The 52786-nt window shown below is 72.1% G+C and carries 50 protein-coding genes and 1 rRNA gene (1 of these 51 running past the window's edge); 31 read left to right on the top strand and 20 right to left on the bottom strand.

The window, feature by feature from the left end; genetic code table 11:
- Nucleotides 1-7: 7 nt before the first annotated feature.
- A 5S ribosomal RNA gene (gene rrf / locus M8542_RS12125) occupies nt 8-124 on the top strand.
- A gap of 422 nt (nt 125-546) precedes the next feature.
- Here rrf and cobF read toward each other — a convergent pair.
- Nucleotides 547-1308 (bottom strand): precorrin-6A synthase (deacetylating), encoded by a 762-nt coding sequence (gene cobF / locus M8542_RS12120; protein ID WP_257920175.1) that lies wholly within the window; start codon nt 1306-1308, stop codon nt 547-549.
- A 76-nt stretch (nt 1309-1384) separates the two neighbouring features.
- Here cobF and M8542_RS12115 point away from each other — a divergent pair, with 76 nt between their 5' ends.
- The 3 genes from M8542_RS12115 to M8542_RS12105 are packed head-to-tail and all read left to right on the top strand — an operon-like array spanning nt 1385 to nt 3976.
- Nucleotides 1385-1591, top strand: a complete 207-nt coding sequence (locus M8542_RS12115; protein ID WP_257920174.1) for a heavy-metal-associated domain-containing protein — start codon at nt 1385-1387, stop codon at nt 1589-1591.
- Nucleotides 1592-1594: 3 nt separating this feature from the next.
- Entirely contained in the window at nt 1595-3637 is a 2043-nt protein-coding gene (locus M8542_RS12110) for a heavy metal translocating P-type ATPase (RefSeq protein ID WP_257920173.1), read from the top strand.
- Nucleotides 3638-3694: 57 nt separating this feature from the next.
- A complete protein-coding gene (locus tag M8542_RS12105; protein WP_257920172.1) occupies nt 3695-3976 on the top strand; it encodes a metal-sensitive transcriptional regulator in 282 nt (93 codons plus the stop codon).
- On the opposite strand, the gene M8542_RS12100 is transcribed toward M8542_RS12105, so the two are convergent.
- The 4 genes from M8542_RS12100 to M8542_RS12085 form a co-directional block, all read right to left on the bottom strand.
- A complete protein-coding gene (locus M8542_RS12100) occupies nt 3973-4656 on the bottom strand; it encodes a CPBP family intramembrane glutamic endopeptidase (protein WP_257920171.1) in 684 nt (227 codons plus the stop codon). The two genes, M8542_RS12105 and M8542_RS12100, sit on opposite strands and share 4 nt — an antisense overlap.
- Nucleotides 4653-4781 (bottom strand): hypothetical protein, encoded by a 129-nt coding sequence (locus M8542_RS12095; protein ID WP_257920170.1) that lies wholly within the window; start codon nt 4779-4781, stop codon nt 4653-4655. The genes M8542_RS12100 and M8542_RS12095 overlap by 4 nt, the downstream gene beginning before the upstream one ends.
- Nucleotides 4782-4820: 39 nt before the next feature.
- The gene (locus M8542_RS12090; RefSeq protein ID WP_257920169.1) at nt 4821-5987 is read right to left on the bottom strand and encodes a coiled-coil domain-containing protein; all 1167 of its coding nucleotides are present in this window, start codon (nt 5985-5987) and stop codon (nt 4821-4823) included.
- 120 nt (nt 5988-6107) lie between these two features.
- Nucleotides 6108-6827 (bottom strand): MgtC/SapB family protein, encoded by a 720-nt coding sequence (locus tag M8542_RS12085; RefSeq protein WP_257920197.1) that lies wholly within the window; start codon nt 6825-6827, stop codon nt 6108-6110.
- Between the two features lie 87 nt (nt 6828-6914).
- Here M8542_RS12085 and M8542_RS12080 point away from each other — a divergent pair, with 87 nt between their 5' ends.
- A complete protein-coding gene (locus M8542_RS12080; RefSeq protein WP_257920168.1) occupies nt 6915-7592 on the top strand; it encodes a maleylpyruvate isomerase family mycothiol-dependent enzyme in 678 nt (225 codons plus the stop codon).
- Nucleotides 7593-7732: 140 nt separating this feature from the next.
- On the opposite strand, the gene M8542_RS12075 is transcribed toward M8542_RS12080, so the two are convergent.
- The 3 genes from M8542_RS12075 to M8542_RS12065 all read right to left on the bottom strand — a co-directional run bounded on the left by M8542_RS12075 (nt 7733) and on the right by M8542_RS12065 (nt 10433).
- A complete protein-coding gene (locus tag M8542_RS12075; protein ID WP_257920167.1) occupies nt 7733-9061 on the bottom strand; it encodes a copper resistance CopC/CopD family protein in 1329 nt (442 codons plus the stop codon).
- The gene (locus M8542_RS12070; RefSeq protein ID WP_257920166.1) at nt 9058-9633 is read right to left on the bottom strand and encodes a hypothetical protein; all 576 of its coding nucleotides are present in this window, start codon (nt 9631-9633) and stop codon (nt 9058-9060) included. Before M8542_RS12070 ends, M8542_RS12075 begins: the two co-directional genes overlap by 4 nt.
- Before the next feature lie 110 nt (nt 9634-9743).
- A complete protein-coding gene (locus M8542_RS12065) occupies nt 9744-10433 on the bottom strand; it encodes a winged helix-turn-helix transcriptional regulator (protein ID WP_257920165.1) in 690 nt (229 codons plus the stop codon).
- A gap of 248 nt (nt 10434-10681) precedes the next feature.
- On the opposite strand from M8542_RS12065, the gene M8542_RS12060 reads away from it, so the two are divergent.
- The 3 genes from M8542_RS12060 to M8542_RS50335 all read left to right on the top strand — a co-directional run bounded on the left by M8542_RS12060 (nt 10682) and on the right by M8542_RS50335 (nt 15878).
- Complete coding sequence (locus M8542_RS12060) at nt 10682-12982, top strand: TOMM precursor leader peptide-binding protein (RefSeq protein ID WP_257920164.1); 2301 nt, start codon at nt 10682-10684, stop codon at nt 12980-12982.
- A gap of 43 nt (nt 12983-13025) precedes the next feature.
- Complete coding sequence (locus M8542_RS12055; RefSeq protein ID WP_257920163.1) at nt 13026-14465, top strand: SagB/ThcOx family dehydrogenase; 1440 nt, start codon at nt 13026-13028, stop codon at nt 14463-14465.
- 237 nt (nt 14466-14702) lie between these two features.
- Nucleotides 14703-15878: a sensor histidine kinase gene (locus M8542_RS50335; RefSeq protein ID WP_257920162.1), complete on the top strand. Its 1176-nt coding sequence runs from the start codon at nt 14703-14705 to the stop codon at nt 15876-15878.
- Here M8542_RS50335 and M8542_RS12045 read toward each other — a convergent pair.
- Together M8542_RS12045 and M8542_RS12040 are read right to left on the bottom strand one after the other, a co-directional pair.
- Nucleotides 15820-16425, bottom strand: a complete 606-nt coding sequence (locus M8542_RS12045) for a response regulator transcription factor (protein ID WP_504970526.1) — start codon at nt 16423-16425, stop codon at nt 15820-15822. The two genes, M8542_RS50335 and M8542_RS12045, sit on opposite strands and share 59 nt — an antisense overlap.
- Before the next feature lie 200 nt (nt 16426-16625).
- A complete protein-coding gene (locus tag M8542_RS12040; RefSeq protein WP_257920160.1) occupies nt 16626-17375 on the bottom strand; it encodes a helix-turn-helix domain-containing protein in 750 nt (249 codons plus the stop codon).
- Between the two features lie 453 nt (nt 17376-17828).
- Between M8542_RS12040 and M8542_RS12035 the strand changes: the two genes are divergently transcribed.
- Both M8542_RS12035 and M8542_RS12030 read left to right on the top strand, forming a co-directional pair.
- On the top strand, nt 17829-18053 hold the full coding sequence (locus M8542_RS12035; protein ID WP_257920159.1) for a hypothetical protein: 225 nt from the start codon (nt 17829-17831) through the stop codon (nt 18051-18053).
- A gap of 256 nt (nt 18054-18309) precedes the next feature.
- Nucleotides 18310-18915, top strand: a complete 606-nt coding sequence (locus M8542_RS12030; protein ID WP_257920158.1) for a response regulator transcription factor — start codon at nt 18310-18312, stop codon at nt 18913-18915.
- An 11-nt stretch (nt 18916-18926) separates the two neighbouring features.
- Here the strand turns inward: M8542_RS12030 and M8542_RS12025 are convergent, their stop codons facing one another.
- Complete coding sequence (locus M8542_RS12025) at nt 18927-21281, bottom strand: sensor histidine kinase (protein WP_257920157.1); 2355 nt, start codon at nt 21279-21281, stop codon at nt 18927-18929.
- 175 nt (nt 21282-21456) lie between these two features.
- A complete protein-coding gene (locus M8542_RS12020; RefSeq protein WP_257920156.1) occupies nt 21457-21969 on the bottom strand; it encodes a DUF899 family protein in 513 nt (170 codons plus the stop codon).
- A 153-nt stretch (nt 21970-22122) separates the two neighbouring features.
- Between M8542_RS12020 and M8542_RS12015 the strand changes: the two genes are divergently transcribed.
- The gene (locus tag M8542_RS12015) at nt 22123-22743 is read left to right on the top strand and encodes an L-threonylcarbamoyladenylate synthase (protein WP_257920155.1); all 621 of its coding nucleotides are present in this window, start codon (nt 22123-22125) and stop codon (nt 22741-22743) included.
- Nucleotides 22744-22747: 4 nt separating this feature from the next.
- Here the strand turns inward: M8542_RS12015 and M8542_RS12010 are convergent, their stop codons facing one another.
- The gene (locus M8542_RS12010; RefSeq protein ID WP_257920154.1) at nt 22748-23446 is read right to left on the bottom strand and encodes a wyosine base formation; all 699 of its coding nucleotides are present in this window, start codon (nt 23444-23446) and stop codon (nt 22748-22750) included.
- Between the two features lie 138 nt (nt 23447-23584).
- Between M8542_RS12010 and M8542_RS12005 the strand changes: the two genes are divergently transcribed.
- Together M8542_RS12005 and M8542_RS12000 are read left to right on the top strand one after the other, a co-directional pair.
- Nucleotides 23585-23974 (top strand): YciI family protein, encoded by a 390-nt coding sequence (locus M8542_RS12005; RefSeq protein ID WP_257920153.1) that lies wholly within the window; start codon nt 23585-23587, stop codon nt 23972-23974.
- A complete protein-coding gene (locus M8542_RS12000; RefSeq protein WP_372508518.1) occupies nt 23971-25206 on the top strand; it encodes an RNA polymerase sigma factor in 1236 nt (411 codons plus the stop codon). The genes M8542_RS12005 and M8542_RS12000 overlap by 4 nt, the downstream gene beginning before the upstream one ends.
- A 177-nt stretch (nt 25207-25383) precedes the next feature.
- On the opposite strand, the gene M8542_RS11995 is transcribed toward M8542_RS12000, so the two are convergent.
- The gene (locus M8542_RS11995; RefSeq protein ID WP_257920152.1) at nt 25384-26079 is read right to left on the bottom strand and encodes a winged helix-turn-helix transcriptional regulator; all 696 of its coding nucleotides are present in this window, start codon (nt 26077-26079) and stop codon (nt 25384-25386) included.
- Nucleotides 26080-26111: 32 nt separating this feature from the next.
- A complete protein-coding gene (locus M8542_RS11990; protein ID WP_257920151.1) occupies nt 26112-26948 on the bottom strand; it encodes an AfsR/SARP family transcriptional regulator in 837 nt (278 codons plus the stop codon).
- 559 nt (nt 26949-27507) lie between these two features.
- Between M8542_RS11990 and M8542_RS11985 the strand changes: the two genes are divergently transcribed.
- The 16 genes from M8542_RS11985 to M8542_RS11910 all read left to right on the top strand — a co-directional run bounded on the left by M8542_RS11985 (nt 27508) and on the right by M8542_RS11910 (nt 48388).
- A complete protein-coding gene (locus tag M8542_RS11985) occupies nt 27508-28380 on the top strand; it encodes a helix-turn-helix domain-containing protein (protein ID WP_276586378.1) in 873 nt (290 codons plus the stop codon).
- 27 nt (nt 28381-28407) lie between these two features.
- Entirely contained in the window at nt 28408-29403 is a 996-nt protein-coding gene (locus M8542_RS11980) for a DUF1702 family protein (protein WP_257920149.1), read from the top strand.
- Between the two features lie 102 nt (nt 29404-29505).
- Nucleotides 29506-30489 (top strand): DUF1702 family protein, encoded by a 984-nt coding sequence (locus M8542_RS11975; protein ID WP_276586276.1) that lies wholly within the window; start codon nt 29506-29508, stop codon nt 30487-30489.
- Nucleotides 30486-32459 (top strand): FG-GAP repeat domain-containing protein, encoded by a 1974-nt coding sequence (locus M8542_RS11970; RefSeq protein WP_257920148.1) that lies wholly within the window; start codon nt 30486-30488, stop codon nt 32457-32459. The genes M8542_RS11975 and M8542_RS11970 overlap by 4 nt, the downstream gene beginning before the upstream one ends.
- Before the next feature lie 5 nt (nt 32460-32464).
- Nucleotides 32465-33454 (top strand): enediyne biosynthesis protein, encoded by a 990-nt coding sequence (locus M8542_RS11965; RefSeq protein WP_257920147.1) that lies wholly within the window; start codon nt 32465-32467, stop codon nt 33452-33454.
- The gene (locus M8542_RS11960) at nt 33451-34827 is read left to right on the top strand and encodes a cytochrome P450 (protein WP_257920146.1); all 1377 of its coding nucleotides are present in this window, start codon (nt 33451-33453) and stop codon (nt 34825-34827) included. Before M8542_RS11965 ends, M8542_RS11960 begins: the two co-directional genes overlap by 4 nt.
- 35 nt (nt 34828-34862) lie before the next feature.
- Nucleotides 34863-35432 (top strand): DUF5987 family protein, encoded by a 570-nt coding sequence (locus tag M8542_RS11955; RefSeq protein ID WP_257920145.1) that lies wholly within the window; start codon nt 34863-34865, stop codon nt 35430-35432.
- On the top strand, nt 35429-37081 hold the full coding sequence (locus tag M8542_RS11950) for a GMC family oxidoreductase (protein WP_257920144.1): 1653 nt from the start codon (nt 35429-35431) through the stop codon (nt 37079-37081). The genes M8542_RS11955 and M8542_RS11950 overlap by 4 nt, the downstream gene beginning before the upstream one ends.
- 22 nt (nt 37082-37103) lie before the next feature.
- On the top strand, nt 37104-38144 hold the full coding sequence (locus tag M8542_RS11945) for a carboxymuconolactone decarboxylase family protein (protein WP_257920143.1): 1041 nt from the start codon (nt 37104-37106) through the stop codon (nt 38142-38144).
- A 213-nt stretch (nt 38145-38357) separates the two neighbouring features.
- Entirely contained in the window at nt 38358-39152 is a 795-nt protein-coding gene (locus tag M8542_RS11940) for a TIGR03084 family metal-binding protein (protein ID WP_257920142.1), read from the top strand.
- A gap of 195 nt (nt 39153-39347) precedes the next feature.
- Nucleotides 39348-45158, top strand: a complete 5811-nt coding sequence (locus M8542_RS11935; protein ID WP_257920141.1) for a type I polyketide synthase — start codon at nt 39348-39350, stop codon at nt 45156-45158.
- Nucleotides 45159-45160: 2 nt separating this feature from the next.
- The gene (locus tag M8542_RS11930) at nt 45161-45613 is read left to right on the top strand and encodes an acyl-CoA thioesterase (RefSeq protein WP_257920140.1); all 453 of its coding nucleotides are present in this window, start codon (nt 45161-45163) and stop codon (nt 45611-45613) included.
- 1 nt (nt 45614) lies between these two features.
- Nucleotides 45615-46190, top strand: coding sequence for a flavin reductase family protein (locus M8542_RS11925; protein ID WP_257920139.1), 576 nt, complete (start codon nt 45615-45617; stop codon nt 46188-46190).
- Nucleotides 46191-46293: 103 nt separating this feature from the next.
- The gene (locus M8542_RS11920) at nt 46294-46488 is read left to right on the top strand and encodes a DUF6222 family protein (protein WP_257920138.1); all 195 of its coding nucleotides are present in this window, start codon (nt 46294-46296) and stop codon (nt 46486-46488) included.
- Nucleotides 46485-48179: an acyl-CoA carboxylase subunit beta gene (locus M8542_RS11915; protein ID WP_257920137.1), complete on the top strand. Its 1695-nt coding sequence runs from the start codon at nt 46485-46487 to the stop codon at nt 48177-48179. The genes M8542_RS11920 and M8542_RS11915 overlap by 4 nt, the downstream gene beginning before the upstream one ends.
- 17 nt (nt 48180-48196) lie before the next feature.
- The gene (locus M8542_RS11910) at nt 48197-48388 is read left to right on the top strand and encodes an acyl-CoA carboxylase subunit epsilon (protein WP_257920136.1); all 192 of its coding nucleotides are present in this window, start codon (nt 48197-48199) and stop codon (nt 48386-48388) included.
- A 96-nt stretch (nt 48389-48484) separates the two neighbouring features.
- Here the strand turns inward: M8542_RS11910 and tpx are convergent, their stop codons facing one another.
- Both tpx and M8542_RS11900 read right to left on the bottom strand, forming a co-directional pair.
- On the bottom strand, nt 48485-49024 hold the full coding sequence (gene tpx, locus M8542_RS11905) for a thiol peroxidase (RefSeq protein ID WP_257920135.1): 540 nt from the start codon (nt 49022-49024) through the stop codon (nt 48485-48487).
- Between the two features lie 9 nt (nt 49025-49033).
- A complete protein-coding gene (locus M8542_RS11900; protein ID WP_257920134.1) occupies nt 49034-49495 on the bottom strand; it encodes an SgcJ/EcaC family oxidoreductase in 462 nt (153 codons plus the stop codon).
- Nucleotides 49496-49733: 238 nt separating this feature from the next.
- Between M8542_RS11900 and M8542_RS11895 the strand changes: the two genes are divergently transcribed.
- Complete coding sequence (locus tag M8542_RS11895; protein WP_257920133.1) at nt 49734-50204, top strand: SgcJ/EcaC family oxidoreductase; 471 nt, start codon at nt 49734-49736, stop codon at nt 50202-50204.
- Nucleotides 50201-50695, top strand: a complete 495-nt coding sequence (locus tag M8542_RS11890) for an SgcJ/EcaC family oxidoreductase (RefSeq protein ID WP_257920132.1) — start codon at nt 50201-50203, stop codon at nt 50693-50695. The genes M8542_RS11895 and M8542_RS11890 overlap by 4 nt, the downstream gene beginning before the upstream one ends.
- A 47-nt stretch (nt 50696-50742) precedes the next feature.
- Here the strand turns inward: M8542_RS11890 and M8542_RS11885 are convergent, their stop codons facing one another.
- The 3 genes from M8542_RS11885 to M8542_RS11875 all read right to left on the bottom strand — a co-directional run.
- The gene (locus tag M8542_RS11885) at nt 50743-51288 is read right to left on the bottom strand and encodes a carboxymuconolactone decarboxylase family protein (RefSeq protein ID WP_257920131.1); all 546 of its coding nucleotides are present in this window, start codon (nt 51286-51288) and stop codon (nt 50743-50745) included.
- Nucleotides 51260-51706, bottom strand: a complete 447-nt coding sequence (locus M8542_RS11880; protein WP_257920130.1) for a DUF6187 family protein — start codon at nt 51704-51706, stop codon at nt 51260-51262. Before M8542_RS11880 ends, M8542_RS11885 begins: the two co-directional genes overlap by 29 nt.
- A gap of 355 nt (nt 51707-52061) precedes the next feature.
- A protein-coding gene (locus M8542_RS11875) for an FAD-dependent oxidoreductase (protein ID WP_257920129.1) crosses the window boundary here: on the bottom strand, nt 52062-52786 show its 3' portion. It continues 655 nt past the right edge of the window; the window shows 725 of its 1380 coding nt (coding positions 656-1380); the start codon falls outside the window, past its right edge; its stop codon occupies nt 52062-52064.

Genomic DNA, 52786 nt, shown 5'->3' with positions numbered 1-52786 from the left:
GTAGTGTTTCGGTGGTTTTAGCGTCAGGGAAACGCCCGGTCCCATTCCGAACCCGGAAGCTAAGCCTGACAGCGCCGATGGTACTGCAACCGAAGGGTTGTGGGAGAGTAGGACACCGCCGAACTTAACGATGGGAAAGGCCCCGGTCGAGAACTTCACGGTTCTCCCGGGGCCTTTTCTCATGCCCAGGCACGCGAGCCGACCCTCCAGGCACGCGAGCCGACGGTCCAGGCACGCGAGCCGGCCCTTCAATCACGTGTGATGCCCTTCTAATCACAGGTGATGCCCCTCTGGTCACATGTGATGCCTGTGCAATCACGGGTGGTGCCCCGCGTTGCACCGGCCGGCCGTGCGGCAACGCGGCACTGGTGTGATTGGAGCCGGAACTCGCGTGATTGAAGCCGGGACTGGCGTGATTGAAGCCGGGACTGGCGTGATTGAAGGCGGATCTCGCGTGATTGGCCGGGCATCTCGTGTGATCAGAGGGGCATCACTCGTGATTGGAGAGGCATCACGTGTGATTGGCGGGGCATTACTTGGGGTGGGTCAGGTTGGGCGGCGTAGGAGGTATGTGTCCATGATCCAGCCGTGGCGCTCTCGGGCCTCCGCGCGTGTCTGGCGGATCTGCGAAGCGAGTGAAGCCGTGAGCGGGCCGGCGAGCAGGATCTCGTCGGGCGTGCCCACGTACGCGCCCCAGTAGATGTGCAGGCCCGAGTCGGTGAACTGGTCGAACGTCGTCGTGGCGTCCAGCAGGACGAAGACGTCGTCCACCCCGGACGGCCAGCCTGATGCCAGGCGGCGGCCCGTCGTCAGCTGTACCGCGCGGCCGATCTGGTTCATCGTCGTGCGGTGGCGGGCCACCAGCGCCGAGATGCTGCTGATCCCCGGGACGACCTCGTACTCGAACTCGACGTTGCCCCGCGCCAGCACCGCCTCGATCAGCGCGATCGTGCTGTCGTACAGCGACGGGTCGCCCCACACCAGGAACGCGCCCGTCGACGAAGGGCCGAGCTCCGTCAGCAGCAGCCGCTCGTACACCTCCGCGCGCGCCGCGTGCCAGTCGGCGACCGCGGCCCGGTAGTCCGCCGGCGTGCGGTCGCGGGGCGGGTCCTCCGCCAGGACGACCCGGTAGCCCTCCCGCGTCACGAAGCGGTCGAGGATCTCCTGCCGCAGCCGGACCAGGTCGGCCTTCTCCGAGCCCTTGTCCAGCACGAAGAAGACGTCGACGCGGTTGAGGCGGTCGATCGCCTGCACCGTGAGGTGCTCCGGGTCGCCGGCGCCGATCCCGATCGCGTAGAGCTTCCGCATACCGGGAGTCTGCCGGGGCCGGTGGAGAACCCCTACCCCCGATGGGTATAAAGGAGGCAGACGAAAGGAGCGCCTGATGACCGAGGCGAACTACACCGTCGAGGGCATGACCTGCGGGCACTGCGCCACGTCGGTCCGCGAAGAGGTCTCGGAACTCGACGGCGTCCGGAGCGTGGACGTCGACGTCGAGAGCGGCCGCGTCACGGTGACCAGTGACACCCCGCTCGCCGCCGACGCCGTGGCCGCGGCGGTCACCGAGGCCGGCTACCGCCTGGTCGCCTGAACCATGCCCACCGCGGAACGCGTCGAACTCGCCATCGGCGGCATGACGTGCGCGTCCTGCGCGGCTCGCGTCGAGCGCAAGCTCAACAAGGTCGACGGCGTGACCGCGACGGTCAACTACGCCACCGAGAAAGCGCAGGTCAGCTACCCGAGCGCGCTCTCGGTCGACGACCTCACGGCCGTCGTCGCGGCCGCCGGCTACTCCGCGAAGCTCCCCGAGCCCGAAGCGCCCGACGAGACACCCGCGCTGCGCAAGCGCTTGCTCCTCTCGGTGGTCCTGACCGTCCCGCTGGTCGTCCTCGCGATGGTCCCGGCCTGGCAGGCCGACCCGTGGCTCATGCTCGCCCTCGCCGCCCCGGTCGTGACCTGGGGCGCCTGGCCGTTCCACCGCGCCGCCGCCGTCAACCTGCGGCACGTCACCGCCACGATGGACACGCTGATCTCGCTCGGCGTCGTCGCTTCGGTGTCCTGGTCGCTGTACGCGATCCTGGCCGGGATGCCGGAGCACGGCCTGTACTTCGAGGTCGCCGCCGCGATCACCACGTTCATCCTGGCCGGCCGCTACTTCGAAGCCCGCTCGAAGCGCCGCGCCGGCGCCGCCCTCCGCGCGCTCATGGACCTCGGCGCGAAGGACGTCACGGTGCTGCGTGCCGGCGAGGAGCACCAGGCGCCCATCGAAGCCCTGCGGGTCGGCGACGTCTTCGTGGCGCGGCCGGGCGAGAAGATCGCCACCGACGGCGTGGTCACCGAAGGTGGCTCCGCGGTCGACACCAGCATGCTCACCGGTGAGTCCGTCCCGGTCGAGGTCGGCCCGGGCGACGCGGTCACCGGGGCCACGCTCAACGTCGGCGGCCGGCTGTTCGTGCGCGCCACCCGCGTCGGCGGAGACACCCGGCTGGCGCAGCTGGCCCGGCTCGTCGAAGCCGCGCAGAACGGCAAGGCCGAGGTCCAGCGGCTCGCCGACCGGGTCTCGGCGGTGTTCGTCCCGGCGGTCGTCTTCGCCGCGCTGGCCACACTGGTGGTCTGGCTCGCGACCGGGGGTGCGGCGGAAGCCGCGTTCACCGCCGCGGTCGCCGTGCTGATCATCGCCTGCCCGTGCGCGCTCGGCCTCGCGACGCCGACGGCACTGCTCGTCGGCACCGGCCGCGGCGCCCAGCTCGGCATCCTGATCAAGGGCCCCGAGGTGCTCGAGCACACCCGCCGCGTCGACACCGTAGTCCTGGACAAGACCGGCACCGTCACCACCGGCCGGATGACCCTCGTCGAGGGTGACGGCGAGGTGCTGCGGCTCGCGGGCGCCGTCGAGGCCGCGTCCGAGCACCCCATCGGCCGCGCCATCGCGGAGGCGGCGAAACAGCGGTTCGGGGCGCTCCCGGCGGTGACCGGGTTCCGCAACAGCCCGGGCGTCGGTGTGACCGGCGTCATCGACGGGCGGACCGTCAGCGTCGGGCGAGCCGGTGGCGCCGGAATCGCCGTCAGCTGGGACGGCGAGGTCCGCGGGACGCTGACCGTCGCCGACACGATCAAGCCGACGTCCGCGCGGGCCGTCGCCGAACTGCGGGCGCTCGGCCTGACGCCGGTGCTGCTGACCGGCGACAACGCGGACGCGGCCCGCAAGACCGCCGCCGAGGCCGGGATAGACGAGGTCGTCGCCGAGGTGCTGCCCGAGGGCAAGGTCGACGTCGTGAAGCGGCTGCAGGCGGAGGGGCGCGTGGTCGCCATGGTCGGCGACGGCGTCAACGACGCGGCCGCGCTCGCCCAGGCCGACCTGGGCCTGGCCATGGGCACCGGCGCCGACGCGGCGATCGAAGCGAGCGACCTGACGCTCGTGCGCGACGACCTGCGGGTCGCGGCCGACGCGATCCGGCTCGCCCGGCGGACGCTGAGCACCATCAAGGGGAACCTGTTCTGGGCGTTCGCCTACAACGTCGCGGCGTTGCCGCTGGCCGCGCTCGGCCTGCTCGACCCGATGATCGCGGCGGCGGCGATGGCGTGCTCGTCGGCGTTCGTGGTGAGCAACAGCCTCCGGCTGCGCCGCTTCCACTGAACCCCCGGAGGGTATACTCGGTGGTCAGGGACGGGCGACGACGGGGACAGGTGGGCGATGACGGGTTACGGCACTGAACGCGAGGCCTATCTCAAGCGGCTGCGCCGGATCGAGGGACAGATCCGCGGGCTGCAGCGCATGGTCGAGCAGGACAAGTACTGCATCGACATCCTGACCCAGGTCTCCGCGGCGACGAAGGCGCTCCAGTCGTTCTCGCTCGAGCTGCTCGACGAGCACCTGGCGACCTGCGTGGTCCAGGCCGCCGCGAACGGCGGGGAAGAGGCGGACCTGAAGGTGCGGGAAGCGTCGGACGCGATCGCGCGCTTGGTGCGGTCCTAGCGCACGAGCACCGCGAGCGTCAGGCCGCCCGCGTTGGTCGCGAAGTGCACGATCACCGACGCGAGCACGCCACGCCCCCGGTGCCGCCACCAGTGCAGGAAGATCCCGGCAACGCCCGCCGCGGCCATCGCCAGCACCTGCAGCACCACCACCGGGGTCGCGCCGAACACCGCGTGCACCGCCGCGTTGCGGCCGATCGCCAGCGCCGGGAGCGCGTGCCACAGCCCGAACAGCGCCGCCGAGCCGAGGATCGGGGGCCAGCGCCAGCGGTCGTCCGTCGCGCCCAGCAGGGCCGGGAGCACGCCGCGGAACGCGATCTCTTCGATCAGCACCGTGCCGAACAGGATGCGGCCGCACGTCAGCCACAGCAGCTGGCCCAGGTCCGGGTCGCCGACGCGACCGTCGGAGTACACCGTCCGCAGCGACGGCACCGCCAGCGCGATCCCGAACACCACCGCGATCAGCCCGGCGCCGGCCAGGCCGACCAGGGCCGGACGGCGGAAAGCGCGTAGTCCCAAATCCGTCCACGAGCAGCCGGCCGCGCGGGCCAGCGCGATCAACGCCAGTGCCGCCACCGCGCCGCACACCGGGTACGCCCAGCCGGGCAGCACGCGGTTGGCCAGCGTGGTCGACGCGGCCAGCGTGATCACCGCCGCGACCAGGGCGAACACCCGCGTCAAGGGATGCGGTCCCGTGAGTCGAGCGAGCCGCCCCCGCACGCGCTGAGCGCGCCCGCCACCAGCGCGATCTCGCGCCGGGTCGGCTCCCGCCGGGCGGCGTTCGGCGGGGTCGTCCTTGCTCTCACCTGGTGATCATGCGGGCTGCCCGGCCGCCGGGCAAGGGATCAGCCCACGGCGTCGGACAGGTCGTCGGCGGGGGAGCGCCGCTGGACCGGCACCCTTTTCGCCATCGGCAGGGTGGCTTCGGGGTCGAAGGGCGCCGGTTGCTCGTCGAGTGCGACGGCGGCGTCGGCCAGCAGGCCGCGGCAGCCGGTGAGGCTCGCGTGGAGCTGGTCGCGGACCTCGGTGAGGGCCGTGACCTCGGCTTCCGCGGCGCTGACCAGCTCTTCGGCGCGCTGGGTGGCTTCGGCGACGAGCCGGGTCGCCTCGGCTTCGGCGGTCGAGACGAGCTTCCCGGCCTTGCCCTCGGCCGTGCTGACCAGCCGTTTCGCCTTGTTGTCGGCGGCCGTGACCTGCGTTTCGGCTTTCGACTCCGCGGTCGTGACGAGCCGTTTCGCCTTGGTCTCGGCGGTGGAGACCAGCTTCTTGGCCTTGGCCTCGGCGGTGGCGACCTGCCGCTTGGCCTCCGCGTCGGCCGCGGCCAGCTGGGTCTCGGCCGCCGCCTTGGCCTCGGCGAGGCGTCGCTCCGCGGTCTCGATCAGCGCTTCGCCGCGCTGGGTCGCGTCCGCCACCAGCCTTTCGGCCTTCGCGCGGGCGGTCGTCTCCTGCTCGGCCAGCTCGCGCATCGCGTCGGCGCGGCGGATCGTCATCGCGTGCGCGTGGTCCTCTTCCAGCTGGGCCCGGCGGTGGGCCGCGGCCTCGTCGAGCTCGCGACGCTGCTGCTCGGCCGCGCGCAGGAGCTCCTCGTGCTCCGCCCGCTGCCGCTCGCGGTCGGCTTCCGCCGCGGCGACCAGCGCGCGTTCGGTCTCCGTGAGCCGGACGGCCTCGGCCGCCGCCTCCCGGCGGGTGCGCTCCGCGCTTTCCGTTGCCCGGGTGGTGATTTCGGTCGCTTCCTCGCGGGTGAGCTCGATCATCCGGCGCGAGCGCTCCTGCAGCGCGTCCGGCTCGATCGGGGTGCGGCTGATCCGGTCGATCTTCACGCGGAGCTCACGGTTCTGCTCGACGAGCGCGGCCCCGCGCTGCCGCGAGGCATCGCGTTCGGCGGTGAGTCTGCGGATTTCGGCCTCGGCCCACGCGACGTACTCCGCGACCTGCGCGCGGCGGAAACCGCGCCACGCCAGATCGAATCCGGGCTGCGTCCGCGCCACGTCCTCGCCACCGCCGGGGGCCATGCCTCACCTCCGAATTGGATGGTTTCTCCTCGGCCGCACGTTTTCCTTGCGGTGCCGGGGAATTCCGTGTGCACCCCAGTGTGCCGCAAACCGGGCCCCGCGCGCTGCCCGGGCGGGCGATCATTCGTCGAGCGGTTCCCCGGGACCGGTGGACGTGCTCCGCACGCCGGGCAGCTCGGCGAGTTCGGCGGCCAGGTCGTAAAGATCACCACGGCCGTCGAGGCGCAGGGTGACGACCGCGATCCGTTGCCCCTCCTCGGAAAGCGATTCGTGGTCGACGTCGACGTGGTGCACGACCCAGCCCCGCCCGGTGCACACGGCGAGTGCCGCGCGCAGCACGCCGTGGCCGTCGAGGTAGCTCAGCTGGACGACCGGGGGCTCGCGGCGGTGGCGGGCGACGAACCGCTGCAGCGGCGGCAGGCCGCGGGTCACCACGAAGTGCCCGATCGTCGTGCCGACCGCGAGCACCGGCAGGCCGGCGCCGCACGCCGTGCCGACGGCCGCGGTGAGCCAGATCGTCGCCGCCGTGGTCAGCCCGCGCACCGCGTCGCGGCGGACGAAGATCAGCCCGCCGCCGATGAACCCGATGCCGGACACGATCTGCGCGGCGATCCGCGACGGGTCGAGCGCGACGTGGTCGGTCGAGAGCAGGTCGGCGAAGCCGTACTTCGACACCAGCATGAACACCGCCGAGCCGACGCCGACCAGGCTGTGCGTCCGCAGGCCGGCGGCCTTCATGCCGGCCTCGCGCTCGAGCCCGATGGCGACGCTCAGCACCAGCGCCAGCACGACCGGCGGCAGCAGCTCCCACTGCGCCGAGGTGGACCACAGTGTGGACAAGATCACGACCTCCAGCTCCTTCGGGCGACGGCACGCGAGGAGAACCGTCGCGACCGCTACCAGGACATACTGGACCGGGAGGTACACGTGACAGCGACTCGGCCGACCTCGACACCCGATTTCGTGGGTTACCCCGCCGCGCGGCGCGGCATTCGCGCCCTGCTCGACGGGCGGCCCGCCCTCCACCGCCACCCGGTCCCGGCCTGTCCGGAATGGACGGTCACCGACCTGCTCGCGCACCTCGTCGAGATCGCCGGGCGCGTGCTCGGGCGCCACGGCGGCACGGTGCCGGCGGCACCGGCCCCGGACTCGACGGCGCCGGAGCTGCTCGACCGCTGGGACGACGTCGGCCGGGAACTCGACCGCAGGCTCGCCCAGGCGGGTGGCCGCAGCGGCGACCTCATGGTGATGGACGCCTTCACCCACGAGCTGGACCTGTGCGCCGCCCTCGGCGTCGCGCCGCCGGCGGAGCACGTCGCCCAGGCGCCGAGCCTCGAGGTGCTGGTCCGCGGCTTCTCCGGCGAGGTCACCGCGCTCGGCCTGCCACCGCTGCGCGTGCGTTCCACGGACGGCTTGACGTGGACGGCGGGCGAGGGACGGCCCGAAGCCTCGGTGACCGCTCCGGCTCGTGACCTCTGTCGCGCGCTGGCTGGGCGACGGTCGCTCGCGCAGCTGGCGGCGATGGAGTGGAGTGAGGCGCCTGGGCCGTGGCTGCCCGCGTTCGGCTGGGGGCCGTTCACCCCGCCGCCGTCGGCGGGGGCGTAGCGCGGACAGCTCGAAGGCTAGGTGGCCGCGCTGGCTGGGCGGCGGTTGCTCGCTCAGCTGGCGGCGTTGGACTGGAGTGAGGCGCCCGGACCGTGGCTGCTACACCCCGCCGCCAGAGGCGGGGCGTAGCGCGGACTGGCTCAGCCTCCCGGCGGTGTCACCGTGAGGAGCGCGGCCAGCGCCAGCACGACGACGCTGAGCAGCACCTCCGTCCCGACCGCGAGCCGCAGCTTGCGCAGGTCGGTGGTCACCGTGGCGGTTCCGCCGCCCGTCGGCTCGGGCAGGCTCCGGCGCACCACTCGGCGTGATCGGCTCGCCACCGCCAGCAGCAGCGCGAATCCGGCGATCTTCAGCAGCACCAGCGCGCCGAACCGGGTGGTCCAGAGGGTGGCCACCGACGGCATGACGCGCAGCGCCAGCACGGCGCCGCTGAGTGCGATCGCCGTCACCGACCCGGCCGCCAGGCGGGAGAACTTGGCCGCGACGGGGAGCAGGTCCTCGTCGGTGGCCGGGCGGTAGAGGCACCAGGCCAGCTGGGTCAGCCCGCCCGCCCAGACGGCGATCGCGCCGAAGTGCACGAGGTCCGCCGTCACCGAGACGAACATGACCGGGTCGGCGACCGGGTGGCCGGTGGCCGAGAACGTCAGCAGCACGAGGAAGCCGGTCACCATGGCCAGGTTCTCGTAGCGGGCCCGGAGCCGGTCCGGCAGCCCGGGCCGCAGCAGGCGGGGCAGCAGCGCCGCCAGCGCCGCCACGGCGGCCAGCCGGAGCAGCAGCAGCTTTCCGTAGGCCACCCGCAGCGTGTCGGCGAGCAGGCCGGGGTCGGCCACCGCGGACAGACCCCGCCCGGCGGCGTACGGACCCTGCAGCACGAACGTCCCGACGGCCGTCGCCGCCACCAGCCCCGCGCCCAGGTGCAGCAGCCGCCGGGCGCGGCGGTCGGTGCGCGCCGCCGGCCGGCAGAGCACCACGAACGCCAGGCCGCCGAACAGCACGACGCCGAGGTAGGACAGCCAGCGCACCGTCGTCGACACGGCGTCGACAGCCGCGTCGGTGCCGGTGGCCGCGGACACCGCGCCCGCCGAGGTCACCAGCGGCCCGGTGCCGACGACGAAGGCGAACGTGCCGCGCACCGGGTGGGAGTCGGCCGACACGAACGCGTATTCGACGAGGTAGCTGCCGTCGGGCAAGTCCGGCCGCAGCCGGACCGCGACCTGCTCCGGCACCTCGCCGGGCTGGAACACCGGCCCGGCGTCCACGTGCCGGCCCGCGAGGTCGACGACCTTGATCGACCCGGGCTGGATCCCGACGTTCTCCGACAGCGTGACCGACACCAGCGACGGCGCCGCGCTCAGGCGGGCGCCGTCGCCGGGGGCCGAGGAGACGATCTCGACGTGCGCCGAAGCCGGGGTGGCGCCGAGCACCAGCCAGCCGGCCAGGAAGACCAGCAGCGCCAGTACGCGCTTCACGACGCCGAAAGCGCCGGCTGCTTCGGCAGGCCGCAGGTGCAGCCGGTCAGCTCGTGCTCGGCGGCCGAGGCGCGCCGGTGCAGGATCATCGCGACGATCATCGGGACGGTGACGATCGTGTTGTAGAACAGGTGCAGCTCCACCCTCGGCACGAGCAGCTGGATGAGGCTGGTGGGCACCTTCTGCCCGGCGAGGTACCAGCCGGACTGCGCCTGGACGAACAGCAGCAGGTGTTCGATGTGGTGCCAGAACTGGATGCCGAGGGCGAGGTTCCACCACTGCCGCGAGCGGCCAGCGAAGCCGTGCCGCAGGACCCAGAGGAACACCAGCATCACCAGTGCGTAGCCGTAGTGCAGCCATTCCTGGGAGATCAGCCACGGGAACGGCATGCCGAGCACGCCGCGGGCGTCCGCGGTCTTCCAGCCGAGCGCGTAGATCTGGACCGCCTGGACGATGTGCTCGGCCCAGTGCCCGATCACGATCACCATGAAGACGGTGAGGGCCCGGTTGTGGTACTTCCCGTTCAACGTCCCCAGGAAGCCGGCCGGCCGAACGAACTCGGAGGTCGACATGTGCGTGCTCCTTCTCGGTGAGCCAGGAGGGCGGCTCCATCGAACATAGATCCCGGCACCGGAGTTCCGTTCCTCCGGATTGCCCAATTCCGCGGACCGGCCGCCGGCGGTCAGTGCAGGGCGAGCCCGTCCTGCTCGGCCGGCTTCGGCGGGATGTGGAACAGCTTGGTGAACAGCTCGAGGTGCGCGAACTCGCCTTCGATCCGCAGCCGGCCCGTCGCCATCGCCTCGGCCGCGGTCAACGTGCCGTTGACCAGGTCGATCAGCTCGGGACCCTGCGGTTCGATGACGAGGTCGGCGGCCGGGTGGTCGCCGCCGCTCACCTTCAGGGCGCCGTCGTCGACCATCGCGTGGATGATCAGCGACTCGCTGTGACGCAGCACGTATGTCACGTGCACGCCCCGCGCGGCCTCCTCCTGGAACGTCGCGTAGAGCGCGAGGATGGCGGCGTCGTCGGTGAAGACGTCGCCTTCCTTCGGGTACCCGAGCGAGCGGGCGCCCCACAGCCCGAGGTCCAGCAGGATGTGGTCGAGCTCGCTGCCGTACTCGGTGAGCTCGTAGACCAGGCCGGCGTCCAGCTGCGGCAGCACCCGGCGGCGGATCACCCCGGCCTGCTCGAGCTCGTTGAGGCGGGAGGACAGGATGCCGGCCGGGATCCGCGGCAGGCCGAGCCGCAGGTCCGTGTACCGCTTCGGGCCGAGCATCAGGTCCCGGAGGACGAGCATGGACCAGCGCTCGCCGACGATCTCGAGGGCGCGCGCCAAGCCGCAGAACTGTCCGTACGTGCGAGTCGTCGTCATGCTCGATCCTCACTGTGGGTCTGGGTGGTACGGGCGGCCCGGGCGACCGCGCTGTGCTCTCGCGGTCAAGGGTGACGACACCCGGCGGCGGCGACCAGTGCCGGACACAACGCGTTCACACATGAGTTCTCCACGAAAATTCGTGTGTTTTGCATGTCCGCTTCGCTGCGCGACGCACTGGTCGCGGGCCGGGTCCCGGGGGAAGAATCCGGGTTCTCGGATCGTGCGTACCGGAATCAGGAGTGCCCATGAGCGGGTCAGCTGTGCAGCCCGTCGGGGTCCCGTCGCTCGCCGGGGCCCCGGTGCTCGCCTTCAAGCGGCACCTCCGCGCCGAGGTTTCCGCCGGTAAGGGGGCGTACCTGTTCTCGGAACAGGGCGTCATCGCGATGCGCGGGGCACGCATCGAGTCGCTCGCGCCCCTGCTGGACGGCACCCGGGAGCTGGGCGAGGTGCTGCGGGCCCGGCCCGACGGCATGGCGCCCGAAGAGGTCGCCGCGATCGTGACCCAGCTGCTGAAGGCGGGCCTGGTGTCCGTCCGCCCGGCGCCCGAGCCCGCCGTCGACGAGCGGGAGCTGGCCTACTGGGACGCGTGTGGCGTCGACGCCGCGTCGGTCACCTCGCGCGCCACCCGCCCCGGCGTCCGGCTGATCTCCGTCGGCGACGACGTCGACCCGGACCCGGTCGAGCGCGCGCTGGCCGACGCCGCGCTGGAGGTCCTGCCGCCCGAGGCGGGCGCCGACGCGGCCGACCTGAACATCGTGCTCTGCACCGACTACCTCGACCCGCGGCTGGGGGACCTCGACGCCGAGCACCGGCTCACCGGCCGGCCGTGGCTGCTGGCCCGGCCGTTCGCCGCGCAGGTCTGGATCGGGCCCGTGCTGCGGCCCGGTGAGTCGGCGTGCTGGCACTGCCTGACCAGCCGCCTGTGGGGGCACCGGCACGCGGAGGCCTGCGCCCAGGAGCTGCTCGGCCACGAAGGCCCCGCCCGCCGTCCCGCCGTGGCGCTGCCGTCGCTGACCGCCGCGGCGGCGCACCTGATCGCGCTCGAGGTCCGGAAGTGGCTGGCCGGCTACCGGCACCGCGGCCAGGACAGCGTGTGGGTGCTCGACACGCTCGACCTGCAGGGCAAGCTGCACGAGCTCCGGCGCCGCCCGCAGTGCCCCGGCTGCGGGGACACGACGCTGATGGCCGCGCAGGCCGCGCGGCCGATCCGGCTCGAGCCGGCCCGGAAGACCACCTCGACCGGCGGTGGGCACCGCACCGCCACCCCGGCGCAGACGCTCGATCGCTACCGGCACCTGGTCAGCCCGATCACCGGGATCATCGCGGAGATCCGGCGCGACCCCGCGGCGCCGCCGTTCGTCAACGCGTACCGGTCCGGGTTCAACGTGGCGCGCGGGATGACCGGGATGGCCGGCATGCAGGCCGGGCTGCGCAGTGAGAACGGCGGCAAGGGCGTCGGCCCGATCGACGCCGAGGTCGGTGCGCTCTGCGAGGCCGTGGAACGCTTCTCCGGCAACTTCCAGGGTGACGAGCTGCGCATCCGGGCGTCGCTCGACGAGATCGGCCCCGAGGCGGTGCACCCCAACGACTGCATGCTGTTCGCCGAGCGCCAGTACCTCGAGCGCGACGCCTGGAACGCCGAGCACGGGCAGTTCCAGCACGTCGGCGACCGATTCGACCCCCGGACGCCGGTCGACTGGACCCCGGTGTGGTCGCTGTCCGGTCGTCGGCGGCTGCTGCCCACCGCCTACCTGTACTACGGCGTGCCGGCCCCGTGCGGCAGGCGGGGGCTGCACGCGGACTCCAACGGCGCGGCGGCCGGCAGCTGCCTCGAGGACGCCGTTCTCCAGGGGACGCTCGAGCTGGTCGAGCGGGACGCCGTCGCGCTGTGGTGGTACAACCGCACGCCGGTGGCCGGGGTGGACCTCGGCTCCTTCGGGGACAGCTGGCTCGACGAGATGACCGGGCACTACGCCGGGCTCGGCAGGCAGCTGTGGGTGCTGGACGTGACGTCCGACCTCGGGGTGCCGGTGTTCGTCGCGGTGACCCGCCGGACCGACGGCCCGCACGAGCACATCATGTTCGGCTTCGGCGCCCACCTCGACCCGCGGACCGCGCTGCGGCGCGCGGTGACCGAGCTGAACCAGATGCTCCCCGCCGTCCTCTCGAAGGGGCACGACGTCGACGACCCGGACGCGGCGCGCTGGCTGGAGTACGCGACCGTGGCCAACCAGCCGTACCTGCGTCCCGCCGCCGGGCAGTGGATGCGGCGGCTGGCCGACTTCGACTTCGTCCGCCGCGCGGACGTCCGCGACGACGTCACGGCGCTCGACCGCACCCTCGCCACCGCGGGCGTCGAGCTGCTCGTGCTCGACCAGAGCCGGCCCGACCTCGGCCTGCCCGTGGTCAAGGTGCTCGCTCCCGGGTTGCGCCCGTTCTGGGCCCGGTACGCACCCGGCCGGCTGTTCGACGTTCCGGTGCGCCTCGGCAGGCTCGCCGCGCCCACGCCCTACGAGCGGCTCAACCCGTGTCCCATGTTCCTCTAGCACAGCGCGCGCGTCGAACGACGTTTCCCGTGTAGGAGTTCAGTTGACTGCCGAGAGCCCGGAAGGGACAGCCGAAACGGTTCGGCTCTGGTCGCTGACCGAAGACACGTTGATCGAGGCCGGCGAAGACGGGTCGCTCGTCGCGATCACCTGGTGGGGCGAGTACGAGTTCCCGGACACGGCGGCCGGGGTCCGGGAGTCCCTCGGCCGGCTCGTCCTCGGCCCGGTTTCGCTGGCGAACCTGGCGGTTTCGGGTGCCGTCGGCGACGACGTGTGGCGGCTGTCCCTGCGCAAGGTGCTCACCCGGCTGTCGGGGTCGGTGGTGCACTCCCTCGCGCTCAACGACGGCCGCGGGCCGCTGCTGTCGGCGATTCCCGTGGCGCAGTTCCCGGTCTTCGCCGACGGCCCGTTGCCGGCCGGGCGGTCGGTGCGGCTGTCCCGGTTGACCGCGCTGCGGGCCGACCAGGGGGCGCTGATGGCCGAGTCGCCGGGAGCGTCCTACAAGGTCGCGCTCTTCGACCCGTCCGCGGTGCTGATCGCCTCTTCGCTCGCCTCGGCGACGACGGTCGAGCAGCTGGTGGCGGTCACCGGGTTGGCCACGACGGTGGTCTCCGACGTGGTGGAGTTCCTCGTCGGCGCGGGCGTCGCCCTCCTCGGCGACGCGCAGGGCGGCTTCGCCGAGCACGACGCTCCGGAGACGGCGATCTGGGCGCGCGACGACCTCATGTTCCACGCACGCAGCCGGACCTGGCAGAAGGGCGCGTCGCCGGAACCCCGCGCCGTGCGCCCCGGCGCCGAGCCACCGGTCGTCAAGCCGGTGAGCGCGGGACCCACGGTCCCGCTGGCCCGGCCGGACCTGGCGGAGCTCGAAGCCCGCGACCCGACGCTGACCGCGTTGCTGGAGACCGACCACTGCTGCCCGGAGTTCCACGGGCAGGCCCTGTCCGCCCGGCAGCTCGGCGAGTTCCTGTACCGCGCCGCGCGGGTCCGGTCGGTCGGGCCGGCGCACCTGGCCGGCGGGCCGTCGCACCAGGCTTCGCAGCGGCCGTACTTCAGCGTCGGCTGCCTCTACGAGCTGGAGATCTACGTCTGCGTCAACCGGTGTGCCGACCTCGCGCGCGGCATCTACCACTACGACCCGTTGTGGCACACGCTCACGCTGATCAACGACGACGTCGCGGTCCTGGACAACCTGCTGGACATGGCGATGGTCGCCGCGGGCAGCCACCGGCGCCCGTCGGCCCTGTTGTCCCTGACGGCGCGGATGCCGCGGATCGCCTGGGTGCTCGGCGGGGCGGCCTACGCGACGACGTTGCTGCACGTCGGAGCTCTGCAGCAGGTCTTCCACCTCGCGGCCAAGGCGATGGGCCTGGCCGCGCACGCGGTGCCCGCCGACTCCGGTGACCGCGTCGACGGGGCCCTGAAGCTCGAGTGGCCCGCCGAGGTCAGCGTCGGCGAGTGCGTGCTGGACTTTCCTCCCTAGCCGGTCAAAATCCCCCATCGCGGTGAGCCGGATCACCGTGATCACTGCTAGATTATGGTCGGATACTGACCGGCGTTGCGGGGAGACGCTAGGGTGACTGCCGCTGCGCGAAGGCTCGAAGCGCTCGAAGCAAGAGCCCGATCGCAGTATGCGCAGCGGGCAACGGGACCAACGCCGCCGGAGGGCCGCGCGGATCGCCCGCCCGCGAAGGAGTTCCCGGCGGGGCCCGTCTACGCCGTGCACGCCGGTGTCTGCCTCGGGATCGGCGTGCTCGGGTTGCTGGGACCACTGCGGATCGTCCGGGACTGGCCGGTCGCGCTCGTCGCCTGCGTGTTCGCCCTGACGCTGATCGCCGTGCACCTGATCGGGTTCGGCTACCGCCGCATCCGGTTCCGCGGTCCCGCGCTGGTGCTGCAGGCGGTGCTGGGCCTGGTGCCGGTGGCGCAGCTGGGCACCGCCTGGAGCGTGCTCAGCAGCTTCTTCGTCGGCAGTGTGCTCCTGGTGGCCAGGCCGGTCGTGTCCGTGCCGGTCCTCGTGCTCGTCTCCGGCGGTGTCGGGATCCTGTCGGGCAAGGCCGCGACCGCCGAAATGGCCTTTGTGGACGGTCTGTACGGCGCGGTGCTGACCGCCGCCGCGTCGGCGGCCGTGTTCGGGATGGCGTGGTTCGTCCGGCTGGCCGCCGAACGCGAAGACGCCCGGCGTGAGCTGGCCGCCCACGTGGTCGCCGAGGAGCGGATGCGGTTCGCCAGGGACACCCACGACCTGCTGGGGCTGAGCCTGTCGGCCATCACCCTCAAGGTCGAGCTGGCCCGCCGGCTGGTCGACGCCCAGCCGGCGCAGGCCAAGCGCGAGCTCGCCGAGCTGGCGACCATGTCCCGAAAAGCGCTCACCGACGTGCGTTCGGTGGCTGCCGGGCACCGCGAGACCTCCCTGGCGGAGGAGTGCCGGTCCGCGACCGCGGTGCTGCGCTCGGCCGGGGTCACCGTGCACTTCGACCAGGAGCTGCCCGAGCAGCTGCCCGAGCCGGTGGCGGCGACGTTCGCCACGGTGCTCCGGGAAAGCGCTACCAACGTCGTGCGCCACAGCGAGGCGTCGCGGTGCGATCTCGCGGTCGGCGTCACCCGCGGTGAGGCGTGGCTGCAGATGGTCAACGACGGCGTGCTGCCGGACCGGCCCGGGGAGAGCGAGGCGGAACCCGGGTGCGGGCTGCGAAACCTGGGACACCGCGTGCGCCTGCTCGGGGGCGAGCTCACCGCCGGGACCCGGCCCGGCGGGACTCACCTGGTGCGGGCCACGGTTCCGCTGGAGCCGTTCGCGGACCGCAGCCGGCTCCGGGAGCTGGTCCCGGGGTGCCTCAGAGCCATTCGGCGTCGGTGGCGATCCGGATCGCGTGCACCCGGTTGCGGGCGTTGAGCTTCGTGACGGAGGCGGCGAGGTAGTTGCGGACGGTGCCGGGCGACAGGAAGAGGTCCGCGGCGATGTCGGCGACGTTGCGCCCGCGCGCGGCGAGGGCGAGGATCTCCACTTCCCGCGGCGTCAGCGGGCAGTCGTCGGCCTCCCATGCGGACAACGCGAGCTCGCTGTCGATGACGCGCTGGCCGATCGCGACCGAGCGCACCGCGTTGGCGAGCTTTTCCGACGGGGCGTCCTTGAGCAGGAACCCGTTGACCTTGGCGTCGAGCGCGCGGCGGACCGTGCCGGGGCGGCCCAGGCTCGTCAGGATCAGCGTGTGGCACTCCGGCAGGTGTTCGTGGATCTCGGTGGCCGCCGTCAGCCCGTCCTTGCCGGGCAGGTCGATGTCGATGACCGCGACGTCGGGCCGGGTCGACTTGCCCGCCGGGAGGATCTTGTCCCCGGAGTCCACTTCGGCGACGACTTCGATGTCGGATTCGAGGCTCAGCAAGGCGACGAGTGCGCCGCGTACCATGTCCATGTCTTCGGCCAGCAGAACTCTGATCACGTCTTGTCCTCGCATCCCCCGAGTCGAGCTTCCCCAGACGTGTGATTGTACGCCATCGGGAGTCGCTGCCACGGGTTCACGAATGCGGACTGCGAGGCCGGAACGGCGGTCGGGGTCTCCTCGATCCCTTTCGCCGCAGCCGATCCCCGCCGCCGGCGCGAGAATTTTCCTTCCCGGACGCCGGTTGTTCAGAGCGTTGTTCAGACCGCGATCGGGTGGCGGGCCGGCGCGTGCCGCAGGTCCGGCAGTGCCAGCAGGACCGGCGGGTCGAAGCCGTGCCGCGGCCGCAGCCGGACGTCGACCAGGCCCGCGGACCCGTCCTGGTGCACCGTGACGGGCCCGGACAGCCCGGTCAGCGGCCGCGGCCCGCGTTCGCCGGCCGGCGTGGGGTCGTAGGCGTGCGCGATGACGTACCAGGAGCCCAGGGGCACGTCGGTCAACGTGTACTGACCGGCGTCCGGCAGGATCGAGAACCGGGCCGGCGTGCCTTCGACGATCTTGGCGGGGAAGAGCCCGACGAACACCGGACCCGTTCCCTCGGCCGGGGTGCGCCGGACGTGTCCGCGCACGGTGGCCCCGGCCGCCGGCCGGCTCGTTCGTTCGGCGATCCGCGGTGCCGAGCCGCGGAGCCGGCGGTAGCCCCCGGGGGAGACGCCGACGCTGCTGCTGAACCGGGCGCTGAAGGTGCCCACGCTGTTGTAGCCGACCTGGTGGCTGATGTCCGCCACGGAGAAGGTCGTCGTCGCGAACAGCCGCTTGGCTTCGGCCAGCCGCAGGGCCGACAGGAACCGCCCGGGGGACAGTCCGGTCGTCCGCAGGAACACCCGGGTGAAGTGGAACTTGCTGAACATCGCGGCCCGGGCGAGGTCGTCGATCGTGAGGTGCTCGCCCAGGTTCTCCCGCATGGTCATGATGGCCCGTGCCACGGACTGCCGCACGATCTCGTCCACGATGACCGTCCTTCCGGTCGGCGGTGCCTGGCCATCCGCGTTCCCGGTGAACGGGATGGGCGTCGGCAATGGGGTATAGCCGAACTCTAGAACCGCGGACGTCTACTTCTTAAGTGCTCAGTGCACCGTCGCGAATGGATTTCACCGGGTGCGGACATGCGTTTTGCACGTGCGCGTGGCAGCGGCGCCGAACGGCCCATCGGCGGGCGTGCACGTGTGACATCCGCGGGGCTGATGAACACCTAATGCGGTCGGCTGAACTCGCAGGGTGATAAACCGGGTTCGAGTGAGCCCGAGCCGCGCCTTCCGCTAGTCCGTTCGGCCGTAGTTCGAGAGCTGTACGGAGTAGACGTAAAACACGGGGCTCCGATGATGCGGGCACTGGTTCCGGAACACCTTGTGGCGGGATATTTGGGTCAATGTGAAGTATTCTTTTCGCCTGGGGAGGTCTTAATGACCATGCACATTTCTGCCGATATCCGCGCCCTTTTCGCCGAGTTCGGTATCGAGACCGACGAGGTAGGCGCCGTCGAATGCGGCCTCGTGATCGACCGGTTCGACCGGCCGGCCGAGTCGGCCACTGTCCGTGACACGATCGGCGTGACCTTCACCGACTCGCCGTTCGAGGTCGAGGCGGCGACCCACGCCGGTATCGGTGCTGGTCCGGCCCTTGTGTGAACCGGTCGTCGGGGCCGCTTCGGCGTCCCCGGTGACCGGCTCCTCCGCGTCCGCTGCCGGAGCCGCCGGCAAATATTCCCGCTCATCGGTAAATTCCGGTTTGCCTTGCATTCGCAGCCGGCCGGCGGTGGCGGGCGGTGTCGGCTCGTCGCTGTGAGTTCTTCCGGCGAACCCCGATCGGACGAACCAGGATCCCGGTCGAAAATGTTTAACTGGGCTTCTGGAGACTGGGGAGTAGTGAAGGCGGAGGGGCTTCGTGATCAAAGTGCTCGTAGCCGAAGACATGCACATCGTCCGCGGAGCGCTCGTCGCGCTGCTGCGCCTGGAGCCCGACATCGAGGTCGTCGCCGAAGTGGCTTCCGGGCTCGAGATCCTGCCCGCGGCTCGCTCCGCGGCCGCCGAAGTGGCGATCATCGACATCGACCTGCCGGACAAGGACGGCCTCACGGCGGCGGGTGAGCTGCACGAGCAGCTGCCGGAGTGCCGCACCCTGATCCTGACCAGCCTGGGGCGGCCCGGGACGCTGCGGCGCGCGTTGGACGCCAAGGTGAGCGGGTTCCTGCTCAAGGACGCGCCACCGGACAAGCTCGCCAACGCGGTGCGCGGGGTGGTGGCCGGCCGCCGGATGGTGGACGGCGACCTCGCGCTGGCGGCGTGGGACAGCGTCGACTGCCCGCTGACCGCGCGCGAGCTCGACGTGCTGCGCATAACGTCGGAGGGCTACGGGACGGTCGAAGTGGCCGCCCGGCTCTACCTGTCGGCGGGCACGGTCCGGAACTACCTCACGACGGTGGTGGCCAAGCTGGGCGCGCGAAACCGGGTGGACGCGATCAGGGTCGCCCGGGAGTCGGGCTGGCTGTGACGCCGCCCCGGTCAGACGGGGACGGTGGCGCGCAGGCGGAACTGGCCGTCGGATTCCACGCCGGCCGTGAGTTCTCCGCCGAGGTCCGAGACCCGGTGTGACAGGTTCCCGATCCCGCTGCCCGATGAGCCGCCCGGGCGGCCGGAACCGTTGCCGGACGGGTTCGCGGGCGGGGTGGGCGGCTCGTCGACGCCGTCGTTGACGATCTCGAGCGTGACGCCCTCGTCCGTGCGCCGGATGGCGATTTCGCAGGTTTCCACCCTGCTGTGGCGGAGCACGTTGGTGACGCCCTCGCGCAGCACCACCGCCAGCACCGTGCGCACCGGGGCCGGGAGCTCGTCCTGGAGCAGCTCCATCCGGACCCGGACGTCCGCCGCGGCCAGCACCGAGCGGGCCGAGCGGCTTTCGCTGTCCAGGGACAGCTCCCGGTAGCCGCTGGCCACCGAGCGCACGTCGGAGAGCGCTTGCCGGGTCAGGCTCAGGATCTCGACCAGCTCTTCGATCGCCCGGTCGCGATCCAGCGGCAGCACCCGGGCGGTCAGCTCGCTCTTGAGCGCGATCGCCGAGAGGCTCATGCCGAGCAGGTCGTGCAGGTCGCGGGCGAACCGCAGCCGCTCCTCGGCGACCGCCATCTCCGCCAGCCGGCGCCGGCTCTGGTCCAGCTCGGCCGCCAGCCGGACCAGCCAGAGCATGCCGAACACGATCAGGCCGATCACCACCGTGCCCGCCGAGAACTTGATCGCGTACAGGACACCTTGCCCGGCCTGGCCGGCGACGTACTGCAGCCAGAGGTGGACGCCGGTGTTCGCGGCGAACAGCAGCCAGCCGGCGGCCGGTGGCAGGACCAGCAGCCCGCAGCCCATGAGCAGGGACGGCAGGCTGACCCAGTCGTGCTGCAACGGCAGCAGCGGCAGGTAGATCAGGCAGGCCTGCACGAACAGCATCGCGACGCTCTGTCCCGAGCGGAGCCGGGTGGCCGGCCGGTTGAAGTAGGCGAACTGCAGGGTCAGCAGCGCCGCCACCGATCCGGTGACCAGCGCGATGTGCCACGGGTTGGTCGACAGCAGCAGCTCGTGCAGCACGGCCGCCAGGCCGATGAACCCGAAGCAGACCGGCAGGAGCACCCGGACCTGACGCGACTCGGCCTGGGTCTGCAGGCCGCCCTGGTCGGCCGCGGCCACCGGCTCCACCTGGTCCGGCAGCGGCAGCTCGACCCGCAGGCGGAACCGGCCGTCGTCGCCGAGACCGGTGGTCACCGAGCCGCCCAGCGCGGCGACCTCGGCCGGGAGCCGGGCGAGCAGGTCGGACTCGTCGGGGAGGTCGTCGGGGTCGACGCCGTCGTTGACGATCGCCAGGCTGACCCGGCCGCGGTCCTGGCGGACCTCGAGCTCGCAGTGTTCGACGTCGCTGTGGCGAAGGACGTTCGTGACGCCCTCGCGCAGCACCTTCGCCAGCAGCGTGCGGGCCTGGACCGGCAGCTCGCCCTGGTCCAGGTGGATCCGCACGGCGATGTCGGACGCCGTCAGCAGGGACTGGGCCGTGCGGAACTCCTTCTCCAGCGACAGCTCGCGATAGCCGTGGGAGACGGCGCGGACGTCGGCCAGCGTGCGCTGGGCCGTGGCCGTCATCTCGGCCAGCTCGGTCTGGGCCTGCTCACGCGACTTCTGCAGCAGGCGGTACACCAGCTCGCCCTTGAGCGCGATGGCCGACAGGCTGATGCCGAGCAGGTCGTGCAGGTCCCGCGCGAAGGCCAGCCGCTGCTCGGCGACCGCCCGCTGGGCGAGCTCGGTGCGGGCCCGGTGCAGCTCCCGGATCGACCGCGCGAGCTGGGTGAGCAGGGCGAAGGCCAAGCTGTAGAAGATCCCGCCGACGACCGTGTAGATCGCCAGCAGCGGGGGGTCGTAGAGCAGCTCGACCCAGAGCAGGCCGCCGATGTTGAGCACGAACAGCAGCCAGGCGGGCCGGGGCGGCAGCGTCAGCAGGACGGCGCCCCCGAAGAACACCGGCATCGCGGCCCACAGGGCGTCGAAGGTCAGGACCGGCACGTAGCCCAGCAGGGCCAGGACGATCAGCAGCAGCCTGCTCGCCGTGGAGTCGAGCCGGACCGACGGGCGGCTGTAGTGGAGCAGCTGGATGGCCAGCAGCACGGTGATCCCGGCGATCGCGAAGCCGGTTTCCAGCGGGCTGTAGGGCAACGGCAGCACCGCGGCGAGCAGGAGGAAGCCGAAACTCACGACGACCACCGCGATCATCGCGGCGGCCAGGTAGGCCGCCAGCCGCGGCCGCTGGTCCACGCCACTGGTGCCGCGTGCCTCGGCTACCAGGGATCGGCCGGACTCGAAATCGCTGACAGCTACCGGAGACATGTCCAGCGATCCTCCGGCAGGTCGGGGACGCACGGGGTGGCCGGGTGGTCCGGGCCGGGCTCGGTCTGCATGCTTCCGGCAGATCCTATCTCATGTCGACGTTGCGCCGTTACGGCCGAGAGTCGCCGTGCCGCAGCCCTTTTCGGCGGTTGCCCGTCCCGGTTCCGGAGCCGGCTCAGCGCCCGCGTCGCTCGCCGGCGACGTCGGCGAGCTCGAGGAAATCCAGGCACGGCACGGCGGTCGACCCGAGGTGCCACACGGCGGCCCTGTCCCGTGCGAAGAAGCTCAACCCGGTGACTTCGTCGCGCTCGTCGCGGTCGGGCCCGGCGAGGTACCCGGTCGCGGGGAAGTCCGCGTCGAACCCGGTGTCCACGGCCGAGTACACCGGCAGGCCCCAGCCGAAGTGACGGCCGTACTGCTCGACCTTCTCGTACGGCGCGCGGGAGACGATCACCAGCCGGGTGCCCGCGGCGTGGAGGGCGGCCGCGATCCGCTCGGCGGGCACGGCCGCGCCGGGGTGGCTGCGGCAGGGCATCGTGTGGTAGACCGCGAGCCGCCGGTGGCCGTCGGCCAGCCCGGCCAGCGTCACCGGGCCGGCCGGCCCGATGAACTCGTACGCGGTCGCCGGCACGGTCCGTGGCCGGGTCGGTTTCGGTACGCCGAGCGCGGGCAGCAGCAGTTCGGTCATCGTCGCCTCCGGAGCAGCACTGTTCGCTCTGCGAAGTGTGCGGCCTCCTCGGCCCGTGGTCACCCGTTCGGTACCGATTACCGCAAGGTGGGAGACGCCCGCCGAAACTCCGCCCGCGGGGCGCCCCGGCGGCCCGGGGCCTAGGCTCGCGCCATGGCCAGGTACTTCGACCTCCACCCGGACAACCCCCAGCGCCGCACCGTCGGCCAGATCGCCGACCTCCTGCGCCGGGACAGCCTGATCGCGTACCCGACCGACTCGTGCTACGCGCTGGGCTGCCGGCTGGACAACCCGGACGGGCTCGACCGGATCCGCGCGATCCGCAAGCTCGACCGGCGGCACCACTTCACGCTGGTCTGCCAGGACTTCGCGCAGCTCGGTCAGTTCGTGATCGTGGACAACTCGGTCTTCCGCGCGATCAAGGCGGCCACCCCGGGCCGCTACACGTTCATCCTGCCGGCCACCAAGGAGGTGCCGCGGCGGCTGATGCACGAGAAGAAGAAAACCGTGGGCGTGCGCATCCCGGAGCACACCGTCACGCAGGCCCTGCTCGCCGAGCTCGGCGAGCCGCTGGTGTCGAGCACGCTGCTGCTGCCGGACGTGGCCGAGCCGCTCACCCAGGGCTGGGAGATCAAGGAAGAGCTCGACCACGTCCTCGACGCGGTCGTCGACTCCGGCGAGTGCGGGGTCGAGCCGACGACCGTGGTGGACTTCTCTTCGGGGGAAGCCGAAATCGTCCGCCACGGCGCGGGGGACGTGAGCCGCTTCTCCTGAGCCGTCAGTCCGCTTCGGACGTCCACAGTGGATTGCGCTGGGCCGGGGCCAGCTCGGCCCAGCGGGCGGCCTCACCCGTGGCGGTGACGGCCAGCTCGGCGCGTGGCCGCCGGCCGGTGAACAACAGGCAGAAGTCCACGGCGGGACCGGTGACCCGGTCCGGCGCGGCCGCCGGCCCGAACTCCCACCGGGTGCCCGACGGCGCGGTCAGCTCGAACCGGAACGGCTCGGCGGGCCGGGCGCCGTGCCCCGCGTAGGCGTCGTCGCGGGTGCGGACACCGTAGTAGGCCACGTGCCCGACGCTGTCGGTGCGGTCCAGGCGGACCCCGAGCGCGTCGGCGATGTCCTGGCCGCGGGCGAACAAGGCGGTCAGCAGCGCGGCCGCGAGCGCCGAGGGCCGCATCGGGCCGCCCGGCCACGCGATGTCGGTGGTCGCGGCGGCGAGCAGCTCGGTGGCCTTGCGCTGTTCCGAACGCCAGCCGAGCACGGCGTCGCCGAGGATGCCGGAGTCGACGATGCGGGGCGCGACCGCGCTTCGCCGGCCCTCGACGCTCAGCACGACGCGGCGCGCGACGACGGTGAGCTCGGCGAGGTGCGTCGTGATGGCCCGGCCGACGGGCAGCATCACCGTCCCCTCGTGCTCGCGGATCAGGTCCACGAGGGCATCCGCGTCGGCGTCGAGGTCGGCGTGCACGTCTGGCATGGGGGCGTCCTCCGGGCGGTGATCGGGTGCCGAAACGTCGATGCTCCCGTTGCTGCGCCGCCGCCGACCACTCGCAGCTTGCGGTGCCGGATCGGCTATGTTCGGCTTCAGGAGCCGCCGAGCGAGGGAGCCGGAAAGATGAAGTACCTCTTGGCGATGTACATGAACCCGGACGTCTGGGACGGCCTGACCGACCAGGCCAAGGACGAGGTGATGACCGGCCACGGCGAGTTCATCCGCCGGATCCGGGAGTCCGGCGAGATGATCAGCACCCAGGCGCTCGACGCGCCGGCGAAGAGCGCCGTGGTGCGCGTCAAGGACGGGATGCCGGCGATCACCGACGGCCCGTTCGTCGAGTCGAAGGAGTTCCTCGCGGGCTACTACCTCGTCGAGTGCGCGAGCCAGGAGCGGGCGTACGAGGTGGCGGCCATGATCCCGGACGCGGGGATCGAGGGCCTCGGCATCGAGGTCCGCCCCGTCCTGTTCTTCGCCGACGCGGAAACCGAAACCGAGTTCGCCGGCGGGTGAGCGGCCCGGTGGACGTCGGCGAGCTGCTCCGGCCGCTGGTGCCGCGGGTGCTCGGCCTGCTCGTGCGCCGCCACGGCCAGTTCGACGCGTGCGAGGACGCGGTGCAGGAGGCCTTGCTCGCCGCGTCCCAGCAGTGGCGAACCGAAGGCGTGCCCGAAAACCCGCACGGCTGGCTCATGGCTGTCGCGACGCGCCGGCTCACCGACCAGTGGCGCAGCGAGAGCGCGCGCCGCCGTCGTGAAGAAACCGTGGCGGTGCGGGAACCGGCCGCCGTCGTGGCGGGTCCGGGCGAGGAGCGCGTGCCCGATGAGGACGACACCCTCACGCTCTTGTTCCTCTGCTGCCACCCCGCGGTATCCGCGCCGTCCCAAGTGGCCCTGACGCTGCGCGCGGTGGGCGGCCTGACCACCGTCCAGATCGCGAAGGCGTTCCTCGTCCCGGAAGCGACGATGACACGGCGCATCACGCGGGCCAAGGAAAGCATCGCGGCCGCCGGGTCGACGTTCGGCGAACCCGCGGCGGCGGAGTACGCCGAACGGCTGCGGGTCGTGCTGCAGGTCGTGTACCTCATCTTCAACGAGGGGTACACCGCGACGTCCGGCACCGACCTGCAGGTGCCCGAGCTCGCGCACGAGGCGATCCGGTTGACCCGGGCGGTCCGCGCCCGGTGCCCGGACGACGGCGAGGTGGCCGGGCTGCTGGCGCTGATGCTGCTCACCGACGCCCGCCGCGGGGCGCGCACCGCCCCGGACGGCACGCTGGTGCCGCTGGCCGAACAGGACCGGGACCGCTGGGACCGGGCGATGATCGCGGAGGGCGCCGCCCTGATCGGGCGGACGCTCGGCCGCGGCCCGGTCGGGGCGTACCAGGTCCAGGCCGCGATCGCGGCCCTGCACGACGAGGCGCCCAGCGCGGAGACCACCGACTGGGTCCAGATCGCGCAGCTGTACGAGGTGCTGCAGGAGCTCGCGCCGAGCCCGGTGGTGACGCTGAACCAGGCGATCGCGGTCGCGATGGTCGACGGCCCGGCCCGCGGGCTGGAGCTGCTGGACTCGATCGCGGGGGACAGCCGGATGAAGCAGGGCCACCGGTTCGACGCGGTTCGCGCGCACCTGCTGGACCAGGCGGGCGACCCGGCAGCCGCCCGCGAGCACTACCTCCGCGCGGCGCGGCGGACGGAGAGCCTGCCGGAGCGGCGCTACCTCGAGGAGCAGGCCGGGCGGCTGGGCTGAGCCCGGGTTCCGGTCTGTTGGTGCTCGCCGAGCGGTGGCCGGCCGTCGCGCTCCGGGGCGAGTTGGTGCGCCGCCTCAGCGCACGCCGGCCGACGCCCTCTCCCACGGCTGTCGCGAGCTGTTGCGGGAGAAGGAGTTCAGGTGCGGCGCCGCCTCGGCGAGCAAGCCGGGCTCCGGTCAGTGGACGACGATGCCCACCTGGGGCTCCGGTGCCGTCGTCAGCCGGAACAGGCTGGCGAACAGGTCCAAGTCCCGTGCGTCGCCCTCCAGCGAAATCCTGCCGGACCGGACCGCTTCCGCCGGGCTCACCTGGCCGCCGATGACGTCCAGCAGCGCCGGGCCCGCGCCGCAGCGGATGATCAGGTCGGCGTCGGCGTGGCGGCCCTCGGAGACCTTGAGCGTGCCGTTGTCGACCATCGCGTGCACGATCATCTTGGCGTGGTACTGGATTTCGTAGGTGACTTTGACGCCGGCCGCGGCGTCGCTGCGGAACGTCGTGTAGAGCGACAGGATCGCCGCGTCCAGGCTGAAGACGTCGTCCGGGCCGGGGTGGCTGAGCGACCGTGCGCCCCACAGCCCGAGGTCGAGCAGGATCCGGTCGAGCTCGCCGCCGTACTCGGTGAGCTCGTAGACCAGGCCGGCGTCGAGATCGGGGCGGACGCGGCGGCGGATCACCCCGGCCGTCTCCATCTCGTTGAGCCGCGCCGAAAGGACGCTCGCCGGGATCCTGGGCAAGCCGGCCTGCAGTTCGGTGTAGCGCTTCGGGCCGAGCACCAGGTCACGCACGATGAGCAGGGCCCAGCGTTCCCCGATGAGCTCCATGGCGCGGGCCAGTCCGCAGAACTGGCCGTAGGTGCGAGTGCGTGCGGTCATTGATCCTCACTTCGTGCTTGCGGTGGAACGGGTCAGCGGTGGTCACCCTCGGAGATGAGGTCGCGGTGCAGCAGCTGGAGGTCGTCGCACGGCTCGACGCCGAGTTCGTCGCACAGCCGCTGCCGCAAGGTGCGGTAGACGGCCATCGCGTCGGAGCGGCGGCCGCTGCGGCCCAATGCCCGCATGAGCTGCCCGTGCAGCGCTTCGTCCAGCGGGTTGCCCACCGTCAGCGAGCGCAGCTCGCCGATCAGCTCGCGGTGGTGCCCGCTGGCGATCTCGGCCTCGATGAGCATGTGCAGCGTGGTGCGTTGCTGTTCCAGCAGTTCGACCGTGTACGGGAGGAGCACCGGCCCGCACGGGACGTTGGCGAGTGGCGGCCCGGTCCACACGTTCAGCGCCGCGCGCAACCGCTCGACGGCCGCCGCGTGCCGGTCCTGGCGCAGCAGCTCCTGCCCTTCCTGCTGCAGCTGCCCGAAGCGGAAGACGTCCACCTGGGCCGGGTCGATCCGGAAGACGTACCCGGGCGCCTTGGTGACCAGCACCGAGTCCAGACCGCCGTCCAGCCGGTTCTGGTCGAGGTAGCGGCGGAGGTGGTAGACGTAGGTGTGCATCGTGGTCCGCATGGTGCGCGGTGGCTTGGTCGCCCACAGCTCCTGGGCGATCGCGTCGGCGTGCACCATCTTGCCGGGTGAAAGGACCAGCAGAGCCAGCAGCTGAAGCAGCTTCGGCGTGGTGGGGGTGTGGTCGACCCCGTCGCGCAGGATGCCCAGCGGGCCGAGAACGGTGAACCGGACGCCGTTGGCGGCCGGCTCCCCGGGGCGGTCCGGCACGGCGACCGGATCGTCCGACAGGTTCTTCGCGGAGTACATTCCGGGCACCTCCAGTGTTCCCGCTGCGATGTCTTGAATTCCCCAGTACAACCGAGCGGGTCGGATCGCCGGCCCCGGGCTGTCCGTTTTCGACAGTGTCAGAGCGGGGGGTCCGCAGCCAGTGAGCCGTCCACCAGGATCAAGATGTGTTTCTGGGGGCGGTCCCGTGCGTCCCGCACATCTTTCTTCGGGCACCTCGCACGTTTGGTGAGCCGCCACCGCCCGGCAAATCCGCAGGTCCTGATCTCCACGGCCGTCGCGCGTGGGCGGAATGTGGGCGCCCTCACTCGCCGCAACCCCCCGATCGCCGCACTGTCATGGGGGCCGCGCATGGTCCGGGGTATGCATTTCGCATTCCGCGGCCGGGCGGTTCACAGTGGTGCCACCCGGTCGCTCCGGCGGCTTCTTCCGGCCCTCCATCGGACATCCACCGACCTACGAGGAGTGCCGTCTTACCTGGCTGAGAGGGAATTGACGTCGGTAGGAATTCGAGGTTGGACTGATGATCTTACGATCGATTGCGTCCGGGAGTGCCGACGGGGCCGGGCCGTCGGCGGGAATGGACCGGAGTGCGTGGGGGCCGGAACCGGGCGGGGAAAGGCACGTCCAGCCCGCTGTGCTCCGTGCCATCGAGCTGATCCTCGAGCGGTACTTCGAGCCGATCACGCTCTCCGCGCTGTCGTCCGAGGTGTACGTGAGCCCGTTCCACTTCTCTCGGATCTTCGCCAAGGCGACGGGGGTGACGCCGGGGCGGTTTCTCACCGCCGTAAGGCTTTTCGAAGCGAAGCGGTTGCTCCTGACCACCTCGCTCACGGTGTCGGACATCGTCTGCAGCGTCGGCTACAGCAGCGTGGGGACGTTCACGAGCCGGTTCCTCCGGACGGTCGGGATGACCCCGACCGAGTACCGCGAGCCGGAGGTCGGTGAACTGCTGGTGGCGCGTTCGGCGCACTTCCAGCGGCTGCCGTCCCTGCGTTCCCTGCGTGAGGCGGCCGGGAGCACCCGGCCGCCGCTGGAGCCGGGTGGCGGGCGGCTGACCGTGCGGGTGGACATGCCGCCGCACGCCACACCGGCCAACCTGCTCGTCGGCGTGTTCGCCGACTCGGTGCCGCAGACCGGGCCCGTGGCTTTCGGCAGCGTGGCCGAGGCGCGGTCCGCGGACCTGGTCATCGACGGCGTGCCCGAGGGCACCTGGACGGTGATCGCGGTCGCCGACCACGGTTCCGTCCGCGACGCCCAGGCCGGCCCGGCGTTCACCATCGCCACGGCGCTGGCGACCGTGACGGAGTTCGAGCCGTCGGAGGTGACCGCGCGGCTGCGTCCGCCGGCCCTGACCGACCCGCCGATCGCCATCACGCTGGCGACCCGGCAGTCGCTCGCCGACCAGCGGGCGCTGACTGCCCAGCGAACCCAGCTCCGCGCCGTCGCCTGACCGTTCCGACTACCACGAAGGAATCCGATGTCGACTTTCCTTGGCGTGCTGCGCAAACGGGCGCTGGCGCCGTCACTGGCCTCCGTCGGTTTCGCCGAACGGGGCTTCCCGGTCACGCACACCGACGCAACCGCCCGGCTGGAGGCCGTGCCGCAGGCGGTGGTGTGCGGGTTCGAATGGGCCATCGAAGGCGCTTCGCTGTGGGAGATCGAGCGCCGCCTCGCGCTGGTGGAGCCCGAGCAGCGCGGGTTCGCCTACGAGGGCGCCACCATGGGGTACACCATCCTCGACGCGATGCCGGGCGGTGGCCGTGAGCGCACGCGCGCATTGCTGGAAGGCCCGGGGAAGCGGCACATCTTCCTGACCTACATCGGGATCGGCTTCGCGATGGCGCGGCTGCCGCGTCCACTGTGGAAGAACATCCTGCCCGAGCTGACCGGGGTCGCCTACCACCCGGTGATGAGCTGGCTCGCCGTCGACGGCTACGGCTTCGACCGGGCCTACTTCGACACGGCGAAGTGGGTCGACGGGCAGGCCGAGCCGGTGCCCTACCCGTGGGCCGGGCGCCCGGAGTACTTCCGCCGGGCGTTCGACCAGGGTGTCGGCCGGGCGCTGTGGTTCATCCACGGCGGGGACGCGGGGGCCGTCGCCGAGGCGGTCGGGCGGTTCGCCGAGCACCGCCGGGCGGACCTGTGGAGCGGCGTCGGACTGGCGGCGACGTTCGCCGGCGGCAGCGACCAGAACGGCCTCGCGCGGCTTCGCCGGGCGGCCGGGGAATACCACGACGAGCTCGCGCTCGGCGCGGTGTTCGCGGTCAAGGCGCGGACGTATGCGTCGTACGTGCCCGCCCACACCCACCTCGCGGCCGGGGTCCTCGCCGACCTGTCCGTCGGCGACGCGCAGGACCTCGCGGACCGCACCGAGCGGGCCGACGGCGACGACGGCCCGGAGCCGCCGTACGAACTGTGGCGGGAGCGGATCCGGGCGGAGTTCCGCCCGGCGGCGGGCCGGCTCGCGAGCTGACGTCGCACGCAACCGTGGAGTAGACCGCTGATCAGCGAATCTGTGACCGTAGAACCGATGAACTGAACCACATCCTTTCCGACCCGTAAGGGGGCGAGTGCGTTGGGCAATGGTTGGCGCACGGTCAGACGGCGCATCCTGACACCGAACGTCGCGGAGACCTCGCTGGAAAAGCGTGGTTTCCACCGGAAGAGCCCGGCCGCGCAAGAACGGCTCGAGACGATCGGGGAGAAGTTCCTCCTCGGGTACGCGCACGCCGTCGAGGCGAAGTCGGCCGAGCAGGCCGAAGGATGGCTCGAAGAAATCGAGCCGCAGTTCCGCGGATTCGCCTACGAGGGCGCCGGAATGGGCTACGGGGTGCTCGACGGGCTGCCCTTCGGCAAAAGCACGAACACCGCCGAATTCCTGGCCGGCCCCGGCGAGCGGCACGACTACATCATCTACGTCGGCGTCGGCTGGGCGATGGCCCGGCTCCCGCGCTTCGCGTGGCCCAAGGCTTCGGCGTTCGACCCGCTGCTGCGCTGGCTGCTGCTCGACGGCTACGGCTTCCACCAGGCGTACTTCAAGACCGGCAAGTACATCGGGCAGCAGCACCAGGACCGGGACTTCCCGTGGCCGGACCGGCGCTACGCCGGCTACGCGCTGCGGGCCATCGACCAGGGCATCGGCCGGGCGCTGTGGTTCATCTGCGGCACCGACGTCGCCCTGGTGACCAAGACGATCGAACAGTTCCCCGAGTCGCGCCACGGCGACCTCTACGCCGGGGTCGGGCTGGCCTCGACCTACGCGTGCGGGGTCACCGCCGACGAGCTGGCGGAACTGGTCGACCGGGCCGGCATCCACCACGGGCCGCTGGCGCAGGGAAGCGCCTTCGCCGCCGAGTGCCGGGTGCGCGCGGGCCTGATGATCCCGGAGACCGAGATGGCGACCCGGGCGATCTGCGGGCTCCCGGCCGAGCGCGCGGCGGCCATCACCCAAGAGGTCCGGCCGGCGGTGGTCGTCGACGGTGACGACGTCCCGGCGTTCGAAATCTGGCGGCGGCGGATCGCCGACGAAATCCTCACGCACGGAGGTGGGCACGAATGACCGCGACCTTGGGCCGGCTGCGCAAGCAGCTGGCGGGCATCGTGGCGCTGGCGCTGATGATCAGCCTGTTCCTGGTCGCGCGCCTGCCCGGTGTCTCGGCCGCAGAACAGGACTCGATGGCGGGCAAGTTCCACTTCACGCCGATGACGATCGCCTTGCCCGCGGCGAACAAGTCGCAGTCGATCCGGACGGTGAACAAGGCGTACGAGAACATCTCCGCGTGGATCTCGTCGGTCGGCGCCGCGGTCGCGATCAACGACATCAGCGGCAGCGGCAAGGCCAACGACCTCTGCCTCGTCGACACCCGTAGCGACCAGGTCGTCATCACGCCGACGCCGGACTCCGGCCCGCGGTACGCGCCCTTCGCGCTCGATCCCGCGCCGACCCTGCCGACGTGGGACCACATGGCGCCGATGGGCTGCGTCCCCGGTGACTACAACGAAGACGGCCGGACCGACATCCTGGCCTACTACTGGGGCCGCACCCCGGTCCTGTTCCTGCAGAAGGCCAACGCGACGAAGTTCGACGCCTCGGCCTTCCAGCCGACCGAGCTGGTGCCGGGCGACAACCGCGGCCCGGACGGCAAGTACACCGGTCCGATGTGGAACACCGACTCGGTGACCATCGGCGACTTCGACGGCGACGGGCACGTCGACGTCTTCGTCGGGAACTACTTCCCGGACAGCAAGGTCCTCGACCCGAACGCCGACGGCGGCGTCACGATGAACCAGTCGATGTCGCACGCGGTGAACTCCGGCGGCAAGTACATCTTCCGCTGGAACGGGGCCACGGCCGGGGCGAACCCGAGCGCGCAGTTCGTCGACGCCTCCGAGGGCATCCCGGAGAAGGCACGCCTCGGCTGGACGCTGGCCTCCAGCGCCACCGACGTCGACGGCGACAACCTGCCGGAGCTCTACATCGCCAACGACTTCGGGCACGACCACCTGCTGTACAACAAGTCCACGCCGGGCCACATCCAGCTCGGCGAGGTCACCGGCGTCCGTGGGGTCACCGACCCGAAGTCGAAGGTGCTGGGCAACGACTCCTTCAAGGGCATGGGCGTCGACTTCGGCGACCTGAACCACGACGGGCTCTACGACCTGTTCGTCAGCAACATCACCACGTCGTGGGGCATCGAAGAGTCGAACTTCCAGTTCATGAACACCGCGAAGGACGCCGCGGACCTGCGCAAGCAGCTGGCCGGCGGGGTCGCGCCGTTCGAGGACAAGAGCGGGAGCGACGGAACCGCCTGGTCCGGCTGGGGCTGGGACGTCAAGATCCAGGACTTCAACAACAGCGGCGAGAACCAGATCGCGCAGGCGACCGGGTTCGTCAAGGGCCAGGTCAACCGCTGGCCCAACCTGCAGGAGCTCGCCACGGCGCACGACGGCCTGGTGTCCAACCCGTTCTGGTGGCCGAACGCCCGCGCCGGCGACGACATCGCCGGCGACCAGACCCTGCACTTCTTCGCGAAGAGCGCGGACGGCCGGTACACCGACCTCGCGCCGCAGCTGGGACTGGCGGTTCCCGTGCCCACCCGCGGCATCGGCGTCGGCGACACCGACGGCGACGGCCTGCCCGAGTTCGCGGTGGCGCGGCAGTACGAAGCGCCGATCTTCTACCACAACGACAGCCCGAACCCCGGCAAGTACCTGCAGCTGAAGCTGACCACCGACGCCCCGGTGGCCCCGGGCACGCTGCCCGCGGCCGGCAACCCGGCGATCGGCGCCCAGGCCACCGTGACGACCTCGGACGGCAAGAAGTACCTCGGCCGGGTCGACGGCAGCAGCGGCGAGGCCGGCCGGCGCAGCTTCGACGTCCAGATCGGGCTCGGCCACGACGTCCAAGGCCCGCTCGACGTGCACCTGCAGTGGCGGGACCGCACCGGGCAGGTGCGGACCCAGGACCTGAAGCTGCAGCCCGGCTGCCACATGTACCGGCTCGGCTCCACGGCGACGGAAGAGATGTGACCGGCATGGCTACCCCCAACCTGACCAAAGTGGACACCGCACCACCGAAACGGACGAACAAGGTCGTCACCGCGCTGAGGCGGTTCGCGATCTCGATCACCATCTTCAACATCCTGGGCTACACCGTGCTCGGCTTCGAGCAGCCGTGGCTGTACCCGTTCCTCGCGCTGGCGACCGCGTACACCACCGAGATCGCCCTGGAGACCATCAACGCCCGGGTGACCCACCGCGAAGTGCGCTTCCGCGGCAACGGGTTCCGCGGCCTGGTGGAGTTCCTGTTCCCGGCGCACATCACCGGGCTCGCGCTGAACATGCTCACCTACGTCAACGACCGCTGGCTGGTCATGGTCTTCGGCGTGGTCGTCGCGGTCGGTGCCAAGTGGGTCCTGCAAGCCCCGGTGTACGGCCGGATGCGGCACTACATGAACCCGTCGAACTTCGGCATCACGATCATCCTGCTGGTGTTCCCGTGGGCCAGCATCGCCCCGCCGTACCACTTCAGCGAGAAGGTCGACACCTGGGTCGGCTGGCTGATCGTCGGCGTCATCCTGGCGTCGGGCACGATGCTCAACGCGATGCTCACCGGCCGCGTGTTCCTCATCGCGGGGTGGCTGAGCTTCTTCGTGATCCAGGCCGTGCTGCGCGGCTTCCTGTTCGGCACCGCCATCCCCGGCGCGCTGGGGATGGCCACCGGGATCGCGTTCGTGCTCTACACGAACTACATGGTGACCGACCCCGGCACCTCGCCGTCGAAACCGGCGTCGCAGTTCGCGTTCGGCGCCGGGGTGGCCCTCACGTACGGGTTCTTCACCGCCGTGCACGTGGCTTACGGGCTGTTCCTGGCCACCGCGACGGTGTGCCTGATCCGCGGGGCGTTCCTGTGGGCCCTGCACTTCTCGAACAAGGCGCGGATCGAGTTCGAGGCCACGCAGAAGGCCAAGCTCGAGCTGGCCCCGCCTGCCGAAGACGGCAAGCCGGGAGCCGTCGCGGCATGACCGGCCCGCAGCACGAAGCCCGGGCGGCGCGCACCGCGCCGCCCGGGCCGCCGCGCCGGGCGACGTTCCGGTTGCTGAAGCAGCTCTTCACCGACCGGCTCGCGCTCATGGGCGACAACGCCGAGGCCTACGGCGACGTCGTCCGCATCGCCATCGGACCGAAGGCGATGTACCTGGTCAACCACCCGGACGTGGCCAAGCACGTCCTCGCCGACAACGCCGCGAACTACCACAAGGGCATCGGCTTGCAGGAGGCCCGCCGGGCCCTCGGCGACGGCCTGCTCACCAGCGACGGGGAGACCTGGCGCCGGCAGCGCCGCACCATCCAGCCGGCCTTCCAGCCCAAGCGGATCTCGCGGCAGGCCGGGATCGTGGCGTCCGAAGTGGACGCACTGGTCCGGCGGCTGGCCGCGCACGAGGAACCGGTCGAGATCCTGCACGAGATGACCGGGCTGACCCTCGGCGTGCTCGGCAAGACGCTGCTCGACGCCGAGCTAGGTGGCTACGACTCGCTGGGCCACTCGTTCGAAGCCGTGCAGGACCAGGCGATGTTCGAGGCCGTGACGCTGAGCATGGTCCCGCAGTGGGTGCCGCTCAAGAAACAGCTCGAGTTCCGCACCGCACGCGACGACCTGCGCCGGATCGCCGACGAGCTCGTCGAGCAGCGGCTGGCGAACCCGGTCGAAGCCGGCGAGGACGTGCTGTCCCGGCTGATCGCGTCCGGGTCCGCGCAGGGCGCGTCGCGGGAACGGATGCGCGACGAGCTGATCACCCTGCTGCTGGCCGGGCACGAGACGACGGCGAGCACGCTCGGCTGGGCGTTCCACCTGATCGACGAGCACCCCGAGGTCGGCGCGCGGCTGCACGCCGAAGCCGTCGAGGTGCTCGGCGACCGGCTGCCCGAGCACGAGGACCTGCGGCGGCTGACCTACACGGTGGCGGTCGTCGAGGAGGTCATGCGGCTCTACCCGCCGGTGTGGCTGCTGCCGCGGATCGCCCAGGCCGACGACGAGATCGGCGGGTACCACGTGCCGGCCGGCTCCGACGTCGTCGTGGTGCCCTACACGCTGCACCGGCACCCGGGCTTCTGGCCCGACGCCGAGCGCTTCGACCCGGACCGGTTCACCGCCGCGGAGCGGCCACCGCGCTACGCCTACATCCCGTTCGGCGCCGGGCCGAGGTACTGCATCGGCAACAGCCTCGGGGTGATGGAGGCGGTCTTCGTGCTGGCGACCGCGGCGCGGGACCTGGAGCTGCGCAAGGTGCCGGGCAAGGTCGTCGAACCCGAGGCGATGCTTTCGCTGCGGGTGCGCGGCGGGCTGCCGATGACCGTGCACCGCCGGGACCGGACGCGGCGGTCCGAAGCAGCCTGACGTCTACTGTGGACACTCGATGAGGAGGTAGGCCGGTGCAACCCGAGGCCACCGAAGAAGAACGCGTGAAGAACCTGACCCTCGAGGCCTTCGCGGACACGATCGTGCCGGGGGAGAAGCGGGACCCCGGCGACCGGGCGATCGCCGGGGCCGCCCCCGGGCCGGGCTCGGTGGCGGCGGGTGCGCTCGAGCTGCTGAACTTCGACGCGACCGGCGTCACCGCCGGCCTGCCCTACCTCGCGCAGTCGCTCAACGACCACGCGAAGTCCTACGCGGGCGAGGCCGAGCTGGACCTCGACCACGACGTCCCGCCGTTCGTCGCGCTGCCGTACGAGCACCGGCGGGAGCTGGTGCGCACGCTGACCGCGCCGGGGCACCCGGAGAAGGACGGCTGGGTCAGCCTCGCCCTGTTCTGCAACATGGCCTACGACAGCGCCGCGCACCGGCACACCGCCGAAGCCATCCGCGACGGGCACCCGGGCCTGCTGGCCCTGGGGTACCGGGCACCGGACGCGGACGGGTTGTGGCGGTTCCCGAAGTACGGCTACGGCCGGAAGCTGGCCGAACTCCACCCGGACACCACCGCATCGGGGAGCCCCGCATGAGCACAGTCGAAAAGACCGACGTCGTCATCGTCGGCAGCGGATTCGGCGGGTCCATCCCCGCCTACCACCTCGCCGCGGGCGGGGCGAAGGTCACCGTGCTCGAACGCGGGCCGTGGCTGGCCGCGAACGACTTCGAGCACGACTACCTGCTCGGCTCGTCCTACACCCGGGTGTTCGACTTCGTCGTCGGCGACGGGATGAGCGTGCTCGGCGGCAACTGCGTCGGCGGCGGCAGCGTGGTGTACTTCGCCGCGATGCCGCGGGCGCCGAAGTTCGTCTTCGAGCGCCACGGCAGCATCGGGCGGCGCATGTGGCCGTCGGCCATCTCCCGCGACGCGCTGGAGCCGTGGTACGACCGCGTCGACGAGTCGCTGCCGGTGTCCACCCAGGACTGGAACGACGTCTCCTACGCCGGTGGCCTGTGGGCCGCCGCCTGCCACCACTCCGGGCGCACCGCGAACCCGGCGCCGGTCGCGGTGGACAACGCCCACTGCGTCAACTGCAACTTCATGATGGCGGGCTGCCGGTTCGACGCCAAGCGCTCGCTGCTGACGAACTACCTGCCCGCGGCGCTGGCCCACGGCGCGAAGATCCGGCCGCTGCACGAGGTCCAGCGCCTCGAGCGGACCGAGGACGGCGGCTACCGCGTCCACTTCGACACGGTCGACGAAGAGGACTACCGGATCCACACCGGCAGCGGTGTCCTGGAGGCGAAGGTGGTCATCATCGCCGCCGGCGCCGGGGCCACCCCGGTGATCCTGCAGCGCTCGGAGGCCACGCTGGGCACCATGCCCCACGGTGTCGGGCGGTACTTCTCCGGCAACGGCGAGCGGCTCAACACCGCGATCATCGACGAGGACCGCGTCCGCGAGGTGCTCGGACTGTCCCGTGAGGACGGTCCGGTGTACTCGGCCAACCACATCGGCAAGGGCCCGACCGTCGCGAACTGGGACAAGCTCGACGGGTCGCTGCCGGAGTACGAGCGGTATTCGCTGGAGCAGCTGTACTTCCCGCCCGGCCTGGGCACGATCCTCGCCCAGGTCCCCGGCGGCGAGGAGCCGCGCTGGTTCGGGGCGCAGAAGAAGGAGATCCTCAACCGGTGGGCCAACTGGCTGACGATCTTCCTGATGACCGAGGACGACAACGAGGGCGTCTTCGGCGCCCCGCCGCCCACCGGCAACGCCTACCGCATCTCGCAGCAGATGCTCGGCCGCGGCTCGCTGCGCTACGACCCGACGCCGAACACGCTCCACGGCTGGGAGCTCGCGGACGCGGACTGCAAGGCCATCATCGAGAAGGACGGCCTGGCGAAGGTCGCGCCGTGGACTAACGACGTCGTCGGGGCGTACACGGTGCACCCGCTGGCCTCGTGCCGGATCGGGGACGACGCCGCGACGTCGGCCCTGCACCCGAACCACGAGCTGCGCAACCACCCCGGGATCTTCGTGACCGACAGCGCGTCGGTCCCGGGCGCGCTGACCGTGAACCCGGCGATGACCGTCGCGGCGCTCGCCGAGCGGTCGATCCCCGGCATCGTCCGGGCCCTCCAGGACCGCGGGGTCGACGTCAAGTACGGCGCCCCGTCGCCGGACGGGTCGATCACCGGACGGCGCGCGGTGTCCAAACTGGACCTCGTCGCCGGGAACTGAAGCCGCGGAAGGAGAAGGACGGATGGCACCGGGACTGGTGCGCGTCGCCCTGCGGCGGACGCTGCGGGACGTGCGCTACGTGGAGGCCGTGCGGCCGCGCCGGGCGCGCGGCCTGGTCCGGGACGTCTACCGGCAGCTCGAGCGGGACTTCGGGATGCTGGCGCCGCCGGTGGCTCTGCACTCGGCAGCCCCGGAGGCGCTGGCCGCCGCGTGGGTGCTGCTGCGTGAGTCGCTCGTCGCGGGCGGCCTGACGAGCCGGGCGGAACGGGAGGTGGTCGCTTCGGCGGTCTCGGCGGCCAACGCGTGCCCGTATTGCGTGGAAGTGCACGGGATGGCGCTGGGCGCGCTCGGCGAAGCCGGCGCGGCGGCGGCGATCGGGACGGGTGAGCTCGCCGCGATCACGGACCCGGGCACGCGCGCGCTCGCCGCGTGGTCGCGGGGCGAGGGGCCGCTGCCGCCCGCCGTGTCCCGGGGCGCGGCGGCGGAGCTGGCCGCGGTCGCCGTGGCCTTCCACTACCTCAACCGGGTGGTGAGCCTCTTCCTCGGGCCGTCGCCGCTGCCGGACCAGGTTCCCGCGGCCGCCCGCGAACCGGCGAAAGCCGTCCTGGGGTTCTTCCTGAAGCCCGGGGAGCCGCCGGTCGCGGGGAAGTCGTCGGCCCTCCTGCCGCCGGCGGCGACCGACGGCCCGGGGTGGGCCACCCCCGGCGGCGTCCTCGCCGACGCGTTCGCGCGCGTCGCGGCGGCGTTCGAAGCGGCCGGGGAGCGGGTGCTGGCCCCGCGGGTGCGCGACCTGGTCCGTCGCGAGCTCAAGGCGTGGGACGGCAGGCCGCCGGGACTCGGCCGCGCCTGGGCGACCGAAGCGGTGGCCGAGCTGCCCGAAGCGGAGCGCGCGGCGGGTCGGTTCGCGGTGCTGGTGGCCAAGGCGGCCTACCAGGTGGACGCCGACGTGGTCGCCGCCGTCCGTCGCGAATGGAGCGACGATCGGGCGCTGGTCGAAGCGGCGTCGTGGGTCGCGTTCACCGCCGCGGCCGAACTGGGTGGCCGGCTGCCGGTCCGCCCGTGAAGAGAAGACGATTCGCCCCGCCAAGGGCGATGCTCGAAGAGCCGGGTCGCGAGCCGGAGGTGCGGCAGCACCGGGAACACCGACGCGGAGTCCGGGCCATGGCCCGCCCTCCGGCCCGCGACCCCGGCCATCCGCGGCCGTGGCGCGGTGGTGCTCCTTCCGGTCACCGGGCTCGGCGGTATTCAGAATTCGCAACGGTGAGAGGACAAACGGGTGACTGACACCACGGGAGTGATCGCCGACCTGACCGCCGAGGCCGCCGAGGTCGACGCGCTCGTCGCGGGCCTCACGGAAGCGGAGTGGGACACCCCCACGCCCGCGCCCGGCTGGAGCGTCCGGCACCAGATCGGCCACCTCGCCTTCATCTTCCGGATCGCCGGGCTCTCGGCCGCCCAGCCCGAAGCCTTCGAACAGCTCACGGCTTCGCTGACCGGCGGCCTCGACGTCGCCGTCGAAGCGGCGCTGCAGGAGTACATCCACGATCCCGCCGAGGTGCTGCTGACCCGGTGGCGCGCCGAGCGCGACGCGGGCATCAAGGCCCTCGCCGCGGTGCCGGGCGACCGGCTGGTGCCGTGGCTGGTGAACCCGCTGCCGCCGTACGTGCTCGCCTGCGCCGGGATGATGGAGCTGTTCGGCCACGGGCAGGACGTGGCCGACGCCCTCGGCGTGCGGCCGGTGCGCACCGACCGGATCAAGCACCTGTGCGGCTTCGCCGTCCGGGTCCGCGACTTCGGTTACGAGGCACGCGGGCTGGAGCCGCCCGCCGAGGAGTTCCGCTACGAGCTGACCGGCCCCTCCGGCGCGGTCTGGACCTTCGGGCCGGCGGACGCCACCCAGCGGGTCACCGGCAGTGCCGAGGACTTCTGCCTGCTCGTCACGCGCCGGCGGCACCACGCCGATCTCGACGTGCGTGCCGAGGGCGCGCTCGCCGAAGCGTGGCTGGACGTCGCGCAGGCCTATCGCGGGCCGGCGGGCGAAGGCAGGCAGCCGGGCCAGTTCACTCGTTGATCGACCTTTGCAGACAGTCGGTTCCGTTGTTCCGCACTGCTTTCCGCGGACCGCGGGCAGGAACCGAGAAGACCGCCGGACCGGTGGCGGCCATGCTGTGCCGGTGGGTGGACGTGCAGAACCGGCATCGGAAGCCGGCGGGGCCGTGCGAGTCCCGGCGAACGGGGTTTGAAGAGCCAGTGGGAGTGCGGTGGCATGAGCGTTGAGCGGATTTCGATCGTCGGGATCGGTCTGAAGTACCCCGACGCGGGTTCCCCGGCGGAACTCTGGGAGAACGTGCTGGCCGGTCGCAGGGCCTTTCGCCGGCTGCCCGACGAGCGGATGAACCGGGCGGACTACTACTCACCCGACCCGAAGGCGCCGGACCGCTTCTACGCCCAGAAGGCGGCGGTGCTGCGCGGCTACGAGTTCGACCGGGTGGCGCACAAGATCGCGGGCAGCACCTTCCGGGCCACCGACACCACGCACTGGCTGGCCCTGGAGGTCGCCGCGGCGGCACTGGCCGACGCCGGGTTCGCCGAAGGGGACGGCACCCCGAAGCCGTCCACCGGCGTCGTCATCGGCAACAGCCTGACCGGCGAGTTCTCCCGCGCGAACATCATGCGGCTGCGCTGGCCGTACGTGCGCCGCACGGTCGCCGCCGCGCTGGCCGGGCGCGGCTGGGGCGACGAGGAGACCGCCGAGTTCCTCCGCGAGCTCGAGGTCCAGTACAAGGAACCCTTCCCGGAGATCAACGAGGACTCCCTGGCGGGCGGCCTGGCGAACACCATCGCCGGGCGCGTGTGCAACTACTTCGACTTCCGCGGTGGCGGTTTCACCGTGGACGGCGCCTGCTCCTCGTCGCTGCTTTCGGTCGCCACCGCGGCGAACGCGCTCGTCCAGGGCGACCTCGATCTCGCCATCGCCGGCGGGGTCGACCTGTCGATCGACCCGTTCGAGGTGATCGGCTTCGCGAAGACCGGGGCGCTGGCCAAGCGCGAGATGAAGGTCTACGACGCCGACTCGAACGGCTTCTGGCCGGGTGAAGGCTCGGGCATGCTCGTGCTGATGCGTGAAAGCGACGCGATCGAGCAGAACAAGCGCATCTACGCCTCGATCGGCGGCTGGGGCGTGTCCTCCGACGGCAAGGGCGGCATCACGCGGCCCGAGGCGGCCGGCCACCGCCTGGCCCTCCAGCGCGCCTACCAGCGCGCCGGCTACGGCGTCGAGACCGTCTCCTACTTCGAAGGGCACGGCACCGGCACCGAGCTGGGCGACGCCACCGAGATCGAAGCGCTCTCCACCGCCCGCGGCGACGCCGACCCGCAGGCGAAGCCCGCGGCGCTGTCGACCATCAAGGGCAACATCGGCCACACGAAGGCCGCCGCGGGGGTGGCCGGCCTGATCAAGGCCACCCTCGCGGTGTACCACCAGGTGATCCCGCCGGGCACCGGGCACTTCGAGCCGCACGAGTCGCTGACCGGCTCCGCGGCCCGGATGTACGTCCCGAGCGAGGCGACGCTGTGGCCGGCGGACCAGCCGGTGCGCGCCGGGGTTTCGGCGATGGGCTTCGGCGGGGTCAACTCGCACGTCACCGTCACCGAAGGCCCGAACGCGGCGCGCCGTCGTGAGCTCGACGAGCACTCGCGCGCCCTGGTCTCCGGACGGCAGGACGCCGAGCTGCTGCTGTTCGACGCCGACGACGTCGCCGCGCTCCGCGACCGCGTCGCCGCGGTGCTCGAGTTCGTGCCGAAGCTGTCCTTCGCGGAGCTGACCGACCTCGCCGGGCAGCTCGCCGGCGAGCTCGCCGACCGGCCGGTGCGGGCCGCCGTCGTCGCCGGCGACCCGGAGCAGGCCGAACGCCGGCTCACCGCCCTGGTGGCGGGGCTGGAGTCGGGCGACTCCGTGTTCTCGGCCACCGAAGGCATCTTCGCGAGCAGCCGCACGTCGGCGCCGAAGATCGGCTACCTGTTCCCGGGCCAGGGTTCCGGCCGCGGCGGCGAAAGCGCGCTGCGGCGCCGGTTCTCCTCCGCCGCCGAGATCCACCGGGCGGCCGGCCTGCCCACCGGTGGCGACCAGGTCGCGACCGAGGTCGCGCAGCCTCGCATCGTGGCCGGGTCGCTCGCCGGGCTGCGCGTGCTGCGCGAGTTCGGCGTCGAAGCCGACTCCGCGACCGGGCACAGCCTCGGCGAGCTGACCGCCCTGCACTGGGCCGGCGCGCTGGACGAGCGGGTCCTGCTCCGGCTGGCCAAGGTGCGCGGCGAAGTGATGGCCGCTTCGGGCGACGGCTCCGGGGCGATGGCCGGGATCGCCGCTTCGCCCAGCCGGGTCGAAGAGCTGGGCCTGGGCGACGACGTCGTCATCGCCGGCTACAACGCCCCCGAGCAGACCGTCCTGTCCGGCTCGGTCGAAGCGATCGAGCGGATCGTGGCCCGGGCGAAGGCCCAGGGGTTCGGCGCGTCGCGGCTCAAGGTCTCGCACGCCTTCCACTCGCCCGCCGTCGAGCCGGCCGCCCGCGAGATGACCGAGCGGCTCGGCGAGTTCACGTTCGCGCGCCTCCAACGGCCGGTGGTCTCGACGGTCAGCGGCGACCTGCTGCACGCCGCCGAGGACCTGCCCGAGCTGTTGCGGGAGCAGATCGTGGCGCCCGTCCGCTTCCGCGAGGCCGCGGCCCGGCTGGCCGAGCGCAGCGACCTGGTCGTCGAGGTCGGGCCCGGCCGGGTGCTGACCGGGCTGTTCGAGGAGATCGCCCCCGACACCCCGGTGCTGGCGATCGACACCGACAACACGTCGCTGGCCCCGCTGCTGCGGGTCCTCGCCGCGGCGTTCGCGCTCGGCTCGCCGATCGCCGTCGAAGCGCTCTTCGCCGGCCGCGTCACCCGGCGCCTGCCGGAGGACGGGGTGTTCAGCTTCCTGACCAGCCCGTGCGAGGCCGCGCCGACCATCGACAGCGCGCTCGCCGCCGAGCTGGCCGCGGAGAACGCGCAGGCCGAGGACGCCGACGCCGCCGAGGCGGCCGGTGGCAGCTCCACTCTCGACCTGCTCCGCAAGCTCGCCGCCGACCGCGTCGAGCTCCCGCTGGAGACGGTCACCGCCGACACCCACCCGCTGGACGACCTGCACCTGTCGTCGATCACGGTCGGCCAGCTGGTCAACGACGTCACCCGGGCGCTGGGCCGCCCGCCGCTGGAGGGCATGCCGAACTTCGCCACCGTCTGCCTCGGCGAGCTCGCCGAGATGATCGACGAGCTGGCGCAGACGGCGGGCACGGAGGCGGAGAGCCAGGACGAGGCCCCGGGCGTCGGTCCGTGGGTGCGGCCGTTCGCGATCGAGTACGTGTCCACGCCGCGCCCGGCCGCCGTCGGCCTCGCGGCGGGCGGCACCGACCAGTGGCAGGTCTTCTCGACGCCGGGGCACTCGCTGGCCGAACCGCTGCGGGCCGCGTTGTCCGCCGCGGGCGTCGGCGAAGGCGTCGCACTCTGCCTGCCTTCCGACTGCGACGACTCCCACGTCGGGTTGTTCCTCGAGGCCGCGCGTGCGGTGCTGGCCGCCCCGACCGGCACCCGCTTCGCCGTCGTGCACCACGGCTACGGCGCTGCGGGCCTGGCCAAGACCCTGCGCCTCGAAGACCCGTCGGCGAAGACCACGATCGTCGACCTGGCCGACCCCGAGCCCGCCGCGGTGGACGCCGCCGTGGCCACGGTGGTCGCCGAGGTCGCCGCGACCACGGACTTCACCGAAGCCCGGTACGACGCGAGCGGCAGCCGGACCGTGCCGAGGCTCGCCGCGCGGCCCGCCGCGCCCGCCGGCCCGGTCCAGGAGGCGCTGGACCAGGGCGACGTCCTGCTCGTCACCGGTGGCGGCAAGGGCATCACCGCGGAGAGCGCGCTGGCACTGGCCAAGGACTCCGGCGCCCGGCTGGCCCTGCTGGGCCGCAGCGACCCCGAGGCCGACACCGAGCTGGCCGAGAACCTCGACCGGATGGAAGCGGTCGGCATCCGCTACCGCTACGAGCGGGCCGACGTCACGGACGCGGCGCAGGTCGCCGAGGCCGTCTCCCGGATCGAGGCCGACCTCGGCCCGGTGACCGCGATCCTGCACGGCGCCGGCCGCAACGAGCCGGCCGCCCTGTTCAGCCTGACCGAGGACAGCTTCCGCAAGACGCTCGCCCCCAAGATCGGCGGTCTCGGCGCGGTGCTCGCCGCGGTGGACCAGGACCGGATCAAGCTGCTGGTGACCTTCGGCAGCATCATCGGCCGGGCGGGCCTGCGCGGGGAAGCGCACTACGCCACGGCGAACGACTGGATGACCGAGCTGACCCTGCGCTTCGGCCGGGAACACCCGCGGGCGCGGGCGATCGCGCTGGAGTGGTCGGTCTGGTCGGGCACCGGCATGGGCGAGAAGCTCGGCGTCGTCAGCGCCCTGATGCGCGACGGCATCACGCCGATCCCGATGGAGGAGGGCATCACCATCCTCCGCCAGGTGCTGGCCGACCCGGCCGCGCCGCCGGTGCTGGTGGTCTGCGGCCGCACGTCGGGCCTGGTCACGCTGCCGGTCCAGAAGCGCGAGCTGCCGCTGACCCGGTTCGTCGACCGCGCAGTCGTGCACTACCCGGGTGTCGAGCTGATCACCGAGGCCGACCTGTCCGAGGGCAGCGACCCGTACCTGACCGACCACCTGCTCGACGGGCAGCTGCTGTTCCCGGCGGTGCTCGGCATGGAGGCGATGACGCAGGCCGCCGCGGCCACGCTCGACCGGACCGGCGCCCCGGTGTTCGAGGACGTCGAGTTCCTCCGGCCGATCATCGTGTCGCCGGGCGGGTCGACCACGATCCGGCTGGCCACGCTGGTGCGTGACGCCGAGACGGTGGACGTGGTGCTCCGCAGCGAGGAGACCGGGTTCAGCGCCGACCACTTCCGGGCCCGGCTGAACTTCGCGCGCCCGGCCGAGCTGGGCGAGCGGGTGGCCCGCGACGTCGCGCTGCCCGCGGTGCCGGTGGAGCCGATCAGCGAGCTGTACGGGTCGGTCCTGTTCCAGGGCAAGCGGTTCCAGCGGGTGCTGGGCTACCGCCGCGCCAGTGCCCGGCACGCCGTCGCCGAGATCGCCACGGCGGCCGACGTCGACTGGTTCGCCCCGTTCCTGCCGCAGGAAAAGCTGCTCGCCGACCCGGGCACGCGGGACGCGATGATGCACGCCATCCAGTGCTGCGTCCCGGACGCCACGCTGCTCCCGCAGGGCGTCGAGCGGCTGTACCTGGCCGAGCCGGGCAGCCAGCACAAGGACTACGTGCTGCTGGACGCCAGGGAGCGGCTCCAGGACGGCGACAGCTACGTCTACGACCTCGACGTCCGCAACCCGGACGGCACCGTGGTGGAGCGCTGGGAAGGGCTCAAGCTGCGGGCGGTCGGCAAGCGTGACGGCGCCGGTCCCTGGGCCCCGTCGATGCTCGGGTCGTACCTGGAGCGGGCCTGCGAACGGCTGCTCGGCGGGCAGCGCGCGGTGGTGCTGGAGCCGGACCCGGTCGACGCCCCCGCCGAAGGCACCGCCGAACGCCGGGCGCAGACGGCGCTCGCCGCCGGCCGGGCGCTGGACCGGCCCGTCACCGTCCGCTACCGCCCGGACGGCAAGCCCGAGCTGGACGGCGTCGACGTCACGGCGTCGCACACCTCGCGGCTGACCCTGGTGGTGGCCGGCACCGGCCCGGTCGCCTGCGACATCGAGACGGCGGTCGAACGGTCCGAAGAGGACTGGGCGGGCCTGCTCGGCACGGACCTGCTGGCGGTGGGCCGCCTGCTGGCCGCCGACGCCGGCGAGCCGCTCGCCGTGGCGAACACGCGGGTGTGGAGCGCGCTGGAGTGCGTCCGCAAGACCGGCGGCATGACGCAGGCCCTGACCGTCCGCCAGGTCGATCCCGACGGGTGGGCGCTGCTGGCCTGCGGCAGCGGCCGGATCGCCACCTGGTCGACCACCGTCAACGACCGGACCGACCCGATCGTCTTCGCGGTGCTCCACGCAGAGGAGAGCTGAAGATGTCCGACTACTTCGAGATCCGCCACACGGTCGGCTTCGAAGAGACCAACCTGGTGGGCAACGTCTACTACGTGAACTACGTGCGCTGGCAGGGCCGGTGCCGCGAGATGTTCCTCAAGGACAAGGCTCCGGCCGTGCTGGAGGAGATCCGCGCCGACCTGAAGCTGTTCACGCTCAAGGTCGACTGCGAGTTCTTCGCGGAGATCACCGCGTTCGACGAGCTGTCGATCCGGCTGCGGCTGGAGGAGCTGACGCAGACCCAGATCCAGTTCACGTTCGACTACGTCCACCTGCACCCCGACGGTGAGCGCCTGGTCGCCCGCGGGCGGCAGCGGATCGCCTGCATGCGCGGCCCCAACACGGCGACGGTGCCCTCGCGGGTGCCCGAGCAGCTCCTCGAAGCCCTGGCGCCGTACGCGACCGCGGGTGCCGTGAACGGGAGGGGAGTCTGACGTGACGAACGATCCGAGCCGCGTCCCCGACCGGGGGGTGCTCAAGCGGCTGCCCGCCTCACCCGCGCGGCGCGGGCTCTCGGAACAGCCCGCGCTCCGGCAGGTGCTGGCCCAGTTCGCGACCGGCGTCACCGTGCTCACCGCCGGCGGCGACGACGCGCACGGGATGACCGCGAACGCGTTCACGTCGGTGTCGCTGGACCCGCCGCTGGTGCTCTGCTGCGTGTCGCGGGCGGCGCGGATGCACACGGCCATCGTCACCGCGGGCTCGTTCGCGGTGAACGTCCTGGCCGCCGAGCAGCAGGAGCTTTCGAAGTACTTCGCCGACTGGCGCCGTCCCGACGGGCTCGCCCAGTTCGACGCGGTGGGCTGGACGGCGGGCGCCAAAACCGGCGCGCCACTGCTGAACGGCACGCTCGCGTGGCTGGAGTGCGAGCTGGCGCAGGTAAGCGCGGGTGGTGACCACTCGATCTTCCTGGGCCGGGTGGTCGCCACCGGCCGCGGCGCGGCGGAGCACGCCCTGGTCTTCTACGGCGGCCGCTACCACGAGGTCGACGGACGCGCCCGCGCGGCGTGACCGGCACCGAGGACGTCGATCGCCGGACGGGCCGGTGATCGGCCACGCAGGATGTGCGGTCCCGGCGCGCGCCGGCGGCCGACCGGAACGAGGAGGACCGGACATGATCGCCAGCGGATCCGAGAGCAACATCGAGGCCACGGCCGGGCCGGCGCGACCGGTGCCGCCCGCCGCGCCGGTCGACGACGGGGTCCGCACGTTCCCGCGGCTCGGCCGCGGGGTCGTGTGGGCGGACGTCGTCGCCGAAATCGCGCGGGACCGGCAGGCCGGGGACGTCCGGACCAAGGACGCCGCGTGAGCGGTGCCCGCGAATCCGGGGCGCAGCGCGCCGAAGACACCGAGGTGGTGCCGGTCCCGCCGGCGGCGAAGCAGGGCCGCCGCCGGCGGGACCGGACCGCGGACGGCGACGCCCGGCTGCTCGCCCTGGCGCCGGCGGCGCCGCCGGACATGCCCCTGCTGCGCGAGCAGCGTGAGGAGCTGCGAACCCGGATCGCCGAAGGCCGCTCCGAAGCGGTCCGGCGGCAGCACTCGCTCGGCAAGCTGACCGCCCGCGAGCGTCTCGGCCTGCTCCTCGACGAAGACTCGTTCATCGAGCTCGAGCCCTACCGCCGGCACCGTTCGGACGGGCCGGGGCTGGCGGCGAACCGCCCGCACACCGACGGGGTCGTCGCCGGCTCCGGCACGGTGGACGGGCGGCAGGTGTTCGTCTACGCGCAGGACTTCACCGTCTTCGGCGGTTCGCTCGGCGAAGCGCACGCGGCGAAGATCCACAAGGTCCTCGACCTCGCGATCGCGAACGGCGCGCCGGTGATCGCGCTGAACGACAGCGGCGGCGCCCGCATCCAGGAGGGCGTGCTCGCCCTCGACGGCTACGGCGGGATCTTCCGCCGCCAGGTCGACGCGTCCGGGGTGATCCCGCAGATCAGCGTCATCCTGGGCCCGTGCGCGGGCGGCGCGGCCTATTCGCCGGCACTGGCGGACTTCACCTTCATGGTGCGGGACACCGCACGGATGTACCTCACCGGCCCGGACGTCGTCGAGGCGGTCAGCGGCCGGCGCGTGACGCACGAGGAGCTCGGCGGCGCGGACGTGCACGGCTCCCTGTCCGGCGTCGCCACGGTGGTGCACGACGACGAGGAGACCTGCCTGGCCGACGTGCGGTACCTCGTCTCGCTGCTGCCGTCGAACTACCTGGAGGTGCCGCCGGCGGCCGACGGAACCGGGGCCAAGGACGACCACCGGCCGCGGCTGGCCGAGATCGTCCCGGTCGAGCCCAACCAGCCCTACGACATGCGGGACGTGTTCGCCGAGGTCGTCGACGACGGCGAGTTCTTCGAGCTGCACGAGGACTGGGCACGCAACGTGCTGTGCGCGCTGGCCCGCGTCGACGGCCGCGTGGTCGGCCTGGTCGGCAACCAGCCGGCGGTGTTCGCCGGCGTGCTCGACGGTCCCGCGTCCCAGAAGGCCGCCCGCTTCGTGCGCTTCTGCGACGCCTTCGGCATCCCGCTGGTCAGCTTCGTCGACGTGCCCGGCTTCCTGCCGGGGGTCGAGCAGGAGCAGGGCGGGATCATCCGGCAGGGCGCGCAGCTGCTGCACGCCTACTGCGAGGCGACGGTGCCCCGGATCCAGGTGATCGTGCGGAAGGCCTACGGCGGCGCGTACATCGTCATGGACTCGCGGTCGATCGGCACGGACCTTTCACTGGCGTGGCCGACCAACCAGATCGCCGTGATGGGCGCGGAGGGCGCGGTGAACATCCTCCACCGCCGCGAGCTGGCGGCGGCGGCCGACCCGGCGGCACTGCGGGCGGAGCTCGTGGCCGGGTACACGCGGGAGTACCTGAACGCCCACTACGCCGCGGAACGCGGACTCGTCGACGACATCATCGACCCCGCGGAGACCCGGGCGGCGGTGGCCAGGGGATTGGCCATGCTGCAGGACAAGCGCAAGCCTGGTCCCGTGCGCAAGCACGGCAACCAGCCGATCTGACGGGCCGGAGCTCGGCGATGGACGAACTGCGGGTGCTGCGGGGGAATCCGGACGACCACGAGCTGGCGGCACTGGTGCACGCCTTGTTCGCGGTCGTCCGGTCACGAGCGGATCGGGTGGAGCGGCGTCGGTCGTGGTGGTCCCTGCCGGGTCCCGTCGAGGCGCGCGTGATGCCTGGCGCGTGGCGCCGGTCCGGGCTGCCTCGCTGATCCGGCGCGGCGCTTCGCGAGGATTTTCCGTTGCCTGACAACACATGCCAAAGCGGGCCGTCGCCGGTTCACCGGCGACGGCCCGCTTTCCCGGCTTCACGCCGCGCGGTCCAGGCGTGCCTGTTCCGCTTCCCGCGCCGCCGCGACGGCCGCGGCGTAGTCGGGGTGCTGCTCGATCGCCGGCACGTACTCGGCGTGGACCACCGTTCCGGTCGCGTCCACCACGAACACCGCGCGGGCCAGCAGGCGGAACTCCTTGACGAGCACGCCGTACGCCCGGCCGAACGAGACGTCGCGGTGGTCGGACAGGACGCGGACCCCCGTCACGCCGGCCGCGCCGCACCAGCGGGCCTGCGCGAACGGGAGGTCGACCGAGACCGTCAGCACCGAGGCCTCACCGAGTTCGGTGACGGCTTCGTTGAACCGGCGCGTCTGCAGGTCGCAGACCGGTGTCTCGAGGGAAGGCACCACCGAGATCACCCGCGTCCCGGTCAGGTCCGCGAACCGCACCGGGGACATGTCGCCGGCCAGCACGGTGCAGTCGGGCGCCCGGTCGCCGACGGCGAGCTCCGGGCCGACGAGGGTCACCGGGTGCCCGCGGAAGGTCGTGACCCCGGTACGTTCGGTCGTGGTCATCGCGCCCCCTCAGCCCTTGACCGGGCTGGTCTGCTGCGAGACCAGGCGCCACTCTTCGCCTTCGCGCGAGGTGACCCAGGTGCCGCGGACCGTCTGCTGCGCGGGCAACGCCGTCTCGGTCCCGTGCAGGACACCGCCGTCGGTGACCACGACCGCCACGCCCGGCTCGACGAGCTTGATCTCGATCGGGTCGCTGACCAGCCGCGTGCCGGCCAGCGCGCCGCCGTCGGCGAACGCGCGGGTGAAGAAGGCGCGGATCGACTCGCGCCCGTTGATCTGCTCGTCGTCGACGAGGATGCTGCCGTTCTCGGTGAACACGTCGGCGAACGCGTCGGCGTCGTTGGCGTCCCACGCGGCGCGGGCGCGCAGCGGCGCGGCCAGGGCCGCGCTCTCCTCGCCCTGGGTGAATGCGCCGTAGTACGTCGCCCACTGCTTGGCCCCCGCGACGAGGGACGATGCCTTTTCGGACATCCGGCTCTCCTTGGCTGGCTTTTTCGGGCTGGTTCCGGGTGCCGGTACGGCGGCCCGCTGTCCGTGCCAGGATTCCGCGTTCGGGCGGTTCCCGGCGTCTTCTCGAATGCGCCGGGAAAGAACGCCACCGGCGCATTCGAGAAGACGTCCGGGGGCGGTCGGCACTGCGACTCTTTTCAGGTATGCGCTGATTGTGTTCCCAATTCGTGGTCGGCCGACCGAGTGAAGGAGTTGCCCCGTGACCGCACCCACTTCCGCCGAGGAGAAGGCCAGGCTGGACGCCTACTACGGACCGTTCACCTCGGACAAGGAAAAAGAGGCCCTCACCGTGCCTCTCCGGCTGGTTGCCGCCTGGTCGAAGAACGACGGCTACGGCGTCGCCAAGTGCTTCACCGAGGACGGGATCCTGATCCTGCCCGGCGACGTGCTGAAGAAGGGCCGTGACGAGATCGGCTCGTTCATGACCGCTGCCTACGCCGGGCCGTTCAAGGGCACCGGGGTCACCGGCCGCCCGGTGGACGTCCGGTTCGTCTCGGACACCGTTGCCCTGCTGCGCACGCACGGCGGCATCCTCGCGCCGGGCGAGACCGAGATCGAGGACGAGCTCGCCGTCCGCTCGACCTGGGTCGTCGTCAAGCGAGACAACGAGTGGCAGCTGGCCGTCTACCAGAACAGCCCCCGCGGCACCGGAGCCACGCTGCGGTGGTGACAGGACAGGAGAGCATCGTGCCGACCAATTCGTGGGGCGAAGCCTCGGCGATCCTCGCGGCGCACGGCGTCGAAGAGGACACCTCGTTCTACCGCGACTTCACCGGGGCGGACGAAAAGGCCGTCCTGGCGGTGCCCCAACGCATCCAGGATGCTTGGGCGCGCAACGACGCCGACGTCTTCGCGGCGATCTTCACCGAGGACGGCAGCCTGCTGCTGCAGGACAACCAGCTCGTCAGCCGGGAGGAGATCCGCGGCTACATGCGGGCGTCCTTCCACGGTGTGCTGAAGGGCGCGCGCGTGCACGGCTGGCCGCTCGACGTCAAGTTCCTGACCCCGGACATCGCGATCGCGGTCACCGAGGGCGGGATCATCCGGCCGGGCGAGTCGGAGATTGCCCCGGAGAACCAGATCCGGGCGGTGTGGGTGATCGTCCGCACCGAGGACGGCCCGCGCCTGGTCTCGCACCAGAGCAGCCCGGTCAAGGGCTGAGCGCGGTGGAAGAGCCCGTCGGCCGGGTGCCGGCGGGCTCTTCCGCGTCACTCGTCGAGGAACCGCGCCAACCCGGCGTAGCCGATCTCGGCCAGCCGCTCGCCGGAGGTCGTGGCGTACGCCGCGTCCTCCTCGATCCCCAGTCCTTCGACCATCCGGTTCATGAAGTTGAACAGGGCGCAGACGAGCACGGCGTCGTGCAGGGCGTGCTCGTCCCAGCCCGCCGCGAAGACGGCTTCGGCGTCGGCCGCGGTCATCCGGGCCGGCGTGCGGGTCAGCTTGCCGACGTAGGCCAGCACGGGCTTCAGCTTCTCGGACACCGGCGCGCTGCCGAGGTCGGCGACCGCGGCGGCGAGCACCCCGGCCGGCACGCCGAAGACCTCCGCCGTCACGGTGTGGATGCCGTGGCAGTAGTCGCAGCTGTTCACGCCCGAGACGTAGGCGGCGATCAGCTCGCGTTCGGCCACGGTGAACGGCGATTCGCCACGCAACAGGGTTTCGTGGAGGGCCAGCAGGTGCCGCGCCGGCCCGGGGTGGGCCCGGAACACCTCCAGCAGGGTCGTTTCAGCCGGCAGGGATGCCAGGTACGACATCGAGGGGATCCTCTCGGTCGGTGAACCGGTCGATTTCGTCGCGGCGGATCCAGCACGCGGTCAGGTAGGCCCGCGACGCCGGACCCGCGTCCGGCACGGCCGTGGCGATCCGGGTGGTCGTGTCCCGCCACTCCCGGCGCAACCCGCCGCCCGCCGTCTTGGCGGGCACCGCCTCGACGGACGGCCGCACCCGCCGCCACTCGCGGATCCCCGCGGCCACCAAGCCGGCCTGGTCGGCGGTGAACCCGCCGTGCCGGGCCCGGTCGACGACCTGGGTGACGAGACCGGGGTCGTCGGCGAGCCGGGCGAAGCCGAGGCCCGCGAGCAGCCGGTCCGAGTCCAGGCCGAGCAGGATCACCCCGGCCTCCTCCGCCGCGGGGGCGTTGAGGTCTGGTGGGTCGAACCGGGAGTCAGACACCTGCTTTCACCTCGCTGCGGGGTGGTGCGGCCATGTTCGAGCCGTGGTGGCCGGCTGTGGCTCTGGCTGTGGTGACGCGGTGGGCGTTGAGGTCTGGTGGGTCGAACCGGGAGTCAGACACCTGCTTTCACCTCGCTGCGGGGTGGTGCGGCCATGTTCGAGCCGTGGTGGCCGGCTGTGGCTCTGGCTGTGGTGACGCGGTGGGCGTTGAGGTCTGGTGGGTCGAACCGGGAGTCAGACACCTGCTTTCACCTCGCTGCGGGGTGGTGCGGCCATGTTCGAGCCGTGGTGGCCGGCTGTGGCTCTGGCTGTGGTGACGCGGTGGGCGTTGAGGTCTGGTGGGTCGAACCGGGAGTCAGACACCTGCTTTCACCTCGCTGCGGGGTGGTGCGTCCACGCTCGAACCCTCGCGGCGCAGGCTGCCGGCCACGGCGTGCGCGACCCTGGCCGTGGCGACCCGGTGGCCGTCGATGTTGCGGGCCGCCGGCCCCAGCACCATCCCGGCCGCCGCGCCGACGACGGACACGCGTGGCGCGTGGGTGTAGGCGAGGGTGCGTTCGTCGAGTTCCGGCCAGCCGTCCCGCTCGCCGACCGCCGACGCCGGCAACAGTCCCAGCCCGATCTCCGGCTTCGTGCCCAGTGCCAGCGCGGCGGTGTCCCCGGCGACCCGCCGGCCGCCGGCGAGCCGCAGCTCCACCGTCCCGCCGGGGCCCGCCGCGATCCGTGTGACGTCCTCGCCGCGGTGCACGACCAGCCGGCCGCCGGCCTCGGCTCGCTCCAGCGCCGGGCGGAACTCGAACATGATGGAGGCCCGCCGGTACCGGGCGAAGAGCTCGAGCCGGTCGGCCCAGGGCACGCCGCCGATGCGGGCCCGCCCCTCCGGCCGGAAGAACTTCGCGTTGACGTCGGCGCACTGGTAGTGCTCCCCGGGCGCGCGGATCACCCAGTGCACCTCGCGCCCGGCTTCGAGCGCCCCGGTGACCAGGTGGGCCGCGGTGAGCCCGGCGCCCACCACCACCTGGCGGCGGGCGTCCCGCGCGACGGGCTCGTCCCAGTAGGTCACCCCGGGTGGGGCGGCCC

The organism is Amycolatopsis iheyensis, assembly GCF_024703995.1.
GTDB classification, from domain to species: Bacteria; Actinomycetota; Actinomycetes; order Mycobacteriales; family Pseudonocardiaceae; genus Amycolatopsis; species Amycolatopsis iheyensis.
The sequence above is the reverse complement of the archived record's forward strand: the minus strand, read 5'-3'. Positions and strand labels throughout refer to the sequence as shown.

What these genes read in the sequence shown, in the direction of transcription:
- M8542_RS11950 (WP_257920144.1), top strand. Translation starts at nt 35,429, where the DNA reads ATGAGCACAGTCGAAAAGACCGACGTCGTCATCGTCGGCAGCGGATTC.
- M8542_RS12115 (WP_257920174.1), top strand. Translation starts at nt 1,385, where the DNA reads ATGACCGAGGCGAACTACACCGTCGAGGGCATGACCTGCGGGCACTGC.
- M8542_RS11980 (WP_257920149.1), top strand. Translation starts at nt 28,408, where the DNA reads ATGTCGACTTTCCTTGGCGTGCTGCGCAAACGGGCGCTGGCGCCGTCA.
- M8542_RS11900 (WP_257920134.1), bottom strand. Translation starts at nt 49,495, where the DNA reads ATGTCCGAAAAGGCATCGTCCCTCGTCGCGGGGGCCAAGCAGTGGGCG.
- M8542_RS11995 (WP_257920152.1), bottom strand. Translation starts at nt 26,079, where the DNA reads ATGACCGCACGCACTCGCACCTACGGCCAGTTCTGCGGACTGGCCCGC.
- tpx (WP_257920135.1), bottom strand. Translation starts at nt 49,024, where the DNA reads ATGACCACGACCGAACGTACCGGGGTCACGACCTTCCGCGGGCACCCG.
- M8542_RS12035 (WP_257920159.1), top strand. Translation starts at nt 17,829, where the DNA reads ATGACCATGCACATTTCTGCCGATATCCGCGCCCTTTTCGCCGAGTTC.
- M8542_RS11885 (WP_257920131.1), bottom strand. Translation starts at nt 51,288, where the DNA reads ATGTCGTACCTGGCATCCCTGCCGGCTGAAACGACCCTGCTGGAGGTG.
- M8542_RS11935 (WP_257920141.1), top strand. Translation starts at nt 39,348, where the DNA reads ATGAGCGTTGAGCGGATTTCGATCGTCGGGATCGGTCTGAAGTACCCC.
- M8542_RS12025 (WP_257920157.1), bottom strand. Translation starts at nt 21,281, where the DNA reads ATGTCTCCGGTAGCTGTCAGCGATTTCGAGTCCGGCCGATCCCTGGTA.
- cobF (WP_257920175.1), bottom strand. Translation starts at nt 1,308, where the DNA reads ATGCGGAAGCTCTACGCGATCGGGATCGGCGCCGGCGACCCGGAGCAC.
- M8542_RS11960 (WP_257920146.1), top strand. Translation starts at nt 33,451, where the DNA reads ATGACCGGCCCGCAGCACGAAGCCCGGGCGGCGCGCACCGCGCCGCCC.
- M8542_RS11990 (WP_257920151.1), bottom strand. Translation starts at nt 26,948, where the DNA reads ATGTACTCCGCGAAGAACCTGTCGGACGATCCGGTCGCCGTGCCGGAC.
- M8542_RS12110 (WP_257920173.1), top strand. Translation starts at nt 1,595, where the DNA reads ATGCCCACCGCGGAACGCGTCGAACTCGCCATCGGCGGCATGACGTGC.
- M8542_RS12070 (WP_257920166.1), bottom strand. Translation starts at nt 9,633, where the DNA reads ATGTCGACCTCCGAGTTCGTTCGGCCGGCCGGCTTCCTGGGGACGTTG.
- M8542_RS12020 (WP_257920156.1), bottom strand. Translation starts at nt 21,969, where the DNA reads ATGACCGAACTGCTGCTGCCCGCGCTCGGCGTACCGAAACCGACCCGG.
- M8542_RS12010 (WP_257920154.1), bottom strand. Translation starts at nt 23,446, where the DNA reads ATGCCAGACGTGCACGCCGACCTCGACGCCGACGCGGATGCCCTCGTG.
- M8542_RS11920 (WP_257920138.1), top strand. Translation starts at nt 46,294, where the DNA reads ATGATCGCCAGCGGATCCGAGAGCAACATCGAGGCCACGGCCGGGCCG.
- M8542_RS11930 (WP_257920140.1), top strand. Translation starts at nt 45,161, where the DNA reads ATGTCCGACTACTTCGAGATCCGCCACACGGTCGGCTTCGAAGAGACC.
- M8542_RS12065 (WP_257920165.1), bottom strand. Translation starts at nt 10,433, where the DNA reads ATGACGACGACTCGCACGTACGGACAGTTCTGCGGCTTGGCGCGCGCC.
- M8542_RS12090 (WP_257920169.1), bottom strand. Translation starts at nt 5,987, where the DNA reads ATGGCCCCCGGCGGTGGCGAGGACGTGGCGCGGACGCAGCCCGGATTC.
- M8542_RS12005 (WP_257920153.1), top strand. Translation starts at nt 23,585, where the DNA reads ATGAAGTACCTCTTGGCGATGTACATGAACCCGGACGTCTGGGACGGC.
- M8542_RS12105 (WP_257920172.1), top strand. Translation starts at nt 3,695, where the DNA reads ATGACGGGTTACGGCACTGAACGCGAGGCCTATCTCAAGCGGCTGCGC.
- M8542_RS11965 (WP_257920147.1), top strand. Translation starts at nt 32,465, where the DNA reads ATGGCTACCCCCAACCTGACCAAAGTGGACACCGCACCACCGAAACGG.
- M8542_RS12060 (WP_257920164.1), top strand. Translation starts at nt 10,682, where the DNA reads ATGAGCGGGTCAGCTGTGCAGCCCGTCGGGGTCCCGTCGCTCGCCGGG.
- M8542_RS11970 (WP_257920148.1), top strand. Translation starts at nt 30,486, where the DNA reads ATGACCGCGACCTTGGGCCGGCTGCGCAAGCAGCTGGCGGGCATCGTG.
- M8542_RS12015 (WP_257920155.1), top strand. Translation starts at nt 22,123, where the DNA reads ATGGCCAGGTACTTCGACCTCCACCCGGACAACCCCCAGCGCCGCACC.
- M8542_RS11945 (WP_257920143.1), top strand. Translation starts at nt 37,104, where the DNA reads ATGGCACCGGGACTGGTGCGCGTCGCCCTGCGGCGGACGCTGCGGGAC.
- M8542_RS11910 (WP_257920136.1), top strand. Translation starts at nt 48,197, where the DNA reads ATGGACGAACTGCGGGTGCTGCGGGGGAATCCGGACGACCACGAGCTG.
- M8542_RS11985 (WP_276586378.1), top strand. Translation starts at nt 27,508, where the DNA reads ATGGACCGGAGTGCGTGGGGGCCGGAACCGGGCGGGGAAAGGCACGTC.